The organism is Marinomonas sp. FW-1, assembly GCF_005222245.1.
Classification (GTDB): Bacteria; Pseudomonadota; Gammaproteobacteria; order Pseudomonadales; family Marinomonadaceae; genus Marinomonas; species Marinomonas alcarazii.
In genome coordinates this window covers 2,997,545-3,055,215 of the sequence record NZ_CP025987.1, presented here as the reverse complement: position 1 = coordinate 3,055,215, position 57,671 = coordinate 2,997,545, and the positions used below count along the sequence as shown (strand labels likewise).

Annotated in this window: 42 protein-coding genes (1 of these 42 cut by a window edge); 37 read left to right on the top strand and 5 right to left on the bottom strand. The window is 42.8% G+C overall.

Going from position 1 to position 57,671, the window contains the following annotated elements; translation table 11 throughout:
• The 9 genes from C1X04_RS14135 to C1X04_RS14095 form a co-directional block, all read left to right on the top strand.
• Nucleotides 1-2,096: the 3' portion of a malate synthase G gene (locus C1X04_RS14135; protein WP_137170295.1), read on the top strand. 76 nt of this gene lie to the left of the window's left edge; only the last 2,096 of its 2,172 coding nucleotides appear in the window; the start codon falls outside the window, past its left edge; its stop codon occupies nucleotides 2,094-2,096.
• 60 nt (nucleotides 2,097-2,156) lie between these two features.
• Nucleotides 2,157-3,758: an isocitrate lyase gene (locus C1X04_RS14130; protein ID WP_137170294.1), complete on the top strand. Its 1,602-nt coding sequence runs from the start codon at nucleotides 2,157-2,159 to the stop codon at nucleotides 3,756-3,758.
• A gap of 269 nt (nucleotides 3,759-4,027) precedes the next feature.
• Nucleotides 4,028-4,546, top strand: coding sequence for an Hcp family type VI secretion system effector (locus C1X04_RS14125; RefSeq protein ID WP_110577336.1), 519 nt, complete (start codon nucleotides 4,028-4,030; stop codon nucleotides 4,544-4,546).
• Nucleotides 4,547-4,741: 195 nt separating this feature from the next.
• Nucleotides 4,742-6,862: a type VI secretion system Vgr family protein gene (locus C1X04_RS14120; RefSeq protein ID WP_137170293.1), complete on the top strand. Its 2,121-nt coding sequence runs from the start codon at nucleotides 4,742-4,744 to the stop codon at nucleotides 6,860-6,862.
• Between the two features lies 1 nt (nucleotide 6,863).
• The gene (locus C1X04_RS14115) at nucleotides 6,864-7,388 is read left to right on the top strand and encodes a DUF4123 domain-containing protein (RefSeq protein WP_175404952.1); all 525 of its coding nucleotides are present in this window, start codon (nucleotides 6,864-6,866) and stop codon (nucleotides 7,386-7,388) included.
• Complete coding sequence (locus C1X04_RS14110; RefSeq protein ID WP_137170291.1) at nucleotides 7,385-11,071, top strand: LysM domain-containing protein; 3,687 nt, start codon at nucleotides 7,385-7,387, stop codon at nucleotides 11,069-11,071. Before C1X04_RS14115 ends, C1X04_RS14110 begins: the two co-directional genes overlap by 4 nt.
• A gap of 17 nt (nucleotides 11,072-11,088) precedes the next feature.
• Nucleotides 11,089-12,087: a hypothetical protein gene (locus tag C1X04_RS14105; RefSeq protein ID WP_137170290.1), complete on the top strand. Its 999-nt coding sequence runs from the start codon at nucleotides 11,089-11,091 to the stop codon at nucleotides 12,085-12,087.
• An 18-nt stretch (nucleotides 12,088-12,105) separates the two neighbouring features.
• Complete coding sequence (locus C1X04_RS14100) at nucleotides 12,106-13,035, top strand: hypothetical protein (RefSeq protein ID WP_137170289.1); 930 nt, start codon at nucleotides 12,106-12,108, stop codon at nucleotides 13,033-13,035.
• A 70-nt stretch (nucleotides 13,036-13,105) separates the two neighbouring features.
• Entirely contained in the window at nucleotides 13,106-14,095 is a 990-nt protein-coding gene (locus tag C1X04_RS14095; protein WP_137170288.1) for a tetratricopeptide repeat protein, read from the top strand.
• Nucleotides 14,096-14,473: 378 nt separating this feature from the next.
• On the opposite strand, the gene C1X04_RS14090 is transcribed toward C1X04_RS14095, so the two are convergent.
• A complete protein-coding gene (locus C1X04_RS14090; protein ID WP_137170779.1) occupies nucleotides 14,474-15,517 on the bottom strand; it encodes a formylglycine-generating enzyme family protein in 1,044 nt (347 codons plus the stop codon).
• A 153-nt stretch (nucleotides 15,518-15,670) separates the two neighbouring features.
• Here C1X04_RS14090 and C1X04_RS14085 point away from each other — a divergent pair, with 153 nt between their 5' ends.
• On the top strand, nucleotides 15,671-15,919 hold the full coding sequence (locus C1X04_RS14085; RefSeq protein WP_137170287.1) for a hypothetical protein: 249 nt from the start codon (nucleotides 15,671-15,673) through the stop codon (nucleotides 15,917-15,919).
• Nucleotides 15,920-15,990: 71 nt separating this feature from the next.
• Here C1X04_RS14085 and C1X04_RS14080 read toward each other — a convergent pair whose 3' ends face one another.
• The 4 genes from C1X04_RS14080 to C1X04_RS14065 all read right to left on the bottom strand — a co-directional run bounded on the left by C1X04_RS14080 (nucleotide 15,991) and on the right by C1X04_RS14065 (nucleotide 20,397).
• On the bottom strand, nucleotides 15,991-17,040 hold the full coding sequence (locus C1X04_RS14080; protein WP_217494971.1) for an SUMF1/EgtB/PvdO family nonheme iron enzyme: 1,050 nt from the start codon (nucleotides 17,038-17,040) through the stop codon (nucleotides 15,991-15,993).
• Between the two features lie 191 nt (nucleotides 17,041-17,231).
• Nucleotides 17,232-19,187, bottom strand: a complete 1,956-nt coding sequence (locus tag C1X04_RS14075; RefSeq protein ID WP_137170285.1) for a type VI secretion system Vgr family protein — start codon at nucleotides 19,185-19,187, stop codon at nucleotides 17,232-17,234.
• Nucleotides 19,188-19,382: 195 nt separating this feature from the next.
• Nucleotides 19,383-19,901, bottom strand: a complete 519-nt coding sequence (locus C1X04_RS14070; protein ID WP_110577336.1) for an Hcp family type VI secretion system effector — start codon at nucleotides 19,899-19,901, stop codon at nucleotides 19,383-19,385.
• 208 nt (nucleotides 19,902-20,109) lie between these two features.
• A complete protein-coding gene (locus C1X04_RS14065; protein WP_110577452.1) occupies nucleotides 20,110-20,397 on the bottom strand; it encodes a type VI secretion system PAAR protein in 288 nt (95 codons plus the stop codon).
• A gap of 662 nt (nucleotides 20,398-21,059) precedes the next feature.
• On the opposite strand from C1X04_RS14065, the gene tssB reads away from it, so the two are divergent.
• The 27 genes from tssB to C1X04_RS13930 all read left to right on the top strand — a co-directional run bounded on the left by tssB (nucleotide 21,060) and on the right by C1X04_RS13930 (nucleotide 57,600).
• Nucleotides 21,060-21,560 carry a type VI secretion system contractile sheath small subunit gene (tssB, locus tag C1X04_RS14060; RefSeq protein WP_110577451.1) on the top strand — a complete coding sequence of 167 codons (501 nt, stop codon included), beginning with the start codon at nucleotides 21,060-21,062 and terminating at the stop codon, nucleotides 21,558-21,560.
• A gap of 54 nt (nucleotides 21,561-21,614) precedes the next feature.
• On the top strand, nucleotides 21,615-23,096 hold the full coding sequence (gene tssC / locus C1X04_RS14055; protein WP_110577450.1) for a type VI secretion system contractile sheath large subunit: 1,482 nt from the start codon (nucleotides 21,615-21,617) through the stop codon (nucleotides 23,094-23,096).
• A 4-nt stretch (nucleotides 23,097-23,100) separates the two neighbouring features.
• The gene (tssE, locus tag C1X04_RS14050; RefSeq protein ID WP_110577449.1) at nucleotides 23,101-23,538 is read left to right on the top strand and encodes a type VI secretion system baseplate subunit TssE; all 438 of its coding nucleotides are present in this window, start codon (nucleotides 23,101-23,103) and stop codon (nucleotides 23,536-23,538) included.
• Between the two features lie 2 nt (nucleotides 23,539-23,540).
• A complete protein-coding gene (gene tssF / locus C1X04_RS14045) occupies nucleotides 23,541-25,310 on the top strand; it encodes a type VI secretion system baseplate subunit TssF (protein ID WP_137170284.1) in 1,770 nt (589 codons plus the stop codon).
• Nucleotides 25,274-26,287 carry a type VI secretion system baseplate subunit TssG gene (gene tssG, locus C1X04_RS14040; RefSeq protein WP_110577447.1) on the top strand — a complete coding sequence of 338 codons (1,014 nt, stop codon included), beginning with the start codon at nucleotides 25,274-25,276 and terminating at the stop codon, nucleotides 26,285-26,287. Before tssF ends, tssG begins: the two co-directional genes overlap by 37 nt.
• Before the next feature lie 2 nt (nucleotides 26,288-26,289).
• The gene (gene tagH, locus C1X04_RS14035) at nucleotides 26,290-27,807 is read left to right on the top strand and encodes a type VI secretion system-associated FHA domain protein TagH (RefSeq protein ID WP_137170283.1); all 1,518 of its coding nucleotides are present in this window, start codon (nucleotides 26,290-26,292) and stop codon (nucleotides 27,805-27,807) included.
• Nucleotides 27,797-28,288 (top strand): type VI secretion system lipoprotein TssJ, encoded by a 492-nt coding sequence (gene tssJ / locus C1X04_RS14030; protein WP_137170282.1) that lies wholly within the window; start codon nucleotides 27,797-27,799, stop codon nucleotides 28,286-28,288. The genes tagH and tssJ overlap by 11 nt, the downstream gene beginning before the upstream one ends.
• Before the next feature lie 2 nt (nucleotides 28,289-28,290).
• Nucleotides 28,291-29,625, top strand: a complete 1,335-nt coding sequence (gene tssK / locus C1X04_RS14025; protein ID WP_110577444.1) for a type VI secretion system baseplate subunit TssK — start codon at nucleotides 28,291-28,293, stop codon at nucleotides 29,623-29,625.
• 2 nt (nucleotides 29,626-29,627) lie between these two features.
• Complete coding sequence (icmH, locus tag C1X04_RS14020) at nucleotides 29,628-30,404, top strand: type IVB secretion system protein IcmH/DotU (protein WP_110577443.1); 777 nt, start codon at nucleotides 29,628-29,630, stop codon at nucleotides 30,402-30,404.
• A 47-nt stretch (nucleotides 30,405-30,451) separates the two neighbouring features.
• Nucleotides 30,452-33,070: a type VI secretion system ATPase TssH gene (gene tssH, locus C1X04_RS14015; RefSeq protein ID WP_137170281.1), complete on the top strand. Its 2,619-nt coding sequence runs from the start codon at nucleotides 30,452-30,454 to the stop codon at nucleotides 33,068-33,070.
• A 2-nt stretch (nucleotides 33,071-33,072) separates the two neighbouring features.
• Nucleotides 33,073-34,623 (top strand): sigma-54-dependent Fis family transcriptional regulator, encoded by a 1,551-nt coding sequence (locus tag C1X04_RS14010; protein ID WP_110577441.1) that lies wholly within the window; start codon nucleotides 33,073-33,075, stop codon nucleotides 34,621-34,623.
• Complete coding sequence (vasI, locus tag C1X04_RS14005) at nucleotides 34,616-35,242, top strand: type VI secretion system-associated protein VasI (protein ID WP_137170280.1); 627 nt, start codon at nucleotides 34,616-34,618, stop codon at nucleotides 35,240-35,242. The genes C1X04_RS14010 and vasI overlap by 8 nt, the downstream gene beginning before the upstream one ends.
• Before the next feature lie 10 nt (nucleotides 35,243-35,252).
• Nucleotides 35,253-36,662: a type VI secretion system protein TssA gene (gene tssA, locus C1X04_RS14000; protein WP_137170279.1), complete on the top strand. Its 1,410-nt coding sequence runs from the start codon at nucleotides 35,253-35,255 to the stop codon at nucleotides 36,660-36,662.
• A gap of 14 nt (nucleotides 36,663-36,676) precedes the next feature.
• Nucleotides 36,677-40,225, top strand: coding sequence for a type VI secretion system membrane subunit TssM (tssM, locus tag C1X04_RS13995; protein ID WP_137170278.1), 3,549 nt, complete (start codon nucleotides 36,677-36,679; stop codon nucleotides 40,223-40,225).
• 48 nt (nucleotides 40,226-40,273) lie between these two features.
• The gene (locus C1X04_RS13990) at nucleotides 40,274-40,951 is read left to right on the top strand and encodes a type VI secretion system ImpA family N-terminal domain-containing protein (protein ID WP_137170277.1); all 678 of its coding nucleotides are present in this window, start codon (nucleotides 40,274-40,276) and stop codon (nucleotides 40,949-40,951) included.
• A 214-nt stretch (nucleotides 40,952-41,165) separates the two neighbouring features.
• Complete coding sequence (locus tag C1X04_RS13985; RefSeq protein ID WP_110577336.1) at nucleotides 41,166-41,684, top strand: Hcp family type VI secretion system effector; 519 nt, start codon at nucleotides 41,166-41,168, stop codon at nucleotides 41,682-41,684.
• Nucleotides 41,685-41,879: 195 nt separating this feature from the next.
• Nucleotides 41,880-44,018: a type VI secretion system Vgr family protein gene (locus tag C1X04_RS13980; RefSeq protein WP_137170276.1), complete on the top strand. Its 2,139-nt coding sequence runs from the start codon at nucleotides 41,880-41,882 to the stop codon at nucleotides 44,016-44,018.
• A gap of 3 nt (nucleotides 44,019-44,021) precedes the next feature.
• The gene (locus C1X04_RS13975; RefSeq protein WP_137170275.1) at nucleotides 44,022-44,942 is read left to right on the top strand and encodes a DUF4123 domain-containing protein; all 921 of its coding nucleotides are present in this window, start codon (nucleotides 44,022-44,024) and stop codon (nucleotides 44,940-44,942) included.
• On the top strand, nucleotides 44,929-48,519 hold the full coding sequence (locus C1X04_RS13970) for a toxin VasX (RefSeq protein WP_137170274.1): 3,591 nt from the start codon (nucleotides 44,929-44,931) through the stop codon (nucleotides 48,517-48,519). The genes C1X04_RS13975 and C1X04_RS13970 overlap by 14 nt, the downstream gene beginning before the upstream one ends.
• Before the next feature lie 96 nt (nucleotides 48,520-48,615).
• Nucleotides 48,616-49,698 (top strand): hypothetical protein, encoded by a 1,083-nt coding sequence (locus tag C1X04_RS13965; RefSeq protein WP_137170273.1) that lies wholly within the window; start codon nucleotides 48,616-48,618, stop codon nucleotides 49,696-49,698.
• Nucleotides 49,699-49,715: 17 nt separating this feature from the next.
• Nucleotides 49,716-50,783: a hypothetical protein gene (locus tag C1X04_RS13960; RefSeq protein ID WP_254682274.1), complete on the top strand. Its 1,068-nt coding sequence runs from the start codon at nucleotides 49,716-49,718 to the stop codon at nucleotides 50,781-50,783.
• 17 nt (nucleotides 50,784-50,800) lie between these two features.
• Nucleotides 50,801-51,886 (top strand): hypothetical protein, encoded by a 1,086-nt coding sequence (locus tag C1X04_RS13955; RefSeq protein WP_254682273.1) that lies wholly within the window; start codon nucleotides 50,801-50,803, stop codon nucleotides 51,884-51,886.
• Between the two features lie 17 nt (nucleotides 51,887-51,903).
• Entirely contained in the window at nucleotides 51,904-52,989 is a 1,086-nt protein-coding gene (locus C1X04_RS13950; RefSeq protein ID WP_254682272.1) for a hypothetical protein, read from the top strand.
• Nucleotides 52,990-52,991: 2 nt separating this feature from the next.
• Nucleotides 52,992-54,086 carry a hypothetical protein gene (locus tag C1X04_RS13945; RefSeq protein WP_137170269.1) on the top strand — a complete coding sequence of 365 codons (1,095 nt, stop codon included), beginning with the start codon at nucleotides 52,992-52,994 and terminating at the stop codon, nucleotides 54,084-54,086.
• Between the two features lie 188 nt (nucleotides 54,087-54,274).
• The gene (locus C1X04_RS13940) at nucleotides 54,275-56,110 is read left to right on the top strand and encodes an ATP-binding protein (protein WP_137170268.1); all 1,836 of its coding nucleotides are present in this window, start codon (nucleotides 54,275-54,277) and stop codon (nucleotides 56,108-56,110) included.
• Nucleotides 56,111-56,161: 51 nt separating this feature from the next.
• On the top strand, nucleotides 56,162-56,641 hold the full coding sequence (locus C1X04_RS13935; protein ID WP_110577139.1) for an MgtC/SapB family protein: 480 nt from the start codon (nucleotides 56,162-56,164) through the stop codon (nucleotides 56,639-56,641).
• Between the two features lie 227 nt (nucleotides 56,642-56,868).
• Complete coding sequence (locus C1X04_RS13930; protein WP_137170267.1) at nucleotides 56,869-57,600, top strand: DUF2057 domain-containing protein; 732 nt, start codon at nucleotides 56,869-56,871, stop codon at nucleotides 57,598-57,600.
• Nucleotides 57,601-57,671: the final 71 nt, after the last annotated feature.

Sequence of the window (57,671 nt, the reverse complement as noted above, 5' to 3'; positions counted from 1 at the left end):
CACTTCACGCTATCGAACCAACAAAATTTTGGCGCGACCTTGAGCAGCTCGTTGCTGATCTGTCACCAATTAATCGTCAACTATTGGCGACTCGTGATCAGATGCAGCAACAAATTGATCAATGGCATTTGGATCATAAAGACCAAGCCATGGACACAAAGACTTATGAAGCCTTCTTGCGTGAAATCGGTTATTTGGTCGAAGAAGGTGACGATTTCACCATCACCACCGCGAATGTTGATGAAGAGATTGCTCACTTGGCTGGGCCTCAATTGGTGGTACCGGTGAAAAATGCTCGTTTTGCATTGAATGCCGCCAATGCTCGTTGGGGCAGTTTGTATGATGCCTTTTACGGTACAGATGTGATTAGCAAAACAGACGAGCTAGCCACAGGTAAAGCCTATAACTCAGTTCGTGGTGACGCCGTGATTGCCAAAGCCAAAGACTTTTTAGACGACGTGTTTCCGCTGGAGTCTGGTTCTCACAAAGACGTGATCAGCTACGTGGTTTATTACCATCATTTGTTGGCCTTTTTTCAAGACGGCAGCCAAGCCGGCTTAAAACAACCTTGTCAGCTGGTGGCGGTAAATGGTCAGCGCAGTGAGCCAGAAGCCGTATTACTGAAAAATAACGGCTTACACGTAGAAATCCAGTTTGATCGTAACGGTAAAAACGGTGTGAAAGACCCAGCCAATATCAATGACATTCTTATCGAATCAGCTCTAAGCACCATTATGGACTGCGAAGACTCTGTGGCAGCCGTTGATGCGGAAGACAAAATTGACGTGTACCGAAATTGGCTTGGCCTAATGCAAGGTACGCTAGAAGCCAGCTTCGAAAAAGACGGGCAAATGCAAACGCGCCGCATGAACCCAGACCGTATTTTTACGGACTTGGACAATCAAGAATACCGCTTACATGGTCGTTCTTTGTTGTTGATTCGCAATGTGGGTCACTTGATGGAATGCGACCTGATGCAAGACGAACTGGGTAACTTTGTGCCGGAAGGCATTATTGATGCGGTCGTCACAAGCTTGATCGGTGCGTTGGATTTACAGCGTACTCAAGGCATGCGCAATAGCCGTACTGGCAGCATTTATATCGTCAAGCCAAAGATGCATGGGCCAGAAGAAGTGGCGTTTAGCTGTGAGTTATTTGCTCGAGTAGAACAAATGCTTGGTTTACCAGAAAACACCATCAAGATCGGCATTATGGATGAAGAGCGTCGCACTACCTTGAACCTGAAAGAGTGCATTCGTCAGGCGAAATCTCGAGTGTTTTTTATCAATACCGGTTTTCTGGATCGCACCGGTGACGAGATTCACACCAGTATGCAAGCTGGCGCTTTCTTGCCAAAAGATCAGATTAAAAACCAGCCTTGGATTCAGGCCTACGAAAATCGCAATGTCGACATAGGCTTGCAGTGTGGTTTACCGGGCAAAGCACAAATCGGCAAGGGAATGTGGGCCATGCCGGTTGAAATGGCCGCCATGATGGCAGCGAAAGTAGCCCATCCGAAAGCGGGCGCGAATACGGCTTGGGTGCCATCGCCAACTGCGGCGACTTTACATGCGTTGCATTATCACCAAGTGGATGTGTTTGAAGTGCAAGATCGACTCAAAAATCGTCCGAAAGCGAGTCTAACAGATTTGCTTACCATCCCGACGATTCCAAGCAATTTGACCTTGTCGGATCAAGTGATTGAACGAGAAATCGAAAACAACGTTCAAGGGTTATTGGGCTATGTGGTGCGCTGGATAGAAGCGGGCGTGGGTTGCTCGAAAGTGCCTGATATTAACAATGTGGGTTTGATGGAAGACCGTGCCACCTTGCGAATTTCTAGTCAGCATTTGGCGAATTGGTTACTTCATGGAATGTGTAGCAAAGAACACCTTGATGACGTCATGCAGCGCATGGCACGGGTGGTGGATGAGCAAAACACAGCGACGGATGGATATCGCCCGATGGCACAAAATGCCAATAGTGTCGCTTTTAAAGCAGCGCAAGATTTGATTTTCAAAGGCGTGATTCAGCCTAACGGTTATACGGAACCTTTGCTTCATGCTTATCGAATGCAGGTGAAGGAAACGCATTGAAAACAAACGGATTAATAAGAATTTGTATCCCTTTAAACAACCTAAAGAGTGAGAAAAACCATGCAAACTTATAACAATAAAACACAGCAAGCGAGCAATACGATCAATCAACAAGGTCCAACTTGGGCGGCGATGAACCCTGAATTCGTAGCGAGAATGCAATTGCAAAACCGTTTTAATACGGGGTTAGATATCGCTAAATACACAGCCAAAATCATGCGTGAAGACATGGCGAGCTACGACAAAGATCCAGCGAATTACACCCAATCCTTGGGGTGCTGGCACGGCTTTGTAGGCCAACAAAAAATGATTTCTATTAAGAAGCATTTTGGCACCACGCGCAGCCGTTACTTATACTTGTCTGGTTGGATGGTGGCGGCCATGCGTTCTGAGTTTGGTCCTTTGCCAGATCAATCTATGCATGAAAAAACGTCTGTGCCAGCGTTGATTGAAGAGTTGTACACCTTTTTGAAACAAGCCGATGCCCGTGAATTACAGCACTTGTTTAAAGAAATGGATGACGCCAGAGAAGCGGGTGACCAGGTTCGAGAACAAGCGGCTCAGCAGAAAATTGATAACTTCGAAACCCATGTAGTGCCAATCATTGCGGATATCGATGCGGGCTTTGGTAACGAAGAAGCGACGTACTTGCTAGCAAAGAAAATGATCGAAGCGGGCGCTTGTTGTATCCAGATCGAGAACCAAGTGTCTGATGCCAAACAGTGTGGACACCAAGATGGCAAGGTAACGGTTCCACATGAGGACTTCTTGGCGAAAATTAACGCTGTGCGTTACGCATTCTTGGAGTTGGGCGTGGACGATGGCGTAATCGTAGCGCGCACGGATTCTTTGGGAGCGGGTTTAACGCAAAAAATTCCTGTGTCACAAACACCTGGTGATTTAGCTGAGCAATACAATGCCTTTATTGATGGCGAGGAAGTAACCTCACTTGAGCAAATGAAATCTGGTGATATGGCGATCAAACTAGGAAATCGTTTAATCAAACCTACGCGTTTGCCGAATGGTTTGGTGCGCTTTAAACCGAATACGGGTGAAGACCGCGTGGTGTTGGATTGCATCACCTCTTTGCAAAATGGCGCGGATCTACTGTGGATCGAAACGGAAAAACCGCATATTGGGCAAATCGCCGCAATTGTGAATCGTATTCGTGACGTTATGCCAAACGCCAAGCTTGTGTATAACAATAGCCCTTCATTCAACTGGACGCTGAACTTCCGTCAGCAAGTGTTTGATGCGTGGTTGGAAGAAGGTAAAGATGTTAGCCAATACCAGCGTGAGAAACTGATGTCACAAGATTACGATGGCAGCATGTTAGCCGAGGAAGCCGACGAGCGTATTCGACGCTTCCAGAAAGATGCCGCCGCGCAGGCAGGAATCTTCCATCATTTGATTACCTTGCCGACTTACCATACGGCCGCCTTGTCTACGGATAACTTAGCGAAAGACTACTTCGGTGAGCTAGGCATGTTGGGTTATGTGAGAGAAGTGCAGCGTAAAGAAATTCGCCAAGGATTAGCCTGCGTGAAACACCAAGACATGTCGGGTTCTAATATAGGCGATGACCACAAAGAGTACTTCTCTGGTGAGCAAGCGCTTAAAGCGTCTGGCAAAGACAACACCATGAATCAATTTGCAGTCTGATTGAAATAACGACCAGAGTGTATTGATAACAAAGACCAGCAGTCTTCCCCCTGCTGGTTTTTTATTAGAGGGGCTTTTTCTTCATCTAGCAAACTCTTGCTCGCTGAGCGGTTTTTTGCCTAACTCTAAGCAAAGTCTTGCTCGCTGGTGGCTTCGACTTTTTTAAGTCTATGAAAGTATTGGGTATTTTGGTTTGGCATCTATATTGCTCTTCTGGATAGAGTGTTCAAGAACACGTTTTTACTATTTTACGAATAAGGAATTTTATTATGCCAACGCCATGTTATATCTCTATCGAAGGTGAATCTCAGGGTCTGATCACTGCGGGCGCTATGTCTGTTGATTCTATCGGTGACGTGGGCTTGGAAGGCCATGACGACGAAATGCTGGTGCAAAAGTTCGACCACAACGTAACGGTGCCAACCAACCCTCAGTCTGGCAACCCATCTGGTCAGCGCGTTCACAAACCATTCAAATTCACCGTTGCTCTGAACAAAGCGGTTCCACTGCTTTACAACGCCTTGTCTTCTGGTGAAAAACTGCCAAAAGTGGAATTGAAATGGTACCGCACCTCTGCGGAAGGCAAGCAAGAAAACTTCTTCGTAACGGCGCTTGAAGGCGCGGTTATCGTGGACATTCATTGCGAAATGCCACATTGCCAAGACCCAGCAATGGGCAACTTTACACAAAACCTAACGGTCTCTATGGCTTACCGTAAGATCACTTGGGATCACATCAACTCTGGTACGTCTGGTTCTGACGACTGGAGTAAGCCAATCGAAGCGTAAGCTTGTATTGGTACGGGCCGCCTGTTCACTCAGGCGGCCTTTTTGCGTATTAATGGTTCACAATTCTTACGCAATTATCACGATCTTCGGGGTAGATGGTCTGTTCTGAACGTGAATAATGGACTGTTTAAGATGCGCACTTCACGACTTGCATTCTACACATTGGATTGACCCGTCATAACAAAGGAAACTGGTATGGCTACATTGACGTTTACATTGGCACTCGACGGAATAGAAGAAGACACCCTCGTCGTTCGAGAATACCAAGGGCATGAATCGATCTCTGATTCTCTGCTGAAAGACGGTTCGCCTTGTTATGGCTTCCGTTATCAATTGTCTCTTGCCAGTCGTCAATCGGATCTGTCTGCCGACACCATCGTCGATAAAAGCGCGGAGTTACGCCTGTTTCGCAATGGCGAATTAGTACAACGTGTGCACGGCATCGTGCGTCATTTTGAAAAAGGCGACACTGGGCACAACTTCACCTACTACGGCTTAACCCTCGTTCCTGCACTGGAACGTTTGTCTTTACGTCACAACAGCCGTATTTTCCAAAAGAAAACCGCCCAAGCCATCATCACCCAACTGCTGGATGAGATGGGCATCACGGAACACCTTTTTACCACCCAAAGAACGCCCCTAGAGCGCGAGTTTTGCGTTCAGTACCGTGAGACCGACCTAGACTTTTTACACCGACTGGCCGCCGAAGAAGGCTGGGTCTACTACTTCACTCACGAAGAAGGCAAACACCTGCTGCACTTTGCTGATCAAAGCCAGTTTTTACCTAAATACCCCACACCTATTCCATACAATGTCTTAGCCGGTGGTGGCTCAGACGATCTTTACATCTCCACTTTGACACACCACACTCAAAGCTTACCAAGCCAAAGCACACTGAAAGACTACAGCTTCAAAAAGCCCGATTACCGTTTCTTGCACCAGCAAGAGGGCGAGAACATGGATTACCAGCTGCCCAATTACGAACACTTCGATGCCCCAGGGCGTTTCAAAGACGACGTGACAGGCAAAGCCTTTTCTCGCATACGCCTAGAATATCTACGCCGTAGTGCTCGCACTCTCGTGGGAAAAAGCAACCACGCTGGCATCCAAGCTGGCATGAAAATCACCATCGAAGGGCACAACGAAGACACCATCAACCAAGAATGGTTGCCGGTCTGGGTCGAACACCACGGCACCCAACCGCAAGTCTTGGAAGAAGAAGGCCAATCTGGCAGCACCACCTACAACAATCGCTTTATCTTCATCCCTGCCACCACCAACTGGCAAGCGACACCACAACCCAAACCGAGTGTCGATGGCCCCATGATGGCCACGGTTGTTGGCCCTGAAGGGGAAGAAATCTTCTGTGACGAACACGGACGCGTCAAACTGCACTTCCCATGGGACAGATACAGCGAAGCCAACGATCACAGCTCCTGCTGGGTACGCGTTTCCCAAGGTTGGGCAGGCAATCAGCACGGCATGATGGCCATCCCGAGAATCGGCAGCGAAGTCATCGTCAGCTTTTTAAACAGCGACCCAGACCAACCGATTGTTACCGGACGCACCTTTAACGCCAAAAATACGCCGCCATACCTTCTACCGGACAACAAAACCAAAACCGTATGGCGCAGCGACACCCACCAAGGGGAAGGCTTCAACGAGATCTCATTCGAAGATCAAGTCGACAATGAAAAAGTCTATGTACACGCGCAAAAAGACCACGAAACCGATGTCCTCAACGACAGCATCAGCCACATCGGCCATGACCAACACAGACAAATCGACAACGACCGCTTCACCCAAATCGGCGGCGAAAACGGCACAGGCAACGACCACCTGACCATCAAGGGCGAAAGTCGCCACAAGATAGATAAAGACCAAACAATCACCATTGATGGCAGCTTGCAGCAGAAGGTCGGCAAGATCTCGGTACTAGAAGCAGGTGAAGAAATACACATTAAGAGCGGTAACAAAACCGTGATTGAAGCCGGCGCAGAAATAACCCTCGCCGCGGGCGGCAGTTTTGTGAAAATCGACGGCGGTGGTGTCCACATGGTCGGCGCCGCTATCAACCTAAACGCAGGCGGTGGCGCAGGATCGGGTAGTGGGTTTAGTGAACTATTGCCATTGTTGCCGGGTGGTATTGTTTCGCCACTTGCACCTGAGAAATTATTACTCGCTCCACACAGTCCGAGTGTAACGGCAGCCTTACCTGCGGTTGCTGAGTTGGATTTACCTGTGATGGAGCTCTGCCAGAGACAGGCAGACGGAGCCTGCGCAAAAGCGAACTGTACATGTATTCAGGATGCATAACATGAGTGACACTCAACTTTACTTGGTAATCGACACAATTCGTGTGCCCGAAGCAGCACAGGTGTGCGCCAAGCACGAAATTGAATATGGCAAACTTTATTTGGGAACTCAGTGGCAGGCACAAATAGACAATAGTCCGCTATGGATTAAGCTTCATCAAGAGGATTATGTCTGGCAGCAATGGCAAACTGATAAGCGATGGGCAAGCAGTAGCCTCTGTTTTGAATTTGAGGGAACCTTGCTGAAAGCTGAGGTAATTAATTCTCTGCAACAGCATATTACCATCACCTCTGAAGACGGACGTTTATTGCTGTTTCGGTTCTATTCTCCAAAATCTCTTATGGCCGTTTTACCGCATTTAGATTCAACTCAAATATCTGCGTTGTGTGGATTGGCACGTGAATTACACGTTTCCCCGTTGGTAATGGGGGCGGAAGCTTTATTGCCTCTAACCAACCCGTCTGATTCTCCGACCCTAGTACCACTCATGATTAGCAAGGAATTAGCTGAGGAATTATTATCGTGACCAAAATTCACATGATTAAAAAGGGAGAGACCCTCTCCTCATTGGCAAAGCTCTACAATACAGACGTTATGACGCTGCAAAAGCTCAATGCCGATCAGATAAAAGACATCAACTTAATTTATACTGGCGATGAATTGGTTACACCAGATGAATCGGCCTCTGCACAATGGCAACCTCAAGACAAAGAAATTGAAAATACGCTTCCGAATACCTTAATTACTCAATCAGAATGCAGTAAAAATGTGACTTTGGTTGATGTGCTATATGTGCCTTCTTTTCTTGGTGAGCAGGGCAAATCTGAGCAGAAATTTCTTTTTTTGGCTCAGGAAGCAGTTGATGCAGTGAAAGCAGAGCATGATCTTTGTGTTAAAGCGGTCACTATGCCGGATAATGTTTCTCGGGTCGCTGCGATGGGTGAGCTAGGTATTCTTGATGCATTTAACAGCTTGTCTCATGAAGTATTTTTGCGAATGAATGACAGCAAAGAAAATACCAAGGACGCTGATAATTATCGAGAGGCCTTGTTTGTAAAAGCGTTGTTGAGTAGGCAAGTTGAAATTGAGCCAGAAAATTTAACCTTTCCTGAAGATAATCGGGATATTGGTGTCAGCGGTATAAAGCGTAAATTAGAGATTAAAGAGCGGCTACACAACAGACAAGAAGAAACTCTAGAACGAATGTACTGTAATCTTTATGGGGACAATTTTCGTCAATTCCCCAATGTGTTAGAAAATTATGAGGTCGCACGTACGAATCTAAAAAATCGGTATCGTAGAGCGTTAATTAGCTTGCTTCATGATGTCTTCGAGGATGTTGAAGATAAAGTGGCGGATTATGAAGAAAAAGCTAAGAAAATCGCAAAGTCCGTCAAGCTTCCTCAGGGGGAGCTCAGCTATGAGTTTTCCGAGTTCGGTTATTATTCTTCCGCAAAAGGTTCTGCTGTATTTCAGTTGTTAAATACAGTACGTGAGTACCGTCAACGTGCGAGTATTGATGTGCCTGCAGATATCAAGGATTTAAAATCTGATACGGAAATCGTCGATTTGGATCGGGTTGAAGAGTTCTATTCCAAATGGAAAAATCACAGTGACTCAATTATTCGCAAGCGTTTATCTGAAAGAAGTGCGGCTAATTGGTATATGGTACGTACAGGGTATTCTGCTGATAGGCTAAAACTAGATTTTACTCAGCATGACGTCGATTACTCTACACTCATGTCGCATATTGTTGGGTTGAATCTGCTTTCTGTGGCGATAAAAGAGCAATGTCTAACAGAAGAACAGTTGCTGGCTGGTAAAGCGGATGTGAACCGCGTTCGTGAAAAATTTGAAAATCAAATCTCAACCTTGAGTCAACTCAAGTCTGCGTTGTCAACAATTGATGTTGATAAATTAGGGTATTATCCCGCGTATGTTTTGCAATTGTTAATCGTGCGTGAAGTGGCAGAAAGGATTGAAGCCTTCAAAAATCTGGTCGGTAAGAATCAAGAATATGTTGCACAGGTGAGCGATATCTTGCCCTATGCACATCAGTGCCAGGCGCGTATTGATTTTCTGAGGGAGTGTGCAGAAACACAGAAGGGCAAGCCACAGCTTTACTATAGGGTTGAAGGGGCCAAATTTGCTGACCAAGTTTTAGAGCAGCAGCCAATGCAGCTCATCTGGGACGAGCATGACTATCAGCCGGAAAACCTAACCAATCAGTTATATGCGACTAACAGTAATGCACAGTGCCATATTGTTGAATGTGCATTAGCCAGTGCACCAAATAAGCTTTTGTATATCCGTTCTAATCATGCTGTTCTGAGTGACAAGCTATCTCAGCACAAAAATTGTGTGGTGGGTTATCAGTTCTCTCCGGTAGGTGGTGCGACTGGCGGCGGTAATATGAAGGCAATTCCTTCATTGAAGGATAAGAAGAAAGAGAAGGCTCCTGGATTTGTTGATATGAAGAAGCTTTCGGCGAGCCTAGAAGCCAAATATGGCAACATTTTGTCTTGGTCTGGAGGCAAAAAACTTGCTGACGTAGAGGATGTGGCTTGTTTCCCATGGTTTAAAGAAGACGTCAACCTGTTTGGTGTGGAAGGTGGTGCGGACTTGAGTGCGTCGGCGCAATTCATGCGGTTTGTTTGGACTGGGGGCGGCTCTATTTCGGTAAAGAAGGATCTTGTCTCGGGGAAGAAGAGCGCTGCTGCCAACTATGACCTTATTAAAACCGGTGTGGATGTGGCGGCTGGTCAGAGCAGCATTACGCTGACATTACCGAAAAAAGAAATGCCGCTTAAGTTGCCATATATACATAGCGGTACAGATGCCAATGGTAATGCGCTGCCGGAGACCAAGCAGGAGCGAAACATTGGTTCTTTTCAGGTTAAGATAATAGGCGCTGTTTACGGTTCGATAGCGGCAAGCCTGCATTTGTCGACAGAATTGGATATTGGTAACACCGCAAATGGTTTGTTTGGGGTGCGGGGAACGACGCCGACAAGTTCGAGTTTTGCTAACTTTTCAGCTGGAGACGAGCCGGCTAAAGTAGAGGGTAAGGCCTTTGCTGGACTAGAAGTGGGGGGCTCGGTAAATTGTGAGTTTAACTGGAAACCGACCGCTACAGACGCCAAAAACCTTAACCTGAAACATGACTTTTTAAACTTGTTCAAAGTGGGTGGCGGCGTTCGAGGAACCTTGGGTATTGGTGCAGAATGCACTTTTACTCTAACGTTCAATGGCAGTCGCTTTATCGTCATGTTTAATGCAGGAGTGACTAAGGGGATTGGTTGCGGTGGGACAATCTCAGCCGAGTTGAACCCGCAGAGTATGGAGGCATTTTTGAGTCTGTTATTGTCCATTAACAACAGCAGTAGCTTTAAGCGTTTTGCTTTTTTTGATGAACAAGGCAAAGACGACGAGACATTTAAAGCGTTGAATAGCGTGATGACGGTGGCTATCTCGTTTGGCTTATCAGCGGGGGTTGTAGCGATGTTGCCGTTTAAACTGATACGTGAAATGGAGTCGCGAGCACTGGAAGAAAGGAATGCGGGGTTTGTAGCAAACTTCATCAACAACCCAGACTATACCGACAAAAACGCTTCATGGATCAAAAACGCACTACCGGAAACGTTAGCTAAGCTGTTAACGGTATTGACGCATTATCATGATATTCCAAACAATTTTTATAATTGGGCATCTAAAGAAGAAGCTGATTCGATGGCAGAGCAAAACGCCGCTCAGAGTAATGCCATATTACAGATTTTTAAATGGTTGGGGGCTGAATCAACGATTCCGAACGCCGCGCAACTGGATCGATTTGAAAATGCCGTGCAACGAATGGGGCTAAAAGACCCCACCTCTTTAGATCCAGGTGAGAAGTGGGAAAAGTATGCAGAAAATCTAGTGAAGATAAAACGCTTTTTTTCCTTATGTGTTAGTGAAAAATATGATGACTATGAGTTAAAGATAAATAGAACGTTATATAACACCTCAATGATTAGGGATTATCAGAGTTTTGTTCTTTATATTGGACGGATGACTTCTAGACATCAATTATATATGAAAGCGGATTATAGATATAGCAGAGCTAAAAGTTTTGACTTTGCTGATTATAACTATAAGTCCTCTAGAGATAGCTATTCTATGGTTGATCAGGGATATGAAATTATGGATTGGCAAAAAGTTAATAGATATTAACTAGGGAACAGAATTATATGATGAAGTTATTAAAAATACTAAGCTGGGGATTACTTTCGGTTGCGTGTAATGTTTCAGCTGAAACCGTTAAGGAAGGTTTAACCTTATATAACCAAAAAGAGTTTAATGAGGCGAAGGGGATCTTTAAATCTTTAGCTGAGCAGGGGGATGCCCGTGCCACATTTTGGCTGGGAGTTACTCAGTTTCGAACAGGGGAGCAATTTGAAGCAGGCTCGTCGTTACATAAAGCTGCAGAGGCGGGTGATCCATGGGCGATGCACTTAATGGTACCCAGTTATAATGGTTACTGTGATTATTTAGGGTGGCCTTGTAATGAAAGTTGGATGGACAAAGCCATCGCTGGTTGGAAAAAACTGGCTGATAATGGTGATGGTAACGCCATGTACGCGTTGCTTCGCTGGGGGGAGAAGCCATGGTGGTCATATGTACCGATTTTGAAGCAAAAGAAATACGGTGAACTGGTGGAAGAAGCTGTCAAAGCTGGCGGTTATCGAGCGGCTAGCTTTAATGCTGGTATTCCTATAACGATCGAGAAGCGTACAGAATTATTAAAATACGAAGCCAATAAAAATTATGCTCCAGCTATGTTGGGGTTATACTCTGTTAACAAAAATCATATGAAGTTAGATCTGGATATATCTCAGTTTTTGGAAAGAATGTTACTTTTGGGCTGGAGTGGCGTAACATTGATTTTTGAGTTGGAACAGAGTTTGCCACGTATAAAAAGCTTTTCTGATATAGAGGCTTTGTCTGATGAGGATAAAAAATTAATTTCAGATTTATATTACTACTCTTTAATCAATAAAAGAATAACAGGTGATCAATATTTTAATACGACCGTTAATATTTTTAATGAGAAAAATGAGTTATTTGTAGTAGATTTATTAACAGAAGGTGAAAAGAAGAGAATCGAAGAAAAAGCAAGAAAATTCCTTGTTGATTTTAAAGTGAATTTATTTATCGATGAGGCATCGAGTGTACACGCTTTGCTTTAGGCAATTTAGTGAGATGATTTGAGTAATAATATCCAGTTTGTGTTTAACGAGGCGAAAGCTATCTTTGAGACTTTAGCCGAGCAAGGAGATGCTCGCGCTATGTTCTGGCTCGGTGTGACTCAATTCCGAACAGGGGAGCAATTTAAAGCAAGTGTTTCATTGCATGAATCGGCAGAAGCAGGAAACCCATGGGCGATGCATCTCATGGTGCCAAGCTATAATGGCTATTGTGATTATCTGGGTTGGCCTTGTGATGAAGGTTGGATGGACAAAGCCATAGCTGAGTGGAAAAAACGTGCCGATGAAGGTGATGGTAAGTCGATGTATGCGTTATTGCGCTGGGGGGAGAAGCCATGGTGGGCGTATGTGCCAATTTTGAAGCAAAAAAAATACGGTGAGTTGGTTGAAAAGGCTGTCAAAGCGGGAGGTTATAAAGCGGCTAGTTATAATATGTACATACCAATCGATATGAAAAAAAATATTGAATTACTAGAGTATGAAGCAACACAAGGTTATGCGCCTGCCATGATGGATTTGTATTATATTAATGATTCAAAGAAAGTTGATATTGATAATAAACTTTCGTTGGCAAAGAGAGCATTGTCTCTAGGTTACAGCGCTGGTGCATTTAGTCTTTATTTTCATTTTAGAGAGAAATTGCCAAGCATAGATACTGAGTCTGATATTGAAAACCTATCTCATGAAATGAAAGAAAATTATAAGAGAGCTTATTATTATTCATTGGTTGAAAAATATTTTAGTGGAAGAGATAGAAGTTTCATAATAAATAAAAGAGTTGTAAATAATAAAGGGGAAGAAGTTTATATGGATGTTTTGTCAGAAGATGAGATGAGAAAAGTTGAATTAAAAGCAAAAGAATTTACAAAAGACCTACCTGTTAATATGTTTTTGGATGATTCAACTGTAGGCGAAATGGTTGCACGGTGATTTATTAGAGAGATTTTTCTTTTTAGTAAGGCTGAGCGACAGCTAATCTGTTCGGTAATAGTGTGAAAAAATGTCAAAATGGTTAAGCTGCATATTATTAGTAATTACATGTAATATTTCAGCTTCAACAGTGAAGGAAGGTTTAGCCTTATATAATCAGAAACAGTTTGATGAGGCGAAAGCTATCTTTGAGCCTTTAGCCGAGCAGGGAGATGCTCGTGCCATGTTCTGGCTCGGTGTAACTCAATTCCGAACAGGGGAGCAATTTAAAGCGAGCGCTTCACTGCATGAAGCGGCTGAGGCGGGTGACCCATGGGCGATGCATCTCATGGTGCCAAGTTATAATAAGTGGTGTAGTTATTTGGGTTGGCCTTGTGATGAAGGCTGGATGGACAAAACCATCGCAGGTTGGAAAAAACTGGCCGATAATGGCGATGGTAATGCCATGTATGCGCTGCTGCGTTGGGGCGATAAACCATGGTGGGCATACGTGCCCATTTTGAAGCAGAAGAAATATGGCAAACTGGTAGAAGAAGCTGTCAAAGCTGGCGGTTATAAAGCAGCTGGGTTTAATGCTGGTATTCCTCTAACGATCGAGAAACGTGTTGAGTTATTAAAATATATAGCCAGTAAAAATTATGCTCCAGCTATGATGGGGTTATACTTTGTTAACAAAAATCATATGAAGTTAGATCTGGATGTCAATGAGCTTTTAAAGAAGATGTTGTTTTTGGGGTGGGGGGGGCAAACATTAATGTTTGATTTGAATAAAAATTTACCACCTTTAAAACGCTCTTCTGATGTAGAGGCTTTGTCTGATCAGGATAAGAAATTAATTTCAGACTTATATTATTACTCTTTAATTAATAAAAGAATCACGGGGGATTTGTATTTTAAGCCATATATTGATTTTCGTAATGAAAAAAATGAACTTGTTAAAGTGGATCTGTTAACGCCAAATGAACAGAAGAGAATTGAAGAGAAAGCAAGAAAGTTCCTTGTTGATTTTAAAGTGAATATGTTCATTGATGAAGCATCGAGTGTGCATGCTTTGCTTTAGGTAACTTGTAACCTAGTTAGATGTAATAGAGATGCTTCGAAGAGTAATAGTTAGCCTGTGTTTGATTGTTTCTTTTAATGCCTTCGCGACGACAGTTGACGAGGGCGTTGATTTATTTAATCAGCAGAAATATAAGGAAGCTATACATATATTTGAGCCATTAGAATCATATTCTGGATGGAACTCAACAAAGGCAATTTAACAGTTGGATCGCTTGGGTAGCAGAAGAGCAAGATGATGTAAACCGAAGTGAAGCCATGGCATTTCAACCTTTAACTGGTAAGGCCTTCGAGAACAAATTACAGACACTGTAAAAGAAAGATACAAAATCAGCATATAAATGGACGTGTTCGCATCCATTTATATGCTTCATTGAGCTTAAATAGGTGTTTTTTGTTGTAAGGCGCAACGAAAACCGTACATCGAATAATACTTATCCTTATCTTCCCCAATGTGGCGTGCAGTAACAATAGGTCTGTCATCCTGCCAACCTCTTTGCACTTTATTAGTGCCTGTAGCAGGGCCTTGTGGGTCGTGTTCTGGAGAATTAGCATAATAGTCGGCAGAGAACCAGTCATTGACCCATTCGGTAGCGTTGCCCCCTAGGTCATAAATGCCTAACGGGTTCGCTGGCCAACTGCCTACGTCATTAAAGGCATCGCTGACTCTAGGATAGTTCCATTCTTCTGGTGACCAGTCTTTCCATATTTTCTGATTTTTACTGTTTCTAATATAGCGGCCATCACCTTTTGGTCTTATGTGGCCATCGTTGGTGGCGTAATAGATGTTTTGTCCGCGGTTACGTGCTGCATATTCCCATTGGGCTTCTGTCGGCAAGTCAAAAGGGTAATTAGTAATGTCTCCTAACCAAGTGCAATAATCTTTTGCTTCTTGCCAAGTTTTGGTTGGGGTGGGTCTTTTTAAGCGCCTATCATTGAGTTCTTCGTTAATTAATGGCAGTTGGTGAGCTAAACGGTAGGCGTTCATGTCGTAGTAAGTGGTTTCAAACTTAGCTAAAGAATAGTTACTCAGAGTTACTTTATGCAGATTAATCGTACCATAACGTTGACTGTTGACGTTTGACGCACACTGTACATTCGGGTTCCATTCTGCCAGAAATAAGTTGTCCATTTCGCAGGGCATACCAAAATCCCCCATCATGAAGCTGCCACCTTCAATAAACACCATGTTATCAATGGCTTTTACCGCCACATCTAAAATGTGATGCTGTAGTCCTGCATCTGCATTAGGGTATTTTTCAGCTATGGTCTTTTGAATCTCCACGACTTTACTGCCATCAATTACCTTGCTTTCTACAGAAGGCGTTTGCGAGCAAGCCATAAGAGACACCAGCAATGGTGTGGCTAAGGCAAAGCGGGTTAGAGATATCTTTACAGTAGGGAAGGTGCGAAACAATGTCATCATTCATCCTTTAATGTCTGTTTCCCTTTATTATAAAACAGCGAAAATTAGAAAAGAACGAAGATCGCCCGTGAACTGTCAGGTCTATGTAAAAGTTGTTTTATTGTTATCGACTGGCAGTATCGGCGTAAGTTTGGAGAGGTGTTAGCACATATGAACCCCAAAGGCGAAAAGCAAGCTGGGGATAAGATACTGTTTGATAATTTAGATCGTATTAACGCCATATTGGCAGAAGACCAGCAGGATCAGTTCAATGATTGGATTAAGTGGTTGTCTGAAGGTGAAGATGATATCAATCAGCGATACCTTCTGGCATTTACCTATAAAACCGGGTCAGCTTTTCAAAACAAACTGTCATTAGTTGCCCAACAAATTAGTGATGTTCCTAGTTTCTATGCCTAAGTAAACTTAACGTATAGCCCCACTTGGCTTATTAGTCGAGAAGGAGGGGCTATACGTTTATGCCGTCTCAGTTATATTAAAGGGGTTGTTTGTTGTAATCCACACCGAAAACCATAGGCAGGATAATAGTCATCCTTTTCTTCTCCGATAAAACGGTTCATGACAAAAGGTTGATTTCCTTGTCCTCCTCTTTGTACTTTGTTGGTACCTGTTTTGGGGCCTTGAGGGTCGTGTTCCGGAGATTGTTGGTAGTAGTCAATGGAATACCAATCATTAACCCATTCCTTTGGACCGCTGCTAAGGGCATAAATGCCCAGAGGGTTAGGGGGCCAGCTGTCCACATCATTGGCATAGTCATTTGTTTGGGGGTAATTCCATTCCTCTGGTTGCCAGTCTTTATAGTAAGTGGAGCCATCGGCTCGTTTGATATAGCGTCCTCTATTTTTAGAGCGCACTTCACCGTCGTTAGTTGCGTAATAAATATTTTGTCCGCGGTTACGAGCGGCGTATTCCCATTGGGCTTCCGTTGGGAGGTCAAATGGGTAGCCAGTTAGCTCCCCCAGCCAAGTGCAATAGTCTTTCGCTTGCTGCCAATTTTTTACTGGGGTGGCTTCTTTGAGTCGTCTAGTATTAAATCTAGCATCAATTAATGGTAGGTCATGGGCTAAACGATAGGCATTCATGTCGTAATAAGTAGTTTCGAACTTGGCCAGCGAATAGTTACTTAAGGTGACCTTGTGTAGGTAATTGGATCCATTTGCTACACTGGCGATGGAGGACATACAGCTAGCACCGGGTTCCCATTTCGCCAAATGGATGTCTACGTCCATGTCACAGGGCATACCAAAATCCCCCATCATGAAACTGCCGCCTTCAATGAATACCATGTTATCAATGGCTTTCACGGCCACGTCTAGTATGTGATGTTGTAGTTCAGCATCGGCATTAGGGTATTTTTCAGCGATGGTCTTTTGAATCTCCACGACTTTACTGTCATCAATTACCTTACTTTCTACAGAAGGCGTTTGCGAGCAGGCCATAAGAGATACCAACAATGGCGTGGCTAAGGCAAAGCGGGTTAGAGATATCTTTACAGTAGGGAAGGTGCGAAACAATGTCATCATTCATCCTTTAATGTCTGTTTCCCTTTATTATAAAACAGCGAAAATTAGAAAAGAACGAAGATCGCCCGTGAACTGTCAGGTCTATGTAAAAGTTGTTTTATGGATATTAGTAGGATAGGTGAGAGGGAGGTAGTGATGCTCGTAGGTCTATGAGAGTCATCACTGTTTTAGTTGGTTATAAAAGAAGTTTATTCTTCAGTTGTTTTCTTTATTGTGGGTGGCTCAGCTTCCAAACCACTAAATCCACTACCAGATCCAGCACTGCCGCCTGAGTTGAAGTTGATGGCGGAACCAACAACGTGTACACCAGCAGCGTCGATTTTTATAAAGTTGCCACCGACTTTGACGGTCATTTCTGATCCGGCTTCAATTACGGCTTTGCTGCCACTTTTTAGATGTATTTCATTGGCAGCATCCAGCACGGCATTCGCTCCGACTTTTTGCTGCAAGCTACCTTCTACTATTAATGTATGATCTTTATCCACTTTATGACGACGTTCTCCTTTAATAGTGAGATGGTCGTTGTTGTTTAGCTGTGTAAATCTATCGTTGTCGATTTGTCTGTGTTGATCGTGACCGATGTGAGTAATGCTGTCGTTGAGGACATCGGTTTCGTGGTCTTTTTGGGCGTGTACATAGACTTTTTCATTGTCGACTTGATCTTCAAAACTGATCTCGTTAAAGCCTTCCCCTTGGTGGGTGTCGCTGCGCCATACGGTTTTGGTTTTATTGTCCGGTAGAAGGTATGGCGGCGTATTCTTGGCGTTAAAGGTACGCCCTGTAACAATCGGTTGATCTGGGTCGCTGTTTAAAAAGCTGACGATGACTTCGCTGCCGATTCTCGGGATGGCCATCATGCCATGTTGGTTACCTGCCCAACCTTGGGAGACGCGTACCCAGCAGGAGCTGTGATCGTTGGCTTCGCTGTATCTATCCCATGGGAAGTGCAGTTTGACGCGTCCGTGTTCGTCACAGAATATTTCTTCCCCTTCAGGGCCAACAACCGTGGCCATCATGGGGCCATCGACACTCGGTTTGGGTTGTGGTGTCGCTTGCCAGTTGGTGGTGGCTGGAATAAAGGTAAAGCGATTGTTGTAGGTGGTGCTGCCCGTTTGGCCTTCTTCTTCCAAGACTTGCGGTTGGGTGCCGTGGTGTTCGACCCAGACCGGCAGCCACTCTTGGTTGATGGTGTCTTCGTTGTGCCCTTCGATGGTGATTTTCATGCCAGCTTGGATGCCAGCGTGGTTGCTTTTTCCCACGAGAGTACGAGCACTACGGCGCAGGTATTCTAGGCGTATGCGAGAGAAGGCTTTACCGGTTTCGTCGTCTTTGAAACGCCCTGGGGCATCGAAGTGTTCGTAATTGGGCAGCTGGTAATCCATGTTCTCGCCCTCTTGCTGGTGCAAGAAACGGTAATCGGGCTTTTTGAAGCTGTAGTCTTTCAGTGTGCTTTGGCTTGGTAAGCTTTGAGTGTGGTGTGTCAAAGTGGAGATGTAAAGATCGTCTGAGCCACCACCGGCTAAGACATTGTATGGAATAGGTGTGGGGTATTTAGGTAAAAACTGGCTTTGATCAGCAAAGTGCAGCAGGTGTTTGCCTTCTTCGTGAGTGAAGTAGTAGACCCAGCCTTCTTCGGCGGCCAGTCGGTGTAAAAAGTCTAGGTCGGTCTCACGGTACTGAACGCAAAACTCGCGCTCTAGGGGCGTTCTTTGGGTGGTAAAAAGGTGTTCCGTGATGCCCATCTCATCCAGCAGTTGGGTGATGATGGCTTGGGCGGTTTTCTTTTGGAAGATACGGCTGTTGTGGCGTAAAGACAAACGTTCCAGTGCAGGAACGAGGGTTAAGCCGTAGTAGGTAAAGTTGTGCCCAGTGTCGCCTTTTTCAAAATGACGCACGATGCCGTGCACACGCTGTACTAATTCGCCATTGCGAAACAGGCGTAACTCCGCGTTTTTATCGACGATGGTGTCGGCAGACAGATCCGATTGACGACTGGCAAGAGACAATTGATAACGGAAGCCATAACAAGGCGAACCGTCTTTCAGCAGAGAATCAGAGATCGATTCATGCCCTTGGTATTCTCGAACGACGAGGGTGTCTTCTTCTATTCCGTCGAGTGCCAATGTAAACGTCAATGTAGCCATACCAGTTTCCTTTGTTATGACGGGTCAATCCAATGTGTAGAATGCAAGTCGTGAAGTGCGCATCTTAAACAGTCCATTATTCACGTTCAGAACAGACCATCTACCCCGAAGATCGTGATAATTGCGTAAGAATTGTGAACCATTAATACGCAAAAAGGCCGCCTGAGTGAACAGGCGGCCCGTACCAATACAAGCTTACGCTTCGATTGGCTTACTCCAGTCGTCAGAACCAGACGTACCAGAGTTGATGTGATCCCAAGTGATCTTACGGTAAGCCATAGAGACCGTTAGGTTTTGTGTAAAGTTGCCCATTGCTGGGTCTTGGCAATGTGGCATTTCGCAATGAATGTCCACGATAACCGCGCCTTCAAGCGCCGTTACGAAGAAGTTTTCTTGCTTGCCTTCCGCAGAGGTGCGGTACCATTTCAATTCCACTTTTGGCAGTTTTTCACCAGAAGACAAGGCGTTGTAAAGCAGTGGAACCGCTTTGTTCAGAGCAACGGTGAATTTGAATGGTTTGTGAACGCGCTGACCAGATGGGTTGCCAGACTGAGGGTTGGTTGGCACCGTTACGTTGTGGTCGAACTTTTGAACCAGCATTTCGTCGTCATGGCCTTCCAAGCCCACGTCACCGATAGAATCAACAGACATAGCGCCCGCAGTAATCAGACCCTGAGATTCACCTTCGATAGAGATATAACATGGCGTTGGCATAATAAAATTCCTTATTCGTAAAATAGTAAAAAACGTGTGCTTAGATATTCAATCTAAGTAGAGCAAGATGGGGGCCAATATTAAATATCTATTAAATTCAAGTGGTTACGGTTTTGTTGGTGTGTGCTCGGGCAATAATCTGCTTAGAATCGAGCGAAAAATCGCCTAGCGAGCAAGGGGTTGCTCGCTAGGTGGGGGGGGGGGAGGGCTAGCCGCCAATGTTGACTGAGGCGCTGCCCATCACAACGCCACCACAATCAATGGCGCCACCAGTTACGGCGGCTGGTTTTCCATTGATAAAGACTGAAGAGGATCCAGCTGCAATGGCCCTCGGATGGGATGGGTTTTTGGGTTTATCGTGTGGCTCTAGTGGGTCACCGACGCGTGCAGCAGGGCTGCCATCATATTTTACATTTGGTGAGCCGGCCGTCACCGGGGTGGGTGGGAAACCGTCGTGATCCGTTCCTGTGTCGCCAACTTTCACTGCGCTTGGCATGGTGTTCTCCTTGAAATAATGAATTGAACCCTATTTTTTGTGTGGATATTTCTGTACTGAGAATCAAATTTTATATGTTTATTACAATATATTCTGGTTTATTTCTTTTCAACTTTTATCTTTGTGTGATTTTAGAAGCCTTTTAGAAGTTGTTGTTTTAAAAGGGATTGTTGTGGCTTTAGAAGAGGGTGGTGTAGATTGCTGACATAAAATTTACATTAAATTTGCTTTTCATTTTGTTGAATTGTCTTCTTGCTCTCTGTAGGCTTCGCGTTAATAAATGTAAACAAATGTATTTGTAGTTAATAGTTATATTTTAAAAGTGCCTTGAAGTTTTAGAAAAAGGATTTGAGTTAGCTTTTTGATAATGCCGTTTTTTAATGGTTTTTTGATTTTTTGCTAAGAAAATGGAAGTTGTTTTTTTGGTATTTTTTACCTCATTTTTTCATTTCTGTGTTTTTTCCTTTTTGTGATTCTTCTTCTTTGTGCTTTTAGATTTAAAGCAAAATACTCGCTTTGTGTTTCTGATTTTTAGATTTTTTTCTTGATCGAAAATAATTTTCGAAGTCGAGTATTTGTCGTTTGAGTGGTTGGTTTTGGGTTAGTTGCCAGAAGCTGATGATGCTTAAGTTTTTTTATGAAGTAGTTTGATGGAGGACGATATGTCAAAAGAAGGAAGTGTGGCGCCGAAAGAGCGGATTAATATTAAGTATATACCTGCGACTGGTGACGCCCAATCTGAGGTTGAGTTACCTCTAAAAACTTTGGTTGTTGGTGATTTTAAGGGGCATTCTGAAGATACGCCGCTTGAAGATAGAAAGAGTATTTCTATTGATAAATCTAATTTTGAATCAGTAATGCGCGAAAGCAATTTACGCCTTCAGACCACTGTTAGTAATAAGCTTGATGAGGAAGCGGGTGGCGATTTAGCTATTGATCTTTCTTTTAATGGGATTAATGATTTTTCTCCTGATTCAATTGCTTCACAGGTTCCTGAACTTAAAAAGTTAATTGAATTAAGGGAAGCTCTCGTTGCTCTTAAAGGCCCATTAGGGAATATTCCTGCTTTCAGAAATAGCCTTCAAGGTTTGTTGGCATCAGATGAAAGTCGCGATCAATTATTGGCAGAGCTAAATCTTGCTCAGGAAAAAGAGTCTAATTAATTAGCTCGATCATCAGTGTACTAAATTGAGAAAATTACTAGCAGGGATACAAATATGTCTACAAATGATATTGCGGTAGAAGGAAGTTCTATCAGTCAGGGTAGTGGTAATCTACTTGATGAAATAATGGCGCAAACTCGCATAGCCCCAAATGAAGAAGGTTATGATGTTGCTAAAAAAGGTGTTGCAGCCTTTATAGAAAACTTGCTTCAGTCTAATAAAACTGAGGAGCCAGTTAATAAGACTCTAGTTGATCAAATGCTTGTTGAGCTTGATAGAAAAATCAGTAGTCAAATGAATGAAATACTACATGATGAATCAGTGCAGCAGATGGAGTCAGCTTGGCGTGGTTTAAAGTTGCTTGTTGATCGTACTGACTTTAGAGAAAACAACAAGATTGAGTTAATCCATGTGACAAAAGCTGAGTTGCTAGAGGATTTTGAATTTGCTCCTGAAACGACTCAAAGCGGTCTTTATAAACATGTCTATTCCTCTGGTTATGGTCAGTTCGGCGGAGAGCCAACGGGCGCTATAATTGGTAACTTTGCCTTCACTCCATCTACTCCTGATATGAAATTGCTTCAATATATGGGAGCGTTAGGTGCAATGTCTCATGCGCCATTTATTTCGAGTGTTGGTCCTGAGTTTTTTGGTATCGAGTCTTTTGAAGAGCTTCCAAATCTTAAAGATCTAAATTCTATTTTTGAGGGGCCGAAGTACACTAAATGGCGTGCCCTTCGTGAATCAGAAGATGCTCGTTATATTGGCCTAACAGCACCGCGTTTCTTGTTACGTGTTCCATACGACCCAATCGAAAACCCTGTTAAGTCTTTTAATTATCAAGAAGATGTAAGTCAGTCTCACAGTAATTACCTTTGGGGTAATACTGCTTTTGCTTTTGCTTCTCGGTTAACTGACAGTTTTGCTAAATACCGTTGGTGTCCAAATATTATTGGTCCACAAAGTGGTGGCGCAGTAGAAGATCTGCCAGTCCATGTGTTCGAGTCAATGGGTGAGTTGCAGGCGAAAATTCCAACAGAAGTGTTAGTAACAGATAGAAAAGAATTTGAATTAGCAGAGGAAGGCTTTATCGCACTGACAATGCGTAAGGGCAGCGATAATGCCGCTTTCTTCTCTGCTAACTCTGTTCAAAAACCAAAAATATTCCCTAACACAAAAGAAGGCAAAGAGGCTGAAACTAACTACCGTCTAAGTACTCAGCTGCCTTACATGATGATAGTGAATCGTCTTGCTCATTATGTGAAAGTGCTACAGCGTGAACAAATTGGCGCATGGAAAGAGCGCGGTGATCTTGAGCGTGAGTTGAATGGCTGGATTAAACAATACGTTGCCGATCAGGAAAACCCACCTGCAGATGTGCGTAGCCGTCGTCCACTTCGTGGTGCAAAAATTGAAGTGTCTGATGTAGAAGGGAATCCTGGTTGGTATCAAGTATCTTTGTCTGTTCGTCCTCACTTTAAATATATGGGTGCGAACTTTGAGCTTTCACTTGTTGGCCGTCTAGATCAAGCATAAAAGTATGAGCTATCTAATAGATGAAAATAGTGTATATGGAGTTGGCTTTCTTGAAAGGCTGACAGCTAACGCCGGTCCTATTTCTTTGTCTCAGGGGCCTGACTCTATAGATGTTCTTAACTCAATAAAGTTAAACGTTGCTAACGTTTTGAATACTAGATTAGGGGAGGCGCAATCCGCCCCTAGTCTAGGATTGATAGACTTTAATGATGCTTCTTTGGGGGCTATGGATTTATCTTTAAAAGTGAAGTTGGCTGTTCAGAAGTGTTTGACTGCTTATGAGCCTAGATTGTGTAACTTGCAAATTAAAACGGTTACAGATCCAGATAACCCTTTGGGTTTATGTTTTCATATTAACGCTGACATCAATAGTGCTGCTCTTCATGAAAAAGTAGAGATAAATCTAATACTTGGTAATGATCGTAAATATAGAGTGTATTAGCCGTGAGCCAAGATAAGTATTTTAGAGAAGAGCTGTCTTTTTTACGTGAGCAGGGGAAGCAATTTACTGAGATTCACCCTCAGCTTTCCCGTTTCTTGCATGGGCGAAATACGGATCCTGATGTCGAGCGATTGTTAGAAGGCTTCGCCTTTCTAACAGGTCGTTTAAGGGAAAAAATTGAAGACGAGTTTCCTGAACTAACGCACTCAATCATTAATATGCTTTGGCCTAACTATTTACGGCCAGTACCAAGTATGAGCATTGTGAAGTTTAAGCCTGAGGATAATGTCAGTGTAAAGCATGTTATACCTTCTGGTGTTCAATTAGATAGTCGACCAGTATTTGGAACAATATGCCATTTTAGGACATGTCGTGACGTGTCTATTTATCCTTTGGATTGCATAGATGTTTCTTCTCAGCACACCAGAGAAGCCAGTGAAGTAAATTTGGCAATGCAAATTGACGGAGATTTAACCGTTGATGATATTAAGCTTGATACGCTTAGGTTTTATTTAGGTGGTGATAAATACAGCGCTGAAATGACCTATTTATGGTTAAACCATTATTTAGAAAAGATCGTGATAGAGGTTAATGGTGTTGAATTTAAATTACCAAAAGACGCTTTTTCACTGGTCGGATTTGATGCTAATGATAGTTTGCTGCCGTATCCTAAAAATGTTTACGATGGCTATCGTATTCTCCAAGAGTATTTGACATTTTCTGAAGGGTTTTATTTTTTCGACCTAAAGGGCTTGTCGAGTGTTTTACCTAAAAATGTCTCTGGTGAATTCAATATTAAAATGGTTTTTAATAAAACCTTTGAACCAGGTGTAAAAGTTAGAAAGGAGATGTTTCAGCTTTATTGTGCTCCGGTTATTAACTTATTCGAACATGATGCTGAACCTATCGATTTAACAGGACGCAAGACTGAATATAGAATAATACCGTCTAGTACATCGCCCGCGCATTTTGAAGTGTTTAGTATTGATGAAGTTGCTGGATGGCAGAACAATAGTGCTGATGGCAGTCATGCTAGAGGTGCTAAACGTGTTTATTCGTCATTTGAAAGTTTTCAGCATGAAGTGGAGAGAGCTAGGCACCGTAAGTCTCTTTATTACAGAGCTCGTATAAAAGACAGTATTAGAAACGACGGTTTTGATAGCTTTATTTCATTCATTCGGGGTGATGAATCTGTTGTTTATAATTTTGATGAAGCCGTATCTATAAAGTTAACTTGTACCAATAGACAGCTTCCTCTTGAGCTTGGTGTAGGTGATATTTGTGAGCCAACTGATACGTCTCCAACATTTGCGACGTTTGAAAATATAACCATACCATCGCCGCCATTGAGACCTGTTTTAGATGGCAGCTTACTTTGGACTCTTATTTCAAATTTATCGCTGAATTATTTGTCCCTATTATCCAAAGACGCTCTTTGTTCAGTGCTTCGAGCTTATGACTTTAAAGCATTAGTCGATCGTCAGGCTGAGAGAGTGTCTAAATTAAGACTAAGTGGCATTCTTAATATCGAATCAATGCCGACGGATAAATTAATATATGGAATGCCAATAAGAGGCCTGAAGTCGACAATAACATTAGATCAAGCTGCTTTTGGTTCTGAAGGTGAATTGTATTTATTTGGTACGGTTCTAAGTAAGTTTTTTTCTTTATACGCAAGTATCAATTCTTTTCATGAGTTGGTCGTTATTAATTCAAGTAATAAAGAGGCATATACGTGGGGAATTCAGGAAGGGATGCAACCGCTGATTTAGAGTATATCGCCTCTTCCAGTGACCAAGGTATATTTCCAAGTGATGTAGAAAAATTTAATTTCTATCAATTGGTAGAGCTGTTATATCAGCTTGTTGAGCAAGACCCAGAAGAGAGTGATTGGGAATCTAAATGTAGATTAGTGTTTAGTGCTAATCCAAGTTTAGGGTTTTCTCCAACCGATGTTTCCTCGTTAACGCTCTTGGAAGATAACCGATTGCAACTGGAAACGAATTTTTTTGGATTGACTGGCTCACAATCTCCATTACCTGGTTTTATGCTTGAGCAATTGGTGACAGAAGATGAGTTTGGTTTAAAACGTCAATTTTTAGACTTTTTTAACAACCGGCTTATCTCGCTTGTTTATCAAATATGGCGAAAATATCGTTATTACATCCGCTTTCAAGATGAAGCGAAGGATAAGTTCTCAAGCCAATTATTTGCTTTAGTCGGATTGGCTGATGAAGGGATGAGAGGTGATACCCCGATAAACTGGTGCAAAATGCTGGCTTATTCGGGAACTTTGGCAGGGCGAAGCCGTTCTCCTCAGGTTGTTGAGGGGATTATCTCTCATTGTTTTGATTTGCCTGAAGTATCAATACGCCAGTGGATTAAACGCAAAGTGCCTATTCACCAAGAACAAAAAATGCAACTAGGTATGCAAAACTGTGGTTTAGGTCGAGAAACCGTTTTAGGTGATGGTGTTAACGACATTAAGGGAAAGTTTGCGATAGAAATTAAAGGCTTAGACAAAGAGCGATTTGCTGATTTCTTGCCTAGTGGTCGGGAGTTTTTGCCTTTATGTAAGTTGGTTGAGTTTACGTTAAGAGAGCAGATGGCTTATGACCTTGAGCTTGTTTTAAAAGAAGATGAAGGCTCTGCTATGTCTCTGGGGAACGGTAGTGTGTCATTAGGATGGACATCGTTTCTAGGTGAGCCAAAAGAAATGAAAAAAGTAGTCATACAGGTAAGACAATAGTCATGGATAACATCACGCAACGAGTCGCCAATTTTATTGTTACAAATGTACGTTCGCTTGAGGCAGGGCTTTTGGCGAAAGTGTCTTTTGAAAAAAACGGTGGGGTAATTGGTTCTGCCTTAGAGGCAGATTGGTATCTTAAAGATCGAGGCCAATCAATTGATCCTTTTCATTGTGAAATTGTTTTTGTCGATGATGCTTTCTGTGTAAAAGATCTTTGTGGAAAAACGTACGTTAATTCATCCAGCATGCCTTTAGGCGTTAATAATTTAGCTCGTCTTAAAGATGAAGATGAAATAAAAGTTGGTGAATATGAAGTGCGTGTTTTTTTAGACAGAGAGGCTGAGTTAAAAGAAAGTAGTCACTCACTCGAACAGTTTTTTTCAAATAAAAGTAATAGCTTAATTGATGGTTCTGACTCAGATCTTGATGATTTTGATAATGAAGAGTTTGGAGAAGTGACTAAGCATGTCACTGAACTCGACCCTATTGTTATGCTTGATAGTAAAAAAGTCTCAGAAAAGGAAGAAAGCCTAATCGATGCTGCACCTTCTTCAGATAAAACTTATGAAGATTTTATTAACCCAGTTTCAAATCATAGTAGCACTATATCGCAGAAATTTACCGTACAGGCAGACACGGATAATGACATAAGCGCTGCTTTTGGACTTAATGATATACGACGCGATGTTTCCTTGGTTGAAAAGGAAAGTAAAGCTAAAAAATTAAAGAAGTTTTTTTCTAAATCTATTTTTCAAAGCGAAAAAGAGAGTGAGAAGAAAAGCGAAATACAAGTAATGGAGACGAATCCTATGGACGATAATGTTTTAGACCTGCTTGAGCAGGAAATGGCAAAAGACTACACCAACGAAGATACAGCAAGCTCTAGTTCTCAGCGCAAAACTCAACATGACAGCAGTCACTTTGAGAACAATCATGTTCTTGGAGGGCCTTTAATGTCAGGCCTTGAAGTGTCTATCGGAAGTAATTCTAGTGTAGAAGAAATGCAAGCATTATCCGCTGAGATTGGAAGTACTCTACGTGCATGTGTACAAGGTTTATTGGAATTACATTCCCAAGTAAAAGATAGCCGATATGGAATGATGCATAGAAGTCTGCAGCCTATAGAAGATAACCCTCTTAAGCTTGGTCTTTCTTATGAAGATACCATTCGTACTATGTTCGACGAGAATAAAAGTGCTGTGCACTTGTCGGCAACATCTTCCGTCGAAGAAAGTCTTAAGATGATAAGTATTCATAATGAAGCTGTTCAATATGCAACCAATATTGCTCTAGGGCAAATTTTACATGCATTATCTCCCGACGCCTTATTAAAACGATTTAGCCGTTACAATCGAGAAGAAAAAAACAGTAATGACGATAAATCATGGGCGTGGGGAATGTATGAAAATTATTACAAGGAATTAACCTCAAATCGCCAGAAAGGCTTTGAAAAATTATTTTGGGAAATATTTGAGCAGTCTTATGATAAGAAATTACGTGAGAAGCATGCTGAATAATCGCATGTTGAAAGTATTCACACCATTTTTGATTTTGGTGTTTTTAGCTGGCTGTAGTTCTTCACCGACTGTTGACCCATCAGAGCAGCTAACACGGATTACTTTCAGCTTGTTTGCTGGTAAAGAGGTTAATGCTGGGGAGTCTGGCGTGGCGGCGCCTGTTGAAATTCAGGTGTATGAATTGGTTGATGACTCTATGCTGATGTCTGCTGATTTCGACATGATTAATAAAGATTATGAAGAGGCGCTGAAGAATAATTTCATTAAAACTTATGATTATGTTCTTACTCCAGAACAATTTAAATTTGTTGGCGACTTTGAAATAGATCCTGAAACAAATTATATCGGTGTTGTGGCTAAGTTCGCTGAGCCAGATAAAAGTGACTGGAAAAAAGCGGTTAAAATTTTAAACCGTGGAAGAGTGTATCATTTACTGATGTATTTTAATGGTTATGAGATCAAATTGGAAAAGGTTGAATAGTTATGATTTCTAGGAACAGAGTAATTTGGAATGAAGGACTATTCATTAAGCCTCAGCACTTTCAGCAGCAGCAGAGATATAATGAATACAGTTTAAACGAACGTGTGCAGTCTGTTAGTAGTTATTTGTATGGGATATCCCAGCTGTCTATTAACCCTGAGTACCTTTCTTTTGGAAGAATAGCGATCGATAGTGCGGTTGGTGTGATGCCAGATGGCACAGTTTTTCGTATTCCTCAGGATGACATGCTTCCAGATGCTCTTGAAATAAATGATGCGACTTTAACGGGTCAGACGATATACCTGGCAATACCTCTAAAAAATGAGTCTTTGTTAGAGATTGATTGGCCTAATGAAAAAGGGACCGGAAGGTACGCGAGCCACCGTCAAGAAGTGAAGGATACTCAGTCCTTAGATGGTGATACCGCGGTCATAGATCTTGCCTCTATGCGTCTTAGGTTAATGTTTGAAAAAGATGATCGTAGTGCTTATGCCTCTATAGCCATCGCGCAAATTCGTGAGAAGCGACAAGATGGCAGCATTGTTTTGGAACCAGACTTTATACCTTGTCATCTAGATGTTAACTGTAATCCTCAGTTGCATAGGTGCATTAATGAGTTAGCGGGTTTGATGAAAGAAAGGGCGAAAGGCATCGCTGTGCGTTTAGGTGCATCGGGACAAGGCGCTATTGCGGATGTTTCTGACTTTATGTTGCTTCAGGCCTTAAATAGGTTGCAGCCTATTCTTCAACATCTTGTTAATTTAAAGAGGCTGCACCCTGAGCGCTTATATGAAGCGCTAGCATCTATTTGCGGTGAACTGTCTACATTTACGGATGAAAGTCGTTTATCTCCAGATTTTAAAGGCTATAACCATGACTTACCAAGTGATCCTTTTTGGCAGGTTATTAAGTATTTACGTCAAAGCTTAAGCGTTGTTCTAGAACCAAGAGCCGTTTCAGTGCAATTGCATCAACGTAAATATGGGTTAATGGTTGCTCCAATACACGATACTCAGCTTATTGAAAGTGCAGACTTCATTTTGGCTGTCAAAGCGAATATGCCACTAGACGAACTGAGAAACTTATTTATTCAGCAGACAAAAGTATCTTCGGTCGAAAAAATTAGAGATCTAATTTCTCATCAGTTGCCTGGTATACCTGTATTGCCTTTGCCTGTGGCACCAAGGCAGCTTCCATATTATTCAGGTTACACATATTACCAATTAGATAAAACGAGCGAAGCTTGGAGAATGTTAGAAAACTCCTCTGGATTTGCTTTCCATGTCGCGGGTGCTTTTGAAGGCTTAGATTTACAATTTTGGGCGATAAGGGACTAATTATGGCTACTAATGGTGTTATCGGTAAATATGATGATTTGCTGTTTGATGAAGCCGAGAACATAAATGAGGATAAGGATTATTGGTTCCAAATAAAAGGTCACAATAATAATCCTTTAATTGATTCAGCAACCACGTTTTTTGGGTTGTCATTACGAGTTAAGTCCTTAAGCGAATGCGAAAATATTGAAGAGATATATAAACAGACGATCGAAGAAATAAACATCATAGAGATGGAATTGTCTGATAAGAACTATGAACATTCAGTGCTAATGGCATATCGCTATATATTATGCGCTTTTTTAGACGAAGCGGTCATGGGAACGAGATGGGGAGGCGCATCTGTGTGGGCCGAATACTCAATGTTATCTCGATTCCATAATGAAACTTGGGGGGGGGAAAAGGTTTTTTCGATTCTTTCTAGATTGGAAAAAGACCCTAGTCGCTATAGAGATTTGCTTGAGTTTATATATTACTGTCTTGTTTTAGGCTTTGAAGGAAAATTTAAAGTTTTAAATAATGGTAAGGAAGAACGAGAGAAAGTAATTAGTAATCTTCACTCTGTTTTAAATAGAGATGACGACGAAGAGCCTTTAAGACTGACATCAAAGAATGATCATGTTGTAAATACTCGATATAAGTTAAGTCGACAACTTCCGGTTTGGTCTGTTTTTGCCTTTTTTGCGGCATTTTGGGGATTAACCTTTTGTGGTTACCTGTTTTTATTGAGCTCTAAATCGTCAAGTGTACTTGAGCAGCTAAACCAAATACTGCAATAACAGTTTCGCCTTATATTTATTATCTTCACAAGGAATAAGGGAATAACGTGATTAGAATTGAACTTTCCACACTGATTTCTAAATTAAACTCCCAGAGCAAACTTGCTTTGGAACAAGCTGCAGCATTATGCATCGAACGACAGCACCACGAAGTCAGTATAGAGCATTTTTTAAGCGTTTTACTTGAAAACCCTATGTCTGATGTGTGCGTTATTCTTGAGCACGTCAAGTTGAGCAAGGATGATGTTCAATCTGCTATCTCAAAGAGCTATCCAAGGTCAACAACGCTTGATACCTATCCTGCATTTTCTCCGTTGTTAGTTGAGCTTTTGCAGGAAGCTTGGCTGTTATCTTCAACAGAGCTAAACCAAACAGAATTACGATCTGGTGCTATTTTACTTGCCTCCCTTATTCATCCAGATCGTTATTATTCTTTTGAAATGATTTCGCTCTTTGAAAAGATCAATAAAGAAGCCATCCGTAAGAATTTTGATTTTGTGTTAGAGACATCCTCTGAATCGGATCATCCGGTGCATGATTCACAAGATAAATCTTCTCAACAAGCAGCGACAGGTAACTCTGCGCTGGGGAAATTTTGTACTAATGTGACCCAGCAAGCTAGAAACGATGAGCTTGATCCAGTGCTTTGTCGTGAAGATGAGTTGAACCTTATGGTCGATATTCTTTGTCGACGCAGAAAGAACAACCCTATTGTTGTGGGTGAGGCTGGTGTTGGTAAAAGCGCCGTTGTTGAAGGGCTTGCACTAAGAATTGTCGCAGGGAATGTGCCGGATAAGCTTTCGAATGTAGAGATTCACTCTCTAGATTTAGGTCTTATGCAAGCTGGTGCATCGATTAAAGGGGAGTTTGAGAAGCGTCTTAAGGGGATTATTGACGAGATTAAATCTTCACCTGTTCCTATCATTTTGTTCATCGATGAAGCGCACACGCTAATTGGCTCCGGAAACCAAGAAGGTGGCAGTGATGCTGCTAATCTATTAAAACCTGCGTTGGCCCGTGGTGAGCTGTCTACAATTGCGGCAACAACTTGGAAAGAGTACAAAAAATACTTTGAGAAAGATCCAGCATTAACTAGACGCTTCCAGCTGGTTAAAGTGGAGGAGCCATCTGTTAGTCAATCTGTTGATATTATGCGTGGTTTGCACCACGTATACGAAAAGGCGCATGGCGTACTCATTCATGACGATGCTCTGAAAGCGTCTTCTGAATTGTCAGCTCGTTATTTGTCAGGTCGTCAGCTTCCTGATAAAGCCATTGATGTTCTTGATACAGCTTGTGCTCGTATTGCCATTAATATATCGACTCCACCAAAAATTTTGGGTCAGTTAGAGAATCAATGTCACACACGTCAGCGTGAAATTGACATGCTGAAGCGACAAGCTTCCATTGGGCAGCCTGTAGATAACGACTATCTAGAGAGTCTGATCGATTTAGAAGAGCAAGCTGAAACGGAAAAAGAAACACTGCTTAGTCGTTGGACAAAGCAAAAAGCGATAATCGAAAAAATTATCGATCTTCGTCAGTCTATTCTACGCAGTCCGATCACCGAAGATGAAGCATTAAGCGATGACGAGCTTGATGTGCTTCGTGAACAACTTGCTGAAAGCTATCAAGAGCTTGAATCTATTCCGCGTGATGAGCGTTTGATGTACCCCGAAGTTAACGAACAGCAAATTGCTGAAGTAATTTCCGATTGGACGGGGGTGCCGATTGACCAAATGAATGCCGATGAACTGCATAAAATCACCAATTTGCCAGACATTTTAAGCGCCAAGATCAAAGGCCAAGATGTTGCCATTGAATGTGTTCATAGGCACTTATTGACCTCTAGAGCAGACCTTAGAAGACCAGGTCGTCCAAAAGGGGCTTTCTTATTAGTAGGCCCAAGCGGTGTAGGTAAAACTGAAACCGTGATTCAGCTAGCTGAAGAACTGTATGGTGGTAAGCAGTTTTTAACCACCATTAATATGTCTGAATACCAAGAGAAACATACGGTTTCTCGACTAATTGGTTCGCCGCCAGGCTATGTGGGCTTTGGTGAAGGTGGCGTGTTGACAGAAGCTATTCGTAAAAAGCCATACTCTGTTGTGCTATTGGATGAAGTAGAAAAAGCGCATCCAGAAGTGTTGAACTTATTTTATCAAGCCTTTGATAAAGGTGAGCTCGCCGATGGCGAAGGTCGCTTAATTGACTGTCAAAATATTCTTTTCTTCCTGACATCCAACCTTGGTTATCAAACCATCGTAGATAATGTGGATACACCAAAAGAAATTGAATCCAAGCTTTACCCTGAGTTGGTGCCATTCTTTAAGCCCGCTTTGTTGGCTCGAATGGAAATTGTGCCGTATCTGCCGCTCAATAAAGAAGTGCTAGAAAAAATAGTGCTTGGAAAACTGTCTTTCTTGGAAAGTGTGTTGCACACGCGTTACGCAGCAGAAGTCGAGATCGATCCTACCTTGGTACAAGAGATTTTGAATCGTGCAACGCGTTCAGAAAATGGCGCTCGAATGTTAGAAGCGATTATAGAAGGTCAGGTATTACCACCAATTTCACTGGCTCTTTTAAATCGATTGGCAGAGCAGCAACCAGTATCTCGAATCTACATGACAGTAGAGGATGGGGAATTCGTTGGTGAGATCGAATAGCAATGAATAATTGGCTTAAGTCAGCAGCTGAGTTAGTGGTGATTCGTCACTCCACTCAACTGCTGTCGAAATTCACTCAAGTGCTTGATGCCGAACTGGGATGCAGAGGGGTTTATATTTTAACGCCTTCTGCCGATGGTCGCTTCGTTGAATGCGCCATCAATGATAATCGCCAGTTGAATTGGTCTGTGTCCGACTTTGATAACCCGTTCGCTCATGTCATTCATTCTGGTAAGTCGATGCTATTAAAGAACAGCGAATTGCTCTACTGGCTTTCGAATGAGGGATTTAGTGATTTGATCGGCTGCACGGATGACAGTGTGAATGTTGTTATTTTGCCTATGCTGTCAAAAGATGGGCAGCTTCAGGCTATTTTGGTGCTTAAAACGGACAGTTATTCGAATCACGGCATGGACAGCGATGAAAATTTTTTAGATTTGCTGTCGGTATGTGCCAATCATTTGCAACTTTTGAATGATATGGAAGCAAAGAAAAGGAAATCTCAGTTGCTGTCAGAGTCATTGATTGAAGTGGAACAAGGCAAGATAAAAAGTCACCTATTGGATGGTCTTGCCAGCGTGTTAATAGGCCAAAGTGAGGTGATGAAGTCGTTACGTGAGCAGGTAGCCATTGCCGCTTCTTCTCGTCTTTCGGTGATGATTCAAGGAGAGACTGGAACAGGTAAGGAGCTTGTTTCACGCGCAGTTCATGATTTGTCTTCGCGTAGTAAAGCGAACTTTGTTGCCATCAACTGTGCTGCTATCCCTGAGCATTTGCTGGAGAGTGAACTGTTTGGCTACGTCAAAGGGGCATTTTCTGGCGCGGATAAAAGTAAAAAAGGGCTATTGGCTGATGCTGACGGTGGCACTTTGTTTCTTGATGAAATTGGTGACATGCCATTAGCGCTACAGGCTAAATTGTTAAGAGTATTAGAATCTCACAAATATCGCCCAGTAGGTTCTGAAAAAGAGCTAGATTCTAATTTCAGATTGGTGGTAGCAACGCATCTAAATTTAAAAGAGCAGGTATTGAACAATAAATTCCGCAAGGATTTGTATTACCGCTTATATCAATATCCGATCGCTTTACCACGATTAAAAGACCGCACATCAGACATAGAGAAACTCAGCACACATTTTGTTGAGCAATATAATGCAAAACATAAATGCAGTGTACGAGGTCTTCATTACAAAGTGTTAGATCGTTTACTGGATTACGATTTCCCTGGAAATGTTCGTGAATTGAAACACCTCATTGAATATGGCTGTGCGCAGACCCAAGATGGCGAGCAGATAGAGCTCGCTCATATCCAAATAAAATTGGATAACGAAATTGACAGTCTTGCTGAGTTTGAACCTAAAAATCGAGCGGTAGTTGAGTTGTCTAAAATTCGAGATCTCAAAGTTGCGGTAAGGGAGTATGAATCCAACATTATTGCCTCTAGGTTGCGTGAGTTTGATGGCGATAGAGGAAGGACAGCTGAGAGTTTGGGGATTCCCAAAAGAACGTTGGCTGATAAGTGTTTGAAATTGGAGATATCCATTAATGATTAGATATTTGCTTTTACTTGTTATTTGTTTGCAAGTATCGACCCAAGTTTTTGCGAACAATAATGACAGCGAGTTATTGAAGAAGGCAGCACGTTGTACTGAAGAGGCAATGAATTTTGCTAGGCTAACTTGCTTTGATGAGGTCTTTTCAACGCCTGCCCATATCCCCGTTATCAATGATAAACCGGATGCTTGGCTGCGCGCGAAAGCGAGCGAGATGGCTCGTGTTGGTAACAATGATCCAATGTTAACACTGGATGGTGATGACAAGTGGATCACGGTGCCAGCCGTAAATAAAGACAGCGGCGAGTTGTTTCCTGCATTGATATTCAGTTGCATTAACAACATCAGTCGACTTGAAATGGCGCTACCAAATGAACTAGAAGACGGCCGTGTCGATGTAACGTTTGGTGATTCCTCTGCTCAATTGTGGCGTAGTGATGATACCGGTTTTCTGATCTCATCAGGGCGAGGCTTTATTGCTATTAATCAAATAAAAACAATTTTATCGTCTTCTAGCCTAGTGGTTCGTTCCAATAGCCCATCTATAGACGGGCTTCAATTTAATACAAATAAGCTAAATGACACCATAAAACCACTACGTAAACAGTGTGGCTGGTAAGGATTTGAGCATGGATATTAATCTTATTCGAGCCGCGCTTCGTGAGCCTATATCTGAAGATCATCCAGTTGGCGAAAATGCAGTTCATGATCCGCTTTATGAATTTGTGGATGATCAAATGATGAAGGTTGGCTCTTTATCCCATGGCTCTGTTCAGTGGGGAAAGGCTGAAGAATCATTAATTGAATTACTTAGTAAGAAAACAAAGGATCTAAAACTACTGACGTATTTTTTTCAGTGTTTACATAATAAAAATACACCAGACAGCTTAGCCTTATCCATTTTTGTCTTAGCGGATTTTATGTCCGAATACTGGGAGATATGTTTTCCTTTTGCTGGCAAGAAAGGGAATTTACCGAGACGTAAGTTTCTCGGTCAAATCGTTCAGCGTTTTGGTCTTGCTCTAGATAAGCTGGATTTCATGAGCTTCAATTCAGCAGAAAGAGACAACCTAGGCGCAGCAAATGCCTTTTGGCATGAGGTTGTTAAGGGCAAAGAGCTTGATTCAGAAAATGTTACAACAGTCATTGAAGTTATTAATAGAAAACTACAAAACTCTGAAAAGAAACGCCTAGAGACGGAAAAGAAAGCGCCATCACAAACAGAGTCTAAACAAGCTGAAGTGATGCCGTCTAAACCAGCGATTGAGGTGGATTACAGTTCTTCAAAAAGTACAAAACAAACTCTATTAAAAGTCGCCGATTTTCTTTTTGAAAGTGAAAGTAGTGTCGAATTGGCGATGCGTATCCGACGATATGCAGTTTGGTCATCTATTACGACATTGCCAGATAATGTGAATAAGCAAACGTTGATCAGTGCTTTACCGCAAGAGCGAGTGAAAGAATATTGGGGCTCATTAGATAAGCCAGATCTCGCTTTGTGGAAGAGAGTGGAAGCGACTCTTACTGTTGCGCCTTATTGGTTTGATGGGCAGTTTTTAAGCTATCAAATTGCTGAAAGGTTAGGCTACACAGAGAGCGCTCAAGCAATTTTAGTGGAAACTCAGCGCTTTCTTCAGCGTTTTCCTTCACTGCAAGATTTCACTTTTAAAGAGGGAGAAGCATTCATTTCTTCTGCTTGTCTAGCTTGGTTAGAGCAAGTTGATGAGGTCGATGTGAAAGAGTCAAATCTAGCAGGCGATAGCTGGGCAGAGAGAAAAAAAATAGCCGTTGATTTGGTTGCTAAAGAGGGTATTGGTGCCGCTTTATCCATGATCAATGAAGGGATTAGTAACGCTGTGGAGCCAAGGGATAACTATTATTGGCGCCTCATATCTACGGAATTATTGGAAGAAAATAAATTAAATGATTTAGCCCAGCAGCAGTTTCAACAATTACACACACAAGTCCAGTCAATGTCGGTTTCAGAATGGGAACCATCTTTACTTAAGAGAGTAAAGAAGCACATTACAGTCAAATAAACCAAGGATAGTTCATGTTCAAACCTTTAGTTGGCCTATTAAAAAAACTCGTACCCAGCCTTGTTGCTGCACTGCCGTTTTTAACCTTACTAATAGTCGTCCTAATCAATCTTGCTATTTGGTTGACAGGGCCTTGGCTAATAATAAATGAAGAAGCACCGTTGGCTTCGATTAGTGCTCGTTTATTAACGATGACAATATTTACTCTTGCCTGTCTTGCGGCATGGGGGTTATTTCAATGGCGCAAGCTCAATGCATATCAAGCTGAATTGCAGCGCGAAGAAGCACTGAGAGAAGATCCTATTAAAGCGGCTGAAGAAAACCAAGAGGCAGAGTTAAACAAGGTAATGGCTAACATGGAGGAAAGCCTCAATAAGCGTAATTACCTTTACGCTTTGCCTTGGTATCTTGTCATGGGTCTTGAGAATGCGGGTAAAACCAGTCTTATCAACCGATCTGGTCAGGATTTCACTTTCTCGTCCATTTTAAAATCTTCTGGTGAGGGAAGTAAGAACGCTTACTCTTTTGATTGGTGGGTTGGCGATACCTCTGTCTTGATTGATCCAGATGGTGAACTCTTAACGCAGGGGAAAAATGTTTCCGATCCCTCTAGTAACGGCGTAATGGAAAAACGCCTTTGGGAGCATTTCATAAATTGGCTTGAACGAACTCGTAGCCGTCGTCCACTTAATGGCATTGTGTTAGCCCTAGATGTGTCGAAATTAGCGACCTCTACTATTTATGAGAGAAAGGCGTTTGCTACTATTTTAAGGTCGCGAATCCGTGAGCTTATGGAAACCTTATCTACTCGCTTGCCTGTGTATGTCACCTTAACCAAGTTAGATTTACTGTATGGCTTTGAGCCATTTTTCAAAAATTATACGAAAGAACAAAGAGAAGAAGTGCTCGGTTTCACTTTCTCTCTTTCTTCCGTTGATGATCATGATAACTGGCTGTCTGAATTTGATTCGGAATATGAAGAGTTCATCAATCGCGTCAATGCGATTTTACCTCATGTCGTATCAAAGAATATTAGTGATGAAGATCGTAATGCCGTTTATAGCTTTACGAGACAAATAAGCGGACTAAAAGACATATTGTCTGTATTTTTTCAAGACGCATTAAGCAGTGATCAGTTTTCCACTTCAGCACTGGTTCGAGGAGTGTACTTCACTTCTGTTTATCAACAAGGTGTTCCAACCAATGCGTTTGATGATGCATCCTCAAGACGTTATGGCCTGACACATGCGATAAACAGCGCTCAAAATGCCAAAAACTCAACTATGTATTTCACCAAAAATCTGTTTAATAACATTATTTATCCAGAAGCTGGGCTTGCGTCAGACAATTTCCGCGTCAGTAAGCAGAAAAAGCGCATTATGATGTTAAGCACGGTCTCCTGCTCCATTATTTCTTTGATTCTTATTGGCTCATGGCATCGCTATTATTTGAAGAATATTGAACAAGCTGATGCTGTGTTGAACAAAGTAAATCTCTATATGGAAGAGTACCCATCAGATTTGGATTTGGTTTCTCAAAATGACATTTTGCCACCTTTGAATACCATCCGTGATGCGACATTAGAGTTTGGTTTTTTCAGAGATAAGCCACGGTATATTTCAGATTTAGGTTTGTATCAAGGTCATGCCATTGGGCCTCAAGTAGAGATGACCTACTTGAACCTTCTTGAATACCGCTTTTTACCATCTCTAATGGTGGAGTTAGTAGCCGACCTTAAAAATGCTGAAACGGACGAAAATAAGCTCTCTATCTTGAGAGTCTATCGAATGCTAGTCGATAAAAATGGCCGTTATGATGATTTTGTACTGAATTATTTTTCACGAAAATGGCAGGTTAAATTTTCAGGGAATAAATCCATTCAAGATAAACTTTTACAGCATTTAGAATATGCGCTACAGCATACGGACCTTCATGCTGCTCGCCTGGCCGGTGATGAAAATGCCGATAAAGTGTTGCGTCCTTATGACAAATTAATTGCGCAAACGCAGGAAGGTTTAGGTTCTTTGGCTATCGATCAGCGCGTATATAGGAACCTAAAACAATCTGCGCAAACGGCGTTAGGCGCAGATATTAACGTCCGAACCTTGATTGGACCTGCTTTTAACTTGGTTTTCTCTGAAAGAGAAATGGGTAGTGAGAAGCTGAATGTACCTAAAATACTGTCTAAAGAAGGGTTTAAAAACTACTTCTTGCCACAGTCTGAATCTGTATCTGACCTAGCACTGATTGATAGTTGGGTATTAGGGCAAAATGAGACCGCTCAATTCAGCAATGCCGATAAACAGGCATTGAAGGAAAAAATTAGAGATTCCTATGTAACTGATTACACAAATACATGGCGCAGTGTCTTAAACGAAATTGACATTAAGAATTTCTCCAACATCAGTGAAGCGGTCGATGTGCTGGATAATTTAACGGGTAGTGGAAAACCGTTACAGCGATTACTCACAACCTTAAGAGATAATACTAAGCTGTTTCCTGAAATACCGGAAAGTGGCGAGGTTCGTGAAGAGATGCTGAAAAGTACCAGCTATAACATTGCATCTAGGCTGAATGCGCCGTTTGCAGGGCTTAATAGCATTGTAGAATCCAACGATGATCAGCCTGCCTATATTGATGAACTATTGTTATCAATTGAGCAGTTAAGAAATTATCTCACAGCGATCCAAGATGCACCTGATATGGGGCGTGCGGCTCTAGAAACAACAAAATCTCGAGTCTCACTGAACAGTGTGGATCCTATTTACACCCTTTCTAGGGTGGCGACTGGCCTTCCAAAGCCATTGGATTCTATGATGACCAAGCTTGCTGATGAAAGCTGGTACGTCATTAAGCAAGAAGCAATACACTATTTGGAAGTGAGATGGCATGACGATATCTATAAAGTCTATGAACAAAAATTTGCTGGACGTTACCCATTTGATCCAAGAGCGAGTCGTGATGTTTCACTGCAAGACTTCGAGGCCTTCTTTGCACCGGATGGCACACTGGATCGATTCTATAACGATCAGTTAAAAATGTTTATCGATGAAAGTTCAAACATCGGTGGCGGTCATCAAGGAAAATCACTTATCCGAGACGATGTATTAAATCAGCTTGAAAAAGCGAAGCTAATTCAGGATGCCTTCTTTAATCGGAAAGGCATATTGGATGTTAGCTTTGGGGTAGAGCCAATTCGTCTAACAGCTAATAAACGCAGAGGTGTGCTCAATATTGACGGTCAATATTTATCTTACAGCCATGGCCCACGAAATAATGTAGAAGTTATTTGGCCAAATACACTGAGAGATAATACGACTTCCAAATTGACCTTAGTACCAACAGAGGCGAATGAGTCGCCTCGTAGTATCTCAACTGAAGGTCCATGGGCACTTTATCGTCTGCTGGACACAGCCAAAGTGGTTGGTGCTAGTGACACCAGTGTGACTTATCAATTTACGGTTGATGATGGTGATATGGAGGTCAAAATCAATGCAACCACCTCTAATCCGTTTACGCAGCGCTTATTTAAGAATTTCGAGCTGTCTGAAACCTTGTATTAATTAGTAGGGGGAGGCTTTGCCTCCTCCTGCACCTACCATTATGACCACATGAAAAATGTAATTTATATTGAGAACAAACGTTTTTGTATAGAGTCAGACTCTAGTCAGATTCGGGATGAAGAGCGTTACTGTGCTATTAAAGACAGTATTAATCGAAGAGCCGCTCTGCCTAAAAGCAGCTTTGATTGGGGGGGGATTTATACTGATGCAGAGTCACTTGCAGAAACGGCAGGTATTGATTTAATCATTGCCAGTTACTTCACCGTAGCAGCGTTTAAAACTCAGGGCTTTCGAGGGTTTGCTAATGGCTTAGCTTTAGTTAATGCCGCGTTATTAAACCAAAGTACCAATGACTTAAAACAGCATAAGTTAAATAAAGGCTTAGTGGACTGGATTAAAAAAGAAATCATAAGTGATATTGACAAGTTGGAACCTAACTATGATGCGTTACGAGATTTATACCGTTGTGAACGTGAATGCCAAATATTGGACGATGTTTTAGGCGATCAACAAGAAATGTACGAAGGTGCTTTTGAAGAAGTTGCGCTGCAACTGCTGCAGCATATAGAGCGTCTTGAAATGCGATACCATCGTAGTGAAAAAGTGCAGGAGCGAGTAGTAGAAGAGCTATCGAAGTTTTCATGGAATGATACCGTATTGGTTGTAGCAGCGAGTCTGATCAGTGCCGCGTTCACCTTTGTTGTCATGACATATTTGCCGAAGTGAGATAGACGGCTTTGATTAAGTTTTTTCAATAAGCAAACTCTTGCTCGCTGAGCGGTTTTTTGCCTAACTCTAAGCGAAGTCTTGCTCGCTGGTGGCTTCGATTTTATTTAAGTCTATGAAAGTATTGGGTATTTTGGTTTGGCATCTATATTGCTCTTCTGGATAGAGTGTTCAAGAACACGTTTTTACTATTTTACGAATAAGGAATTTTATTATGCCAACGCCATGTTATATCTCTATCGAAGGTGAATCTCAGGGTCTGATCACTGCGGGCGCTATGTCTGTTGATTCTATCGGTGACGTGGGCTTGGAAGGCCATGACGACGAAATGCTGGTTCAAAAGTTCGACCACAACGTAACGGTGCCAACCAACCCTCAGTCTGGCAACCCATCTGGTCAGCGCGTTCACAAACCATTCAAATTCACCGTTGCTCTGAACAAAGCGGTTCCACTGCTTTACAACGCCTTGTCTTCTGGTGAAAAACTGCCAAAAGTGGAATTGAAATGGTACCGCACCTCTGCGGAAGGCAAGCAAGAAAACTTCTTCGTAACGGCGCTTGAAGGCGCGGTTATCGTGGACATTCATTGCGAAATGCCACACTGCCAAGACCCAGCAATGGGCAACTTTACACAAAACCTAACGGTCTCTATGGCTTACCGTAAGATCACTTGGGATCACATCAACTCTGGTACGTCTGGTTCTGACGACTGGAGTAAGCCAATCGAAGCGTAAGCTTGTATTGGTACGGGCCGCCTGTTCACTCAGGCGGCCTTTTTGCGTATTAATGGTTCACAATTCTTACGCAATTATCACGATCTTCGGGGTAGATGGTCTGTTCTGAACGTGAATAATGGACTGTTTAAGATGCGCACTTCACGACTTGCATTCTACACATTGGATTGACCCGTCATAACAAAGGAAACTGGTATGGCTACATTGACGTTTACATTGGCACTCGACGGAATAGAAGAAGACACCCTCGTCGTTCGAGAATACCAAGGGCATGAATCGATCTCTGATTCTCTGCTGAAAGACGGTTCGCCTTGTTATGGCTTCCGTTATCAATTGTCTCTTGCCAGTCGTCAATCGGATCTGTCTGCCGACACCATCGTCGATAAAAACGCGGAGTTACGCCTGTTTCGCAATGGCGAATTAGTACAACGTGTGCACGGCATCGTGCGTCATTTTGAAAAAGGCGACACTGGTCACAACTTTACCTACTACGGCTTAACCCTCGTTCCTGCACTGGAACGTTTGTCTTTACGCCACAACAGCCGTATTTTCCAAAAGAAAACCGCCCAAGCCATCATCACCCAACTGCTGGATGAGATGGGCATCACGGAACACCTTTTTACCACCCAAAGAACGCCCCTAGAGCGCGAGTTTTGCGTTCAGTACCGTGAGACCGACCTAGACTTTTTACACCGACTGGCCGCCGAAGAAGGCTGGGTCTATTACTTCACCCACGAAGAAGGCAAACACCTGCTGCACTTTGCTGATCAAAGCCAGTTTTTACCTAAGTACCCAGAAAAAATCCCGTACAATGTATTATCCGGTGGAGGCTCAGACGATCTTTACATCTCCACTTTGACGCACCACACACAAAGCTTACCAAGCCAAAGCACACTGAAAGACTACAGCTTCAAAAAGCCCGATTACCGCTTCTTGCACCAGCAAGAGGGCGAGAACATGGATTATCAGCTGCCCAATTACGAACACTTCGATGCCCCAGGGCGTTTCAAAGACGATGTGACCGGCAAAGCCTTTTCTCGTATCCGCTTGGAATACCTGCGCCGTAGTGCTCGCACTCTCGTGGGTAAAAGTAACCACGCTGGCATCCAAGCTGGCATGAAAATCACCATCGAAGGGCACAACGAAGACACCATCAACCAAGAGTGGCTGCCGGTCTGGGTCGAACACCACGGCACCCAACCGCAAGTCTTGGAAGAAGAAGGCCAAACGGGCAGCACCACCTACAACAATCGCTTTACCTTTATTCCAGCCACCACCAACTGGCAAGCGACACCACAACCCAAACCGAGTGTCGATGGCCCCATGATGGCCACGGTTGTTGGCCCTGAAGGGGAAGAAATATTCTGTGACGAACACGGACGCGTCAAACTGCACTTCCCATGGGACAGATACAGCGAAGCCAACGATCACAGCTCCTGCTGGGTACGCGTCTCCCAAGGTTGGGCCGGTAACCAACATGGCATGATGGCCATCCCGAGAATCGGCAGCGAAGTCATCGTCAGCTTTTTAAACAGCGACCCAGATCAACCGATTGTTACCGGGCGTACCTTTAACGCCAAGAATACGCCGCCATACCTTCTACCGGACAACAAAACCAAAACCGTATGGCGCAGCGACACCCACCAAGGGGAAGGTTTTAACGAGATCAGTTTTGAAGACCAAGTCGACAACGAAAAAGTCTACGTCCACGCGCAAAAAGATCACGAAACCGATGTCCTCAATGACAGCATCACTCACATCGGTCACGACCAACATAGACAAATCGACAACGACCGCTTCACGCAAATCGGCGGCGAAAATGGCACAGGCAACGACCACCTGAGCATCAAGGGCGAAAGTCGCCACAAGATAGATAAAGATCACACACTTATGGTGGACGGAAGCTTACAACAGAAAGTGGGTTCGAAAGCGGTGCTCGATGCTGGGAACGAGATTCACCTAAGTAGCGGTGTGAAATTGGTGGTTAACGCAGGGGCAGAGCTCACCTTAATGGCAGGGGGAAGCTTCTTAAAAATTGATGGCTCAGGGGTTCATTTAGTCGGTTCTGCCATCAATCTCAACTCAGGCGGTGGTGCGGGTTCTGGCAGTGGATTTAGTGGGGCAGCACCCGAGCTACCACTTAGTGCTGTTTCACCGGAGTACGATGCCAACCTTGAGGCGCCGGAAGGCAATGAAGCGCCAATAGTGGCAACTGCAGCATTAAAACATCAATTGATATCGGATCAGTTGCAAAATGAACCAGTCACCGAAGTGTGTCAAAAGAGAGCCGACGGAACCTGTCCTTTAGGTGATTGTCCTTGTGGGAATAATTAACCGATGATTACATCAGATACGTTAAATCTACATTCGGATTCATTTGAGGCTGGCTTACAGTATTACCTAATTGCTAACAGTGTTCCTGCTAGTACACCAACATTAAGTGCTGATATTTATACTCACAGCAACAGTGTAGAAAGTGCAGCTTTGTACCTTAATTCCGATCTTTCCACATTCCTTGATGTTAGTCCTTATGTTATTCGGGTACGTGAAGGAGATCATTTGCTTCAACAATACGAGCAGAATGCACTCACAAAAAAAGGTTGGACAGGCGTTTTAATTGCGGTGACTGAAGAGACCAGCTTTGAAGCGTTACTGGCTCATTTACGCCAGCGTTTGTTTGTGTCTTTTTCCTCAGGAAGAAAAGGCATTTTGCACTATTCCAACCCCAACATAGCAAACTATTTTTTTGGTGAAACGGAGTTGCGTACCAACACAGAATCATGGCTTGGAATGATTAAACAAGTTTGCTGGTATGGCGCAGAAAATTCACCCAACCAAGGATTATGGTGCAAAGTTCAAAATCATTCAGATAAAGCAGAAGCTCATACGCCATCATGGGTGATAACGCCGTCACAAGAAGCGGCTTTTAAGCTGCAGAATATTGATAGAGCGTTAACAACATACTTCACGAATGTTTTGTTAGATCTAAAAGATAGCCATATATGGACTCAATATCGACGCTACTTCAATGAGGCAGAGACACTGGGTTTTGCTGATCTAGACAATATTTATCAATACCTTACTTTATGTCGAGCGCAAAATAGCCCATGTGATCAAGAGCATTATAGTGCTGAAAAGGTGGCTGCCAGTTTGTTTGAGCGCCTTGATATAAAAGCTATTCAGTCATTGAATGAAGCTCAAAAATTACATCATATAGAAATGCTGATTAAAAAGGATGAATCGTATGCCAACGGATAAAATAGGCTCAGGCCCTGCCTGTGATGGCACTAAAGTATTTATCGAAGTCACTGGGGTGCAGCATGATGCAAGCTGCCGTTTTCAGTTTTATGATGCGCAAGACGCGAGCCGCAAAGAAGATATTGAAGGTCAGCTGGTCTCTATGCCATTGGTGAATACGACGATTAACAGCTGGCCATGGCAGCAAAACGCATCTCCCGTGGATGCTTGCTTAGCGATAGCAGGGCAGCAGGGTGATATCCTTTTGCCGTTATTTAATGATGTTCAGCCCAAAGAGCGGGTGGATGGCGAGCAAGATTACTTAATGCATGCAGTAGTGCCGTTGACACTCATGCCGACCTACAATCCACATTTGCAAGACAATGAACGCTATGTACCTACTCGTAACGGTTACTTGTATGTATTTTATAATAACAAGGCATGGCGCGAACTGGAAATACACGCATCCGACAGCGAAGGTGTACAGTTCCTGGATGTGGATTTGTCTGCCTATCGTACCGGCGAAAACGAGACTTTTTCGTCAGACAAACGAGAGGCGGTGGGTAACCCCCTAAAAGATATTTGGCTACCAGTAAAAGATAACAATCAAGACACGCTTGTCTACCTTGCCTATTCAGAGGTGCCATGGAGTGGTGAGCGTTTAAATTATTTTGAAAATAATGTAGCAGAGCTGCAGAAACGCGCGCAGTCCTTGCATGAACTAAAAGGTATGGATAGCCCGCCCAGCCATAGACAAAAAGAGGCTTGTGTTCTACTTGCGAGCGACTTACCTGAAATGCGAGCTCGCGCGGACATTGAATGGCATATTGGTGAGCCACTTAAGTTTAACCGTGACCTAAGCGGAAGTTGGCTAAATCAACAATATACAGATATCAAAAATGGCATAGAAAATGCCAATAACAATGGTGATGAACAATTCGAAGCCCTGATGCACCGAAGTGCGTTCCAGTACGAATACGGTATGAAAGAAACGGCGTTGAAGTCTCTGATCACCAATGACAATGATCTAGATATAACTTGGGAAGCGTCACAAAGCTTAGATTATCTGAGTGATGCCAAAGCTCGCCAGCTAAGAACCTTAGTGCTTGATGATCCTATATTTGATTTAAAACAGCGTGCCTTTATGGTGCTTTCTGGTGCGGCGTACATGCAGCAATTGTATGTGGATATGAGCCAACAAGAGTATTATCAGACCGCCGAACTGACACAACAAATGATCATGACAGAACGGTTTGGTGAAAAAGAGAATCCGCTTTATAAATTCAACGATGATGTCAGTCGTGATTTAAGCGGATGTTTTCATCGAACATTGCGTACACGAGAACGCTTGATTGCCAACCGTGACATCAAAGAAATGCAATATCACTTGGATCAAGTACTTAATAGTCAACGTACGGCCGATGTATTACGTGATATATCTTCACTAAATGGCCTTAATTCAGCAGGTGCACATAAGATCGTCGGTCATGCTATGAGCGCATTGAGTATTAACATCGACAAAATTGACGCCTTTTCGAAATACCAGTACATACATGACTACTTGCCGTCTGATCAACCGCTAAATCAGATAAATAGCCTGAGTGTAGAAGACTGTCATGCCACCCTCAGAAATGTCTTATCCTCCAGTAGCCATCCTCTTTGTAAAGTGTTATTTGTTGAAGAAGGAGCTGTTCCCTTAGACTCCGAATATACGATGCCAGAAGCTTTGAATGATGGTTCCGGCTTTGCCACCCCTCAAAGCCTAGCACAATGGAGCCTTAACGACTTCGTGCTTGAAGATGACAAACTGGAAGTCATTGATCTCGTCTTTGTTACTAAGAGTAATGTAGCTGCCTCCTTATCTGATAAGGTACAAGATGCATTTTCTCAAGCAAGGCGTGTGAGCAGTATTTTGGATAATATTTTAAAGGGTTACTACGAAGCGCTGATGTCTATAAAGGATTTGGCGTCAGAAGCCAAAGTTATTCAATTTAATCAAGCCTATGCCTCCGTATTGGCATTAACTAAGGCAACGAATCCGACCTATCTTGGGAAAATGTTGTTCACCTCAGCCCAAGGGGCAGAAACCAAGGGCTATGTAGTGGGTGTGCATGGTCAAGGGTTGAAATTTGGCCTGAGTGCCGATGACAGAGAGCACATTAAAAACAAAAGACGTAAAGGGCTACAAGGTCAATTGCGTGAAGAAAATGGCCGCTTAGTGGTGGCATCTAATAAAAAGCCTTTTAATAACGCGGACAAGGCCAACTTAGCCGAGCGCGGTAATCTAAAAGTCGTGGTCTTGCCAGAAGACATCGCCGTGGCACAAGCCTATAACCAAGCCAATACCCAGCGTGCTTTAAGGAACATGAATAACCCTGATATCAACAGCAGCAATGCTTACGAACGCATACGAATCCCGTACTGGATTGTTGCCATTGAAACAGTGAATTTGGTTTTAAACTTTAAGCACTTTGAAAACCTTTATAACGAGAAAGACAAAATCTACTCAGGCTTCAGTGCATTCAGTGTTTCTTTAGATTTGAGTGTGGCGGTGACCCATGCGGCGAATTTACATGGCAAAAACGCCTCATTGCTAACCCGCATTGCTAATAAGACACAGTTTACACTGCCTCAGTTAAGGATAGGTGGTGCTCAATTGGTCAGTAGTCTAAGCCGTTTGGCCGTAGCAGGACTTGTTGGTGGCTTATTGACCGCTGGTATGGCGGGCTGGGAGGCTCTTCGTTTGTCTGCCAAAAATGACGACGATGCCAGTGCTGCTATGTACATGGTAGCGGTGGGAACGGTGATGTCGACCTTTGCCACGGGCTTGTTTACCACCAGTGCGCCTATCTTATTCGGTATGGGGCCGGTTGCCTGGTTAGGCATTGGTATTGCAGTCACTGGAGCACTCTTATACATGTTGTTCTTAGACACACCTATTGAAGAGTGGTTAAAAAATGGCCCCTTTGCAGAGGGCCCAGGTGAGCAATACGCTCATCTACAGGATAATAAAGTCGCGTTCGAGCGCTTTGTCAATTGCCTGTTCTCTGTGGATATAAAAGCTTACCAATATGGTCGCCAAACGGCCTTACCAGAGGGCTTTAATGCTGCCATGCAGGCTAAAGGTGTTACCCATGCAATACGAGTGAGCAGTAACCTCGCTGCGCTCATGGGGGAGGACAACGCCCGTATCGATTTTTATGTTCGTCCTGCGGCTTTGGAAAAAATCGAAACCCGCTCTTCTCGAACCGCCGCTATTTCCCATGACGAGGAAGTCAAAACGTTAGGCAATCGAGCATTACCGATTCTCGCACAATCGGATGGCTCAGATAGCACGGTTTATTTTGTAAAACACGATGTTGCTTTACCTCAAGCCCATAGTGAAAGTGCTTGGTTTGGCGGAAAGCATCATACTTACACCTATTCAAAAGCCTTTATAGCAAGAGTGAGATTACACATTGGCGATGAAGTGTTTCCCATGCCAGCATTGGATAAAGTCACTTTTGAGGACGAAGTATTTGATCCGCCGCATTTTACCGAGGATGAAAAGTCTTGGATCAATCAAGTTGTTGTCGTGACATCGAATCAACAAACATGACAGAAATAAACGCTTATTTCATTAGAGTAATCAACATTTCGCTCTAAGGAAAAACGAATTCGCGTCATAAGCGCTAAACAATAAAGGATAGAATGCATGGCTTTTGTTAACGCCACTACCAACAGACAAAACGACTCTCAAGCTCCAGATCGCCGTTCCGTAAGTGAGTACCAAGACACGGCTTATAACTCAGAGGATTTCCCGTCTCAGAAGCCTCGTCCTGAAAAAGGCTTCTTACGCCGCATGATGACCAGTGGCAAGCCATTTTCATTTAGTCAAACCACGGACAGCATCACCGTTTATGGTCTGGATCAGATAACACCTTCCGAAATGGCCCAGATAGCCGCCACGAAGCAGCAGGAGGTGTATTGGGATGAACAGAGTCTCAACGGAGAGGGCTTAACAGGTTGGTCTCAAGTCTATGCCATCGTGGTTAGTATTACTAATGGCGTTTTATTTATGGCATTGCCTTTGCTTTATGCTATTTTTTTATTAGGGCTGTTTATTGGTAAAAGTGGTGTCGAAGCGGGTTGGAACGATGGATACTCTGATATCTTTCTGGGCATTACTCTATACGCGACCTTACCTTGTTTGCTTATTTACCTTCATTATAAGTTGTTACATGCTGGCTATATGTTTTTAGCGCCGTTTTTACGCCCGAGCCGAATATTTGAGCTAAATCGCACCACAGGCATGGTGACTTTGTTTAAAAAGAATAAGCCTTATTTTACTCATCCCTTTATCGAGTTCGATTGTGTATTGATGTCGTCACCGACTCAGCAAGGCTTTTTAAATTACTCGTTAACGTTAATTCATCGCTACCGTGATTATTCTGTTGGCGTGCCGATTAGCGGTTCCATGGGCGCCAATCATAAAGTGATCGAATACCTTCGTTTTTGGAACATGGTGCAGCGCTACATGGACATCAGCCAACCGCTGCCAGACATTTTGGTGTTAGAGCCAGCCCGTCAACGTGACCCAACCACTATAGCCTATGACAAAGAGCATAATCGCAATCCAAGGTACTGGCGCGATATGACAGACGAAGAGTTTAAGCAAAAAATGGACGAGATCGACAAAGCCCAGAAAAACACCCCAGCGACAGGTAAGCCGATTGATATTTTCAAAGGGCCTGATTCAACAGCAAGCAAAAAGCACAATCGTAATAAGAAAAAGTAGTCATGGAGCTGATGAATATGGATGTTTCTGAAACGCCTAAAAAGGGGCAAAACGACTCGCAGGAAGCACTAGATCATCGTTCCGTAAGTGAGTACCAAGACACGGCTTATAACTCACAAGATTTTCCTGCTCAGAAGCCTCGTCCTGAAAAGGGCTTCTTACGCCGCATGATGACCAGTGGCAAGCCATTTTCATTTAGTCAAACCACGGACAGCATCACCGTTTATGGGCTTGATGATTTGACGCCTACTATCATAGCGGAAGAAGAAAAAAGTTCGAAAAAAATGTATTGGGATGAAACGCATTTAAATGGAGAGTCATTAAGTGGCTGGTCTCAGGTTTATGTCTTGATAGCAGGGATTGCTAATGTTTGCTTAATGGGCTTGTTGCCTTTGTTGTATGTCATTTTTCTACTAATGTGGTGGTTCGGGGGGGGCTGGAATGAAGGCCCTTCAGAAGCTTTTTCGGAAGTTACTTTGTACGCGACCTTGCCTTGTTTACTCATTTATGTTCATTTTCTTCTGTTGAATGCGGGTTATTTTTTTGTTGCACCTTTTTTACGGTCTAAGCGAGTGTTTGAGTTAAACCGCACGACGGGTATGGTGACTTTGTTTAAAAAGAGTAAGCCTTATTTTACTCATCCCTTTATCGAGTTCGATTGTGTGTTGATGTCGTCACCGACTCAGCAAGGCTTTTTAAATTACTCGTTAACGTTAATTCATCGTTACCGTGATTATTCTGTTGGCGTGCCGATTAGCGGTTCCATGGGTGCCAATCATAAAGTGATTGAATACCTTCGTTTTTGGAACATGGTGCAGCGCTACATGGACATCAGCCAACCGCTGCCAGATATTTTAGTACTAGAGCCAGCCCGTCAACGTGACCCAACCACCATCGCGTACGACAAAGAGCATAATCGCAACCCAAGATACTGGCGCGATATGACAGACGAAGAGTTTAAGCAAAAAATGGACGAGATCGAAAAGGCTCAGAAAAACACCCCAGCGACAGGTAAGCCGATTGATATTTTCAAAGGGCCTGATTCAACAGCAAGCAAAAAGCACAATCGTAATAAGAAAAAGTAGTCATGGAGCTGATGAATATGGATGTTTCTGAAACGCCTAAAAATGGGCAAAACGACTCGCAGGAAGCACTAGATCATCGTTCCGAAAGTGAGTACCAAGACACGGCTTATAACTCACAAGATTTTCCTGCTCAGAAACCACGTCAAGAAAAGGGCTTCTTACGCCGCATGATGACCAGTGGCAAGCCATTTTCATTTAGTCAAACCACGGACAGCATCACCGTTTATGGTCTGGATCAGATAACACCTTCCGAAATGGCCCAGATAGCCGCCACGAAGCAGCAGGAGGTGTATTGGGATGAGCAGAGTCTCAACGGAGAGGGTTTAACAGGCTGGTCTCAAGTGTATGCCATCGTTGTTAGTATTACTAATGGCGTTCTATTCATGCTATTGCCTTTGGCATATATACTTTTTTTATCAGGGCTCGTTTTTGGTAAGGGAGGGATTGTTTTTGCTTGGAATGATGGAATGGATGATCTTTTCTGGGGACTTACTTTGTACGTGACCTTACCTTGTTTGCTTATTTACCTTCATTATAAGTTGTTACATGCTGGCTATATGTTTTTAGCGCCGTTTTTGCGCCCAAGCCGGATATTTGAGTTAAACCGCACGACCGGTATGGTGACTTTGTTTAAAAAGAATCAGCCTTATTTTACTCATCCCTTTATCGAGTTTGATTGTGTATTGATGTCGTCACCGACTCAGCAAGGCTTTTTAAATTATTCGTTAACGTTAATTCATCGTTACCGTGATTACTCTGTAGGCGTGCCGATTAGCGGCTCCATGGGTGCCAATCATAAAGTGATTGAATACCTTCGTTTTTGGAATATGGTGCAACGCTATATGGACATCAGCCAACCGCTGCCAGACATTTTAGTACTAGAGCCAGCTCGTCAGCGTGACCCAACCACTATAGCCTATGACAAAGAGCATAACCGCAATCCAAGGTACTGGCGCGACATGACGGATGAAGAGTTTAAGCAAAAAATGGACGACATCGAAAAGGCTCAGAAAAACACCCCAGCGACAGGCAAGCCAATCGATATCTTCAAAGGGCCTGATTCAACAGCAAGCAAAAAGCACAATCGTAATAAGAAAAAGTAGTCATGGAGCTGATGAATATGGATGTTTCTGAAACGCCTAAAAAGGGGCAAAACGACTCGCAGGAAGCACTAGATCGTCGTTCCGAAAGTGAGTACCAAGACACGGCTTATAACTCACAGAATTTTCCTCCTCAGAAGCCACGTCAAGAAAAGGGCTTCTTACGCCGCATGATGACCAGTGGCAAACCTTTTTCGTTTAGTCAAACCACGGACAGCATCACCGTTTATGGTCTGGATCAGATTACACCTTCCGAAATGGCCCAGATAGCCGCCACGAAGCAACAGGAGGTGTATTGGGATGAGCAGAGTCTCAATGGAGAGGGCTTAACGGGCTGGTCACAACTCTATGGCATTCTTGTTAGAATAGCTGATGTTTGCCTTGTTGCCTTGTTGCCTTTGCTTTATGCCATTTTTTTATTAGGGTTATTTATTGATAAAGGTGGTGTAGTAGATGCTTGGAGTGATGGGTACGCTGATATTTTTTTGGGAATTACTCTCTACGCGACTTTACCTTGCTTAATTATTTACCTTCATTATAAGTTGTTACATGCTGGCTATATGTTTTTAGCGCCGTTTTTACGTCCAAGCCGTATATTTGAGTTAAACCGCACTACCGGCATGGTGACTTTGTTTAAAAAGAATAAGCCTTATTTTACTCATCCCTTTATTGAGTTTGATTGTGTATTGATGTCGTCACCGACTCAGCAAGGCTTTTTAAATTACTCGTTAACGTTAATTCATCGTTACCGTGATTATTCTGTAGGCGTGCCGATTAGCGGTTCCATGGGCGCCAATCATAAAGTGATTGAATACCTTCGTTTTTGGAATATGGTGCAGCGCTATATGGACATCAGCCAACCGCTACCAGATATTTTGGTATTAGAGCCAGCTCGTCAACGTGACCCAACCACTATAACCTATGACAAAGAGCATAACCGCAACCCAAGGTACTGGCGCGACATGACGGATGAAGAGTTTAAGCAAAAGATGGACGAGATCGAAAAGGCTCAGAAAAACACCCCAGCGACAGGTAAGCCGATTGATATTTTCAAAGGGCCTGATTCAACAGCAAGCAAAAAGCACAATCGGAATAAGAAGAAGTAGTCATGGAGCTGATGAATATGGATGTTTCTGAAACGCCTAAAAAGGGGCAAAACGACTCGCAAACAGAATCGGAGAATACCATCAGCCAATATCAAGACACGGCTTATAACTCACAAGATTTTCCTGCTCAGAAACCACGTCAAGAAAAGGGCTTCTTACGCCGCATGATGACCAGCGGCAAGCCTTTTTCATTTAGTCAAACCACGGACAGCATCACCGTTTATGGACTGGATGATATGACGCCTACTATCATGGCTGAAGAAGAGAAAAGTTCAAAGCCCATGTATTGGACCGAAATACAACTGATAGGGGAATCATTAAGTGGCTGGTCTCAATTATATTTTTTAATAGTTGGCATCGCTAAGATGTGTTTAATGGGCTTGTTACCTTTGTGTTATGCCATTTTTTTATTAGGGCTGTTTATTGGTAAAAGTGGCGTAGTTGCGGGTTGGAATGATGGGTACGCTGATATTTTTATGGGCATTACTCTGTACGGGACTTTACCCTGTTTAATTATTTATGTTCATTTTCTTCTGCTGAACGCGGGTTATTTTTTTGTTGCACCTTTTTTACGGTCTAAGCGAGTGTTTGAGTTAAACCGCACGACGGGTATGGTGACTTTGTTTAAAAAGAATAAGCCTTATTTTACTCATCCCTTTATTGAGTTTGATTGTGTATTGATGTCGTCACCGACTCAGCAAGGCTTTTTAAATTACTCGTTAACGTTAATTCATCGTTACCGTGATTATTCTGTTGGCGTGCCGATTAGCGGTTCCATGGGTGCCAATCATAAAGTGATTGAATACCTTCGTTTTTGGAACATGGTGCAGCGCTACATGGACATCAGCCAACCGCTACCAGATATTTTAGTACTAGAGCCAGCTCGTCAACGTGACCCAACCACCATCGCGTATGACAAAGAGCACAACCGTAAATCAAGGTACTGGCGCGACATGACGGATGAAGAGTTTAAGCAAAAAATGGACGAGATCGACAAAGACCAGAAAAACACCCCAGCGACAGGTAAGCCAATCGATATCTTCAAAGGCCCTGACTCCACGGCAAGACAAAAACACAATCGTAAAAAGAAAAAGTAGCCAATGGACTTGGTGATTAATGAAATAAGCCTCAGAGTGTATTGATAACAAAAGACCAGCAGTTTTCCCCCTGCTGGTTTTTTTTGGTTTAGTTTTTTATATCGCATAAATGAACTATTATGGCGTAAGTCAGTTTTGGTAAAGTAGGTTTTGCCACACTTTTATAGCCATTAAGTTCGAGGATTTTATTGAATAATTCACTTTATGCGCTGGGCGATAAGCAAGTTAATGACATTAGCTTAAAAGATCTAGCTAAACGTTCTCGCTATGGTGGGATTTTCTATCTGCTTGCTTTTTTGGCTGCGGTTTTCAGTTCTGCAACGGCTCGTGAGCATTTAGACATTATTGGTGTTTTTTCTGGTTGCTTTTTATTGATCCAATTTTATCGGTTGGTTTTATTCTTCAAAGTATTTTCCTCTAACGAGATTGACTACCCGTCTTATTTCTCTCGTTATGCTTTTATTTACAATTCATCCGCTCTTGTGTGGGTAAGTGGTTCTGCTTGGCTTTTTTACGTGAATCCAACTATCGATTTAGCTGTGACAGTGAATGTTATGGCGGCAGCTGGTATCAGTATAGGAGGGGTCACTGTATTAGCGCCTTCTTATAAAATAATGCGCAGCTATTTCGTGTTGATTTGTTTCCCTTTTGCCTTAGGTGCTGGTTTGCTGTTAGACCAGCCGGGTAACATGATTGTTGCTGCTTTAATTATTGGTTATGGCCTGTTTATTTTTATGACTGGAAAACAGCAAAATCGTGTGTATTGGCAGGCTCTTAATGACAATTTAAAACTGTCAGAGCAGGCTGAGGAACTGGAAAAAGCGAAAATAGCCGCTGAGCTTGCGGGTCAAGCGAAAACCGATTTCTTGGCTGCCATGACGCACGAAATCCGCACACCCATGAACGGGGTACTTGGCATGGCTCAATTGCTATCCATGGGGGACCTTAACGAAAAACAGCAGCAGCAAGTTACCGTGATTAATAATGCGGGTCGAACACTGATGCACATTATTAATAATATTTTAGACTACTCTAAAATCAATGCAGAGCAGTTGGAGTTAGAGAAAATATCCTTTAGCCCTGCTGATGTTGTTAATGAGGTGATGTCATTACTTGCGCCTCAGTTTGAGAAAAAGCCAATTAATTTCACTTGCACGCTGGACGATATTCCAGAGTTTGTTCAGGGCGACCCTTATCGGGTCCATCAAATTCTCTATAACCTTGTTGGAAATGCGTTTAAATTTACGGACAACGGGGAAATATCCATAAAGGCTTTCTGTCAGGAAAGCGATGATACTAATACGGTAATGTTGTCGTTTTCTGTTACAGATACTGGTATTGGCATTTCAGCTGAGGACCAACAGCAAATCTTTGAGCAGTTTTATCAGGTTAGTCATTTTAACCCTAATATCCGAGGTACTGGCTTAGGGTTGAGTATTACTCAGCGTTTAGTTGAGCTCATGGGTGGGCGTATTTCTGTTGAGAGCGAAGTGGGAGTGGGAAGCACGTTCACTATATCGATTCCTTTTGTTCTAAGTGACCAAGCGGCTTGTCAGGAATCTTCTGCGCTAGGAGGTGTTGGGATAAAGCCAGACCTTCCGTCTAACTTGCACGTTCTGTTGGCGGAAGACAATAAAGTGAATCAGATGATCTGTGAGCAATTTTTCTTAAAATTAGGCTGCTCTGTTGATTTGGTTGAAACTGGTGTTATGGCGTTGGAGAAGTTTAATGGCTCTCAACAGTATGATGTTATTTTCATGGACTGTAACATGCCAGAGATGGATGGTTTTTCAGCCACCCTTGCTATTAGGCAGATTGAAAAAAGCAAAGGTCTAAATCAAACTCCGGTAATCGCACTGACCGCTCATGTGGAAGAAGATATTAAGCGCCAGTGTCTTGATTCTGGTATGAATGCTTTTATTAGCAAGCCTTTCTTGTTCGAGGACTTAGAGTCTATGGTGAAAAAAGTTCGGGTGGGCTTGCACAATGAAATTACCTTCAAGGAAGATAGTAGGAAGGGGTAACCTTCCTCCATTCTTATTCAAAAACATGGCATTAAGACGAAGTAAAGTTGTATGAATTTAGAGTCGTTATTTTCTATTGAACCCTATAGTTGGAGTTCGATAATTACCGCTGTTTTTTGTGGTGTTATTGTTGGTTTAGAACGTCAACTAAGGGGGAAGCCTGTAGGAATTAGAACCTCGGCATTAATTGTATTGGGCACCTATGTGTTTATTGCATCGTCGATGTTTGTGGCTGCTGAGACGACAGATCCGTCACGCATAATTGGGCAGGTGATTACTGGTATTGGTTTTCTTGGCGCAGGTGTTATGTTGTCTAAAGATGGTGCTGTCATAGGGGTTACTTCCGCTGCCACAATTTGGGCATTGGCCGCGGTTGGTGTCTGCATCGCGATCGTTGATTCTTATGTAGCGATAAAGTTGTCTTTTATTGTTGTGGCGATTTTATATGGGGTGGATATTTTGGAGGAGTATTCTTCGGCTTTTACACGAGGAGTGCATTCAAAATACAGCCGCTGGCGTAAGAAAGACTAAGTATGTGCTCAGCTTACAATAGCGCATAGGGGTTACCTGAAACTTTATTGTAAAAGTAGCAAGCTGATGTCCACAAAGAGTGGCTTACTCAGGCAGTTCGTTTTTATTCAATGTAAAGGAAAAAAGACAAAATCGCGCAAGTGCTTCTGAACTAGGTCTTCACACACAATTTAAACGGCATTCTATGTTAGATTTGCTTCAAATATTGTGATGTTTAAGGACGTAGAATGAAGGTAAAACGTGGATTTAGTGCCGTGGCAATCTTAGTTAGCTGCTTTACAGTACTCCCTGCTATGGCAGCGACATTTGAAGTGCCCAGGTCTTTTGAAATTATGTATGTTGACTTAGAAAGTTCTCGACAGTTTGGGAACGACTTCAAGGTCGATGTGGAGGAAGGGCCGCATCAAATTGTTGTTCGATTTAATAAATTGCTACGTAGTGGCGGCGATACTCAAACTTTCCAATCGGAACCGATTGTATTGAATTTGCAGTTTGAGAAGGATACCTACCTGAGTTTGAAGGCCCCTTATGTCTCTACGGTTAGGCAGGCAGAAGACAATGTAAAAGATCCTCAGTTCTCCATTATTGATGAAGTAAGTGGCAAAGAGGTTGATTATAAGCAACAAATGCTAACGACCAAGTCTGGGTTACAAAACACGCGGGATTTTGTGGCAGAGGTTGAGCGTTTAACGGCTAAAAATTCAATGAATGCCAATGTCTCATCTTCTGGTCCTGATGTTGCGCCTACAAAAATGTCTGACGATGTTGAGCTGCAAATGATGCAGTTTTGGTATAACCAATCCGACAAAGTGACTCGTAAGCATATTCGAGTTTGGATCGCGGATGATTTATATAAACCAGAAGTCTCAAGTATCCAGTTTGAGATGGCAACATTTTGGTTTAAGAGAGCGGATAAGGAATCACAACAAGCTTTTCAGCAATGGTTGATTAAAGAGTAGTAAGCGATTAGCAAAAAAATCGCCCAACATACACATTTGTGATGTTGGGCGATTTTAGTTTAACAGCTGTA

Coding starts and splice junctions, on each gene's coding strand:
- C1X04_RS14130 (WP_137170294.1), top strand. CDS start 2,157: ATGCAAACTTATAACAATAAAACACAGCAAGCGAGCAATACGATCAAT.
- C1X04_RS14125 (WP_110577336.1), top strand. CDS start 4,028: ATGCCAACGCCATGTTATATCTCTATCGAAGGTGAATCTCAGGGTCTG.
- C1X04_RS14120 (WP_137170293.1), top strand. CDS start 4,742: ATGGCTACATTGACGTTTACATTGGCACTCGACGGAATAGAAGAAGAC.
- C1X04_RS14115 (WP_175404952.1), top strand. CDS start 6,864: ATGAGTGACACTCAACTTTACTTGGTAATCGACACAATTCGTGTGCCC.
- C1X04_RS14105 (WP_137170290.1), top strand. CDS start 11,089: ATGATGAAGTTATTAAAAATACTAAGCTGGGGATTACTTTCGGTTGCG.
- C1X04_RS14095 (WP_137170288.1), top strand. CDS start 13,106: ATGTCAAAATGGTTAAGCTGCATATTATTAGTAATTACATGTAATATT.
- C1X04_RS14090 (WP_137170779.1), bottom strand. CDS start 15,517: ATGACATTGTTTCGCACCTTCCCTACTGTAAAGATATCTCTAACCCGC.
- C1X04_RS14085 (WP_137170287.1), top strand. CDS start 15,671: ATGAACCCCAAAGGCGAAAAGCAAGCTGGGGATAAGATACTGTTTGAT.
- C1X04_RS14080 (WP_217494971.1), bottom strand. CDS start 17,040: ATGACATTGTTTCGCACCTTCCCTACTGTAAAGATATCTCTAACCCGC.
- C1X04_RS14075 (WP_137170285.1), bottom strand. CDS start 19,187: ATGGCTACATTGACGTTTACATTGGCACTCGACGGAATAGAAGAAGAC.
- C1X04_RS14070 (WP_110577336.1), bottom strand. CDS start 19,901: ATGCCAACGCCATGTTATATCTCTATCGAAGGTGAATCTCAGGGTCTG.
- C1X04_RS14065 (WP_110577452.1), bottom strand. CDS start 20,397: ATGCCAAGCGCAGTGAAAGTTGGCGACACAGGAACGGATCACGACGGT.
- tssB (WP_110577451.1), top strand. CDS start 21,060: ATGTCAAAAGAAGGAAGTGTGGCGCCGAAAGAGCGGATTAATATTAAG.
- tssC (WP_110577450.1), top strand. CDS start 21,615: ATGTCTACAAATGATATTGCGGTAGAAGGAAGTTCTATCAGTCAGGGT.
- tssE (WP_110577449.1), top strand. CDS start 23,101: ATGAGCTATCTAATAGATGAAAATAGTGTATATGGAGTTGGCTTTCTT.
- tagH (WP_137170283.1), top strand. CDS start 26,290: ATGGATAACATCACGCAACGAGTCGCCAATTTTATTGTTACAAATGTA.
- tssJ (WP_137170282.1), top strand. CDS start 27,797: ATGCTGAATAATCGCATGTTGAAAGTATTCACACCATTTTTGATTTTG.
- tssK (WP_110577444.1), top strand. CDS start 28,291: ATGATTTCTAGGAACAGAGTAATTTGGAATGAAGGACTATTCATTAAG.
- icmH (WP_110577443.1), top strand. CDS start 29,628: ATGGCTACTAATGGTGTTATCGGTAAATATGATGATTTGCTGTTTGAT.
- C1X04_RS14010 (WP_110577441.1), top strand. CDS start 33,073: ATGAATAATTGGCTTAAGTCAGCAGCTGAGTTAGTGGTGATTCGTCAC.
- vasI (WP_137170280.1), top strand. CDS start 34,616: ATGATTAGATATTTGCTTTTACTTGTTATTTGTTTGCAAGTATCGACC.
- tssA (WP_137170279.1), top strand. CDS start 35,253: ATGGATATTAATCTTATTCGAGCCGCGCTTCGTGAGCCTATATCTGAA.
- tssM (WP_137170278.1), top strand. CDS start 36,677: ATGTTCAAACCTTTAGTTGGCCTATTAAAAAAACTCGTACCCAGCCTT.
- C1X04_RS13990 (WP_137170277.1), top strand. CDS start 40,274: ATGAAAAATGTAATTTATATTGAGAACAAACGTTTTTGTATAGAGTCA.
- C1X04_RS13985 (WP_110577336.1), top strand. CDS start 41,166: ATGCCAACGCCATGTTATATCTCTATCGAAGGTGAATCTCAGGGTCTG.
- C1X04_RS13980 (WP_137170276.1), top strand. CDS start 41,880: ATGGCTACATTGACGTTTACATTGGCACTCGACGGAATAGAAGAAGAC.
- C1X04_RS13975 (WP_137170275.1), top strand. CDS start 44,022: ATGATTACATCAGATACGTTAAATCTACATTCGGATTCATTTGAGGCT.
- C1X04_RS13970 (WP_137170274.1), top strand. CDS start 44,929: ATGCCAACGGATAAAATAGGCTCAGGCCCTGCCTGTGATGGCACTAAA.
- C1X04_RS13965 (WP_137170273.1), top strand. CDS start 48,616: ATGGCTTTTGTTAACGCCACTACCAACAGACAAAACGACTCTCAAGCT.
- C1X04_RS13960 (WP_254682274.1), top strand. CDS start 49,716: ATGGATGTTTCTGAAACGCCTAAAAAGGGGCAAAACGACTCGCAGGAA.
- C1X04_RS13955 (WP_254682273.1), top strand. CDS start 50,801: ATGGATGTTTCTGAAACGCCTAAAAATGGGCAAAACGACTCGCAGGAA.
- C1X04_RS13950 (WP_254682272.1), top strand. CDS start 51,904: ATGGATGTTTCTGAAACGCCTAAAAAGGGGCAAAACGACTCGCAGGAA.
- C1X04_RS13945 (WP_137170269.1), top strand. CDS start 52,992: ATGGAGCTGATGAATATGGATGTTTCTGAAACGCCTAAAAAGGGGCAA.
- C1X04_RS13935 (WP_110577139.1), top strand. CDS start 56,162: ATGAATTTAGAGTCGTTATTTTCTATTGAACCCTATAGTTGGAGTTCG.
- C1X04_RS13930 (WP_137170267.1), top strand. CDS start 56,869: ATGAAGGTAAAACGTGGATTTAGTGCCGTGGCAATCTTAGTTAGCTGC.